This window comes from Ruegeria sp. CDSA079, from assembly GCF_059612245.1.
In genome coordinates, this window is record NZ_JBXWQF010000026.1 from 1 (window position 1) to 49344 (window position 49344).

Below are 49344 nucleotides of genomic sequence, written 5' to 3' on the forward strand. Positions count from 1 at the left end.
GGACTGGCGACGTGTGGCAACCCGCTACGATAGATGCCCGAAAGTCTTCCTGTCAGCCATCGCACTCGCCGCACTCGCCGCACTCGTCATCTATTGGCTATGAGTCCTGAGCCTAAGGATACCTTTTAACCGAAATCTTTGCTCGGTTGTTAACGTCTCTGTTGCAGAGAGACATGGCCGCGAAAAGCAATCCATTGGGTTAACAAAGTCCAGCGATTGACATGAAACGCTGAAGACACCAACGATATTCCACATTCAGTTTTTGTGATATCATTCGAAAGTCGGTGACGTTTCCCACTTGTGACAGTCATGTGTGATTGGTCGAAAATGAAGAGATTTTTTGCAGTTGTACTATGCATACTCGGGCTAATGACACCCCGTGCTTCGTACGCCTGTGTGGTTTGTACTGAACTGCCGGACGCATCCATTGCGGATCACATACTGTCCGCGGATGTCATCGTATTGGCTGGCCCGGCATCAGAGAACCCATTCAGATATAAGGCGAAAAAGATTCTCAAAGGGGGTAGCGAACGGCTCAATGCCGTACCTGAGATTCCTTTCTTGATTGATAGCGTTACGCGCAGGGCATTTCGATCGGATACAACGCGAGCCGTCCTGCTGACCTATGGACCGACCTACAAGGACAGCGCTGGGCGTGGGTTTTCAAGACGCTGGCGACGTATATTCATCATGAACCCGGAAAGACGCGAGTTTCTGGATAGGCTTCAAACCACCGGCCGACTGTGGGCCTATGGAGAAACGGACAGCCCCGAGCGGGTTTTGTTCTTTGCTGAGTATTTGTGGCACCCGGATCAATCACTGCATAACATGGCCCTGGTCGAAATCGGTCACGCGCCGTATGCACTTGTGCGTCCGATAGGTGGCAAATCTTCTACGAGCCAAATTTTGGATGAGCTGAATGACTTGAAGCGCTTCGCATACAGGTCGGCCGCAATTCGGTTGCTCGGGTTACAAACTGATCCACAAGCGCGCTCAATTGTGCGCTCTCGCTTCACTAATTCCTTGAAGTCAGGCGGTTTCAATAACTACGAGTGGGCAATTGCCGGCATAGAAGCAGATAAAGAAACTGCGATCAGCGCAATTGGTGTCGCACTTCAAGATCCGAAAATGACGTCAGAAGACAGGAAATCACTGATCCGGGCTATAACCGAGGCCGGTTCAACGCAGCCGACGTTAAGGCCAAAAGCTGTGCAAACATTGTCTGAGGCGCTTCAGAAAAACAGTGATTTAGCCATCCAAATCGCTGCTGGAACACGAGGTTGGGGCCAAACGGCTCTGCACCAACAGTTTGAGGCTTTGGCCGCTTTGGAAGAAACAGACCCTGCAACTCAGTTTATGATCAGCATCGTTTTGGGAACTGATTTACCGTCTGAGTAGAGTGGTTTTGGAATTTCCGGTAACTATTGAGAACTTTGATTGTCCAATCCTTCTGCTGGCCAAACCAAGCCCGCAACGAAATGCTTGTTTCCGGCTCTGAGGCTTCTCAGCAGCCTGCGATCTACATCTTGCAACCTTTGATGGTTGGCACTGAAAAAGAAAGGGCGAACAAATCAATTAACACGGGCAGGTCAGGTGTGATATAAACAAAATCGAATATAAAAGATCCGCTAAAGTCTCCGCGATTTCGCGATAAAATTTTGCATTTGAGGGGCACTATGAATCGAATTTCTGTCTGTATTCTATCGCTGCTACTGGCACCAACAAACGGTCTGGCCGACGCCGTTCCGAGCCAACAGGCAGCTGAAGGTTTGTTTTCCGATCAACCGTATTCCCCCTACGCGCAGCGCACCTTCCCGGAACGTCCACTTTGGGGCGACACACACTTGCACACCGGGCTGTCGCTAGACGCGGGTGCGTTTGGGAATACTTTGCTGCCGGATGAAGCGTGGCGCTTTGCAAAGGGTGAGCAGGTCATTTCGTCCACCGGTCAAGCCGTAAGGCTGGCCCGACCATTGGATTGGATGGTTCTTACCGATCATACTGACCTGATGGGGTTTGCCCCGGATCTACAGGCCGGCAAGCCCGGTGTTATTTCTGATCCCAAGGGTTTGGAATGGTACGAAGGATACAAAGCGGGCGGCGAGGAGGCGGGGAAAACCGCCTTTGATATCATCACCAACTTCTCGCAAATGACCCTGCCGGAAATTCTTCTTGAGTCTTACAGCCCTGGCGCCGACGCTTTTGCCTTCACTTGGGAGCACATCGTTCTGGCAGCCGAGAGGCACAATGATCCGGGTAACTTTACAGCGTTCATCGGGTTCGAGTGGACCTCGGTCCCCAAGGGTTTTAACCTGCACCGGAATGTCATGCTGCGTGACGGGCCGATCCGGGCCTTGCAGATGGTGCCTCCGGTCACCCAACCTCCCTACGGCAATACAGACCCAAAATCGCTTTATGCTTGGCTTGAAGAGTATCAGGAGAAAACAGGGGGACGCGCCGTTGCCTTTGCCCATAACGGCAACTTGTCGAATGGATGGATGTTCCCCACCGAAGACACGTATCACGGCGGCAAAGTTGACGAGGAATACGTGGCGGCCCGCGCGAAGTGGGAGCCCCACTATGAGGTCACACAGATCAAGGGCGACGGCGAAGCACACCCGTTCCTGAGTCCTGATGACGAATTTGCGGATTACGAAAACTGGGACGTCGGCAATCTTGATATCACCGAGTTGAAGACCGATGACATGCTGGCTGGCGAATACGCCCGCGAGGCGCTGAAACGCGGATTGATGCTGGAAGAAAAGTTCGGCGTGAACCCCTATAAGTTCGGTATGGGCGGCGCGACGGACAGCCATACGTCTTTGGCCACTGCCGAGGAAGACAACTTCTTTGGAAAGTCCGTTAGTGTCGAACCTTCGGCTTCACGGATCGAGCATCCTTTCATTGCAAATGAACTTGGCGAAATTCCTGGCGACCTCCTTGTCGCGTCTGGATACACGGCTGTCTGGGCTACCGAGAATACGCGCGCCGCGATCTTTGAAGCGTTTAAGCGCCGCGAAACTTATGCAACGACCGGACCAAGGATCGGTCTGCGGTTCTTTGGCGGGTGGGATTTCAATGACTCGGACATGGAAACCCGCTTCCTTGCCAATGTAGGCTATACCAAAGGTGTTCCAATGGGCTCGGACCTGCGCCCACGCGAGGGTGACGGTGCGCCCGGCTTCCTGATCGCAGCTTTGCGCGATCCGGTCGGTGCCAACCTGGATCGTGTGCAAGTGATCAAGGGGTGGCTCGATTCCGAAGGTGCCTTGCAGGAGAAAGTTTATGACGTCGCGTGGTCGGATAACCGTGAGGTTGATCAAAACGGCAAGGTCCCTGCGGTTGGAAACACCGTGGACATTGACACCGCTAGCTGGACCAACACAATTGGAACGGCCGAACTGATAACCGTGTGGTCAGATCCGGATTTCGATCCAAATTCGCGCGCGTTTTACTACGTCCGCGCCCTGGAAATCCCAACGCCGCGTTGGATCCTGTATGATAAGCTGAAATATGGCATCGACTTGCCCGAGGATGCGGTTCTTACACATCAGGAACGCGCGTATTCGTCACCGATTTGGTACGCACCAGCCGAGTGACCCGGGTTTTCACGAAGCTGCAGGCCGGGGTAGTGACCGCTACCTCGGCCGCTGTGCAATTTTTTTGCAACGCGCAACGCGTCCATTTTCTTGCCTAACCCAAACCGATAATGCCAGCATCTGTACGTAGAACCAGAGAACGTTTTACGCAGGAGACTTCATGCGAGTACTGAAAGAACCTCTGTTCCATTTCTTCTTGATTGGAGCGGCAATTTTTATTTGGTTTCATATTGTCGCGCCGGATGACGAGGTTGTCGAAAACCTCGAGACGATAGTAATCGACGAAGATGATGTCGCGCTGTTGGCTATTCAGTTCGAAGCACGGTGGAAACGCCCGCCAAACGATACCGAGCTAAAAGCTTTGATCGATGCGTCCATTCGTGAAGAGGTTTTGGTCAGAGAGGCGAGAAAACTTGGTCTTGATCGTGGGGATTCCTTGATCAGGACACGACTAAGCCAAAAGATGGATTTTCTGACTGAAGCGATTGCGTCATCAGTTGTTCCGGAAGACGAAGACTTGGAAGCCTTTCTCCAACAAAACCCTGAACGCTATGCAATATCCGAAAAGGTGGCGTTCACGCAGGTCTTTTTGGGTGAAGAGGCAAGCGAAGTCGAAATTGAGAAAGCTCTGACCGCGTTGCGCGAAGAGCAAGACCCCTTTGATGTGGCAGGCTCCACTCTGCTGCCCGCTTCGATGCCGTTGACCGCGACCAGAGTAATCGATTCGGTCTTTGGTGCTGGATTTTCCACGCGTTTCGCAGAGGTTGAAACAGGTCGGTGGGTCGGGCCGGTTCAGTCGGGTTACGGGGTCCATCTTGTTCGTGTGAACGCAGTTGAGCCAAGTCAAACGCCTCCTTTGGCAGATATTCACGATGCCGTACTGCGGGATTGGCGGCGCGTTATGAGCGAAGATCTGGCGCAGGCACAATATGAATCTCTTGCCGACAGCTATCAGATTATGGTGCCCGAACTTGCAGGCCCGGCCAAATGAGAGCGTTGATTTTCTTACTTTTTGCGCTGCTGTTCGCGTGGCCCGGAGGTAACGCCAATGCGCACGCGCTTGATCCGGGTTATCTGGAAATTCGCCAAATCGGGCCGGACACGTGGAGCGTTCATTGGCGAAAACCCGATGTAAATGGTCAACCGATGGCGATCGATGCGATATTGCCAGATGGCTGCACTCCAGCGCGCGGCCCTAATCCAGTTTCCGACAGCCGAGCATGGGTTTCATCCTGGGTCGTAGAGTGCCGCGCGGATATCGCGGGTCAACCCATTGAGATTGAGGGCTTGGAGACCCAAAAGAACGATGTATTGGTACGTTTGCACCCGCTAGAGGCTGATCCTACCACGCTTTTATTTACCCCAGACGCGACCGTTCAAAACATACCCTCCGAACAGACAACGTGGTCCGTTTTTATCGCCTATTTCCAGTTGGGGTTTGAGCACATACTGGAAGGCTGGGATCACCTTCTGTTTGTCTTCGCGCTGTTTATTCTGGTCCGTGATCCGTGGAGATTGGTGGGGGCTGTAACGGCCTTCACACTTGCGCATTCAATAACCTTGGCGCTGGCAACCTTTGGCGTTTTGAACGTTCCCGGCCCGCCGGTTGAGGCCGTCATTGCACTATCCATCGTTTTTCTGGCGATGGAGATTGTCAAAGGCGGAGAAGGCCGGTTCCGGCTTTCAAAGCAAAAACCCTGGATCGTTTGTTTCGGGTTTGGGCTTTTGCATGGTCTCGGTTTTGCCGGGGCTTTGGCCGAAATTGGATTACCTTCAGACGATATTCCTGCGGCCTTGCTTGCCTTCAACCTTGGCGTCGAAGCCGGTCAGTTGAGTTTTATCGCTGCGCTGGCGCTTCTCTTGGGGATCTGGCGAATGATTGCTCTTCCGACGGGTCGAGGGGCGACCGCGCTGACCGCTTATGGCATCGGTTCGGTGTCGATGTACTGGCTCATCGAGCGCATAAGCGGATTCTGACGTCAGCGCTCAGTGTCCGCAATTCACTCTGACGGTGTGGGCCAGATTGGTATGGTGTACGCGCGATCGGCTATCCGCATCTCTGCCCCTTCGAGCGTTTCGACACCAAAAACGTGGGTCCGCCGGGGCTTTGGGATTTCACGGACACGGACGAAAAACATAGCGCGATCAGAAGGTACCAATACCAGATCAACCCAATAGCCGCCCAATGCGGCGGCTCAAATCGTGTAAGGGTAGGTGGCCTCGGCGACGTTTTCCATGTTGCCGCCATCGCCGCCATCGTCACTTTTTGTCTATGAGCCCCAAGCCTGAAGGCGGTGATGGCGCGCGTGAGAAAACTTCCGCTTAACAGCAAATCCTGCCTTGCGATGAAGCTTACTCTGTTAAGGGTTGGTTTTTCTCAGGCCAGAATTCATCCACTACGATATACGCGGCAATCACGAAGAATGCGGCACCAGCGACCTGCAACACACGGGTGATACTTTTGACGTCGGCTTCATCCGAAAATGGTGAAATCGAACCGCCATATACGATCAGCATTGTCGTCAACGCCGAGCCTGCTGCGGCAGCGAGTGGGATTTGCGATTTCCCGAGCGTTCCGAGTGTGAAGCAGAAGAACAAACACAACAGAATGGGGGTTAAAATAACTGGCGCGACGACGTTTATTTCATAGCAAAGGATCGACACCGCCGCGCCCAGTAGGTTTGCCGTTAGCATGGCCTTGGCGACCGTTTTGCCCATGGACGGCATCGCAGCAAGTTGTTGGCTTAGAAGCGCGACGAAGAACAGAACCAACAGGGCTGACGCGCCTGAGATGAAAAACGCCATAGCAAACGGAACCGTGACGAGCGACATTCTGACGATCCGGCGATGGGGGTCGAATTCAGAAGACGCCTGGGCTTTCTTCTGAGCGGCAGTCTGAGGTTCGGCTGGTACCACCACAAACATCAGCGTCGATACGAACCCTGCAAATAGCAGGTTCAAAGGAATCCAGAACACAAGCACCAATGCCAAATCCTGCGACTGCAATACAAGGTTTGGAATCATCAACGCACCCATGAGGGCTATGACACCGGGTAAAACTCCTGCCCCTGAAACCGACCATGTGAATGACAGGATTATCCCTATGGCAACCAATATGAGGAACACCACGGGATATGGCGCAAAAACCGACGACAAAAAGAAGGAAACGAACATCAATCCGATCGAAAAGACGAACAGCTTGGCGAATGCTGCCAAGGGCAATGCAGCGGGTGCCTGAAGGAACAGGGCAGTGAATACTGCCCCAACCACGGCAAGCGGCCACCCTAATAACAGGCCCAGGGCAAAGACGCTGGTCACACCCAGCGCAAGTCGAATAACAGAGTTCCGGTCCTCAGTACGCATAAGACAAGATTGAAACCAGACGGATATAGGTCCGACCGACCATGTTCAGGAACGAGTTGTCGCTCAGATACATGATCACATCGGCCTGCCCGTTGAGTTGGAAGCGAAGATCATCTTCGGTGCTTCCCGCCTCGTACCCTGGCAGTACGATCCGCACGGGAAACCGTTCTGGTTCGCGCAGAAAGCCTTTGGTGCTTGGCGGGCTTGCCAACTGGCCCGGTTCATCCCCACCGCTTAGCGAGACGGCTGCGCTGAAGCTCTCGATCACGCCTGGAACAATCTTGCCCGGATGCATGTCCAGCACGACGTCAACTGGCGATCCTACCGAAGCCCGGCCGAGGTTGTTCTCGGTAAAGTACGCCTCAATCCAGACGTCCGTTGCATCCAAAAACGTCAATAGGTCTTGGCCAGACCGGGCATAGGTGCCGGGGGCGATCAACAGATTGGATATGACACCCGTCGCCGGAGCACGCAGTTCCGTCCATTCAATGTTCAGCTCTGCATCTGCCAAAGCGGCCAATGCGCGCTGGATTTTGGGGTTTTCGATACCGTCATCACCCAGCCTTTGCTTGGCTTTTTCCAAATCCGCCTTGGCATTCTCAAAATTCGCCTCCGACTCCGCCAGTTTTCCGCGTGCGTCATCGGCCTTTGAGACGGCAATCAACCCTTTCTTTTCAAGTGCAAACACACGTTCGGATTGAATGCGCATTGTGTCGAGATCACTTTGCGCCCTTGCCAGTTTGGCCTGCGCTGCACTCACCTCTGCCGAGGATGCGCCCACTTCCTGCGTGGCCGCCTCAAGATCGGCTTCCGCCTTGTCACGTTCAATCTCATAGGGCCTGGAATCAATTCGAACCAGTACATCACCTGCCGAGACGACCTGACCGTTTTCAACAAGGACTTCGGTCACTGTCCCTGTGACCTGGGGGACGATTTGGGTCGCGACGGCCTTCACTCTGGCGTTTCCAGTGAACGGTGTTTTCCGATCGGCAACTAGGTACCAGACAAGAAAGACCAGAATGATGGCCAGCGTTGTCCAAATTGTCTTTCTCATTTTGCCGCTCCTTCAGCGGCGTCTTCGGCATGGGGTGAGGCGTCGATCCAGACTTTGAACAGCTCATAGAAAACAGCGAACAGAACCGGCCCCATGAATATGCCGATCAGGCCATAGGCCATCATGCCCCCAAGAACACCGATGAGGATCACAAGCATAGGTGTCTCAAGACCTTTTGAGATGAACACCGGACGCAGGAAACTGTCCATTATGGTGACAGGAACGGCCAGTATGGTGAAGATCAAAGCCGTGCCGCCAGACATGGTACTCCATGCGTAGATGATCACCGGCAGAAGAACCAAACCGGGGCCAATCTGGATAATCGAAAGTATCAGGCAGATAAAAGCCAGCGTCGCGGCCGAGTTGATCCCGAACACCACTAACAATATCCAAACGACGACCGCTTGAATGGCCGCCACACCGATTACGCCTTTTGTCACGTTTCGGATCGTTGCGCCTGCAAGCGTAACGAACTCACCGCCACGTGGAGCAAAGATACGGTTGGCAAAACGTTGCAAACCTTGAACTAGATTTGGTCCGGGGCTGAACAGGGCACCCATGATCAACACGGACAAGGCAAGCCCCAAAAGCCCAATTCCGATTCCCAGAACCTTGCCGAAAAGGGACTTGGTAATCTCAAGGATCTGCGCTCCGTACTTGGCAAGTGCCCCATCCAGATTCCGTTCAAACATTCCCCAAACATCGGCAATTTTGTCGCCTACCAACGGTAACTCCTTGAGACCCTCGGGCGCCGGGGGGATTTTCAGCTCGCCCTTGTCAGCCTGTTCGGCAAACCCTGAACCAAGCTCTGCAGCGCCAGATACCGCCGTTGCCACCGGTCCTAGGGTCAGAACAAGACCCAGCAAAACCAGGATCGTCGCGGCAAGTTTTTTCCGCCCGCCCAGCTTGGACTGTAGCCAATCGAAAACCGGATAGAGAGCGACGCTGAGTATCGTGGCCCAGATGACCACGCTGGCAAGCGGAGCAATCATGACCAGCGCGCTGTATAGGAATAATCCGAGAAAGAGCAATCGTATTGCGAGGTCGACAATCTTGGCGTCCTGAGTCTTTTCCATTCCGTCCCTCCGCTAATTGTTTTTTTGAATATTACACTCAAAAAACATAATATGTATATTTTTTTAAAATTTGGAGACAGGTAGCAGCTTGAAGACTCTCATGAATTCGGGCTGCGGTTCAGACCGCTCAGACAAAGGCCGTCTGCGCACTAACCGTTTTCGGTTTTGTTCTATGGGGCCTATTTTTGCTTTTTGTCATCCTCCTGCGACAGGATTGTGTCCGCCACAGTAGTCGCCGCAGTCACGAAGACACCGAGGCCCACAATGATATACACCATCGTAAAGACCTTCCCTGCCGCAGTTTCAGGAGAAAAGTCGCCGAAGCCCACCGTCGAAATGGTCACGACAGAAAAGTAGATGGAATCGAGCCAGCTCCAGCCTTCGACATAGTGATAAAACACCGACGCCCATAAGATCATACCGGTTGTGAAGGCAAGAAGGCCCTTCACCCTGCCATCTTTTAAGGCAACGCCTATCCCTCGGGTTATTCTGGTTAGTGAATTCATAGAGCCATCTTAACAGTCAAATCATTTATGCATATCATTTTGTGAATTTAACTGAGAAAATCTTAGACAATCAACTGTTTGTCCCTAATCCGCGTGCGGGATTGAGGCCCAAGCGAATGTCTTGCTTTACCGCTTTGGGTTCTCTCCCAACTTTCCTTGTGCTACCGGCCGTTAAAGTTCGAATGATCCTTGAACGATGGTTCTGTTGGTCTGGATGCTGTGATTATGCTGTTTCAGCGGTATCCAAGCGCTTGCCCTGTGGGTCAAAGCGAAAGACCCGGTCCAGCGAAAACCCGAACCGGACAGTTCGACCCACATCAAGCTGATGCTGGCCAAACAGGCGCGCAGTGATCTGATGGTCCTGCATCCTTGCGATAATATTGGTATCGCCACCCAGATGCTCGATATGAGTGACGTCGGCAACGACAGGCCCGTCATCGGACAGAAATAAATCCTCGGGGCGGATTCCCGTCGTAACATCTGTGCTTTCGCCGATCAGACTGGCGGGGAAGAAATTCATCGATGGTGCGCCAAGGAAGCCTGCGACAAACTGATTGGCTGGATTGTTGTACAGCTCCATTGGGGTGCCGACCTGTTCAACGTGCCCGTCGCGCAGTACGACGATCTTGTCAGCTAACGTCATTGCTTCGGTTTGGTCATGAGTCACATAAATCATTGAAGCATCAAGCTGCTGATGCAAATTCGCGATTTCTAGCCGCGTGTTCATACGCAGAGCTGCGTCCAGATTGGACAGGGGTTCGTCGAACAGGAACAATTTGGGTTCACGAACAATCGCGCGACCGATGGCGACACGTTGGCGCTGACCGCCGGACAATTCCGAAGGGTAGCGGTCGATGTAAGGCTCCAGATTAAGCATCTTGCTGGCCTTGGCGACGCGCTCTTCGATGACCTGCTTGCTCTGACCTTCCTGTTTCAACGCCAGTGACATGTTCTTACGCACATTCAGGTGCGGATAAAGCGCGTAGCTCTGGAACACCATCGCGATGCCGCGTTTGGAAGGCGGGATGAGGTTCATCAGTTCGCCACCAATGCGCACTTCGCCCGATGACACATCTTCAAGCCCCGCGATCACGCGCAAAAGGGTCGACTTGCCACAACCCGAGGGGCCGACGAAGACGACAAATTCACCTTCGTCCACTTCGATATTGATATCATTCAGAACCTCGACGGGGCCGAAGGATTTGTTCACGTTCGTAAGCGTCAGGGCAGTCATGTGCGAGCCTCTTTCAGCGAAATGGGTTGACCGGTACGGATGCTTTCATCCGCAGCCAGGCAGATGGCCAGCGATTGCACGGCGTCGTTCATGTGGCGGGTCAGGTCAATATCCTCGGCGATGGCGCGCAGCATATAGGCTTGTTCGGCGTCGCAGAGTTCCTGATGGCCAGGCTCATCCGGCATCTCGATTATCTGGTCGCCCTCAGGGCGGTGGACCAGGAGACCGCCAACCTTGGTATGGCCGTCGATATCTGCGGATGCGCCCTTGTTGCCATCGGTGATTGAAACCGACCCGTTGGGGGACACGATGTCTTTCACGAAAAACGCGGTCTCAGACATCATCGGCCCCCAACCGGCCTCGTACCAGCCGACCGAGCCATCCTCAAAAACCACCTGAAACTGGCCGTAGTTATACATGTCTTCAGCGATCTCATCGCTCAGGCGCAGGCCCATGCCGTGCACGCGCACCGGATCCGAGTCGGTGATCTGGCACATCACATCGACGTAATGCACGCCGCAATCAACGATAGGAGAGGTGGTCTGCATCAGCACCTTATGCGTTTCCCACTCGGCCCCGCTGCTTTGCTGGTTCAGGTTCAGGCGGAACACATAAGGTCCGCCAAGGTCGCGGGCTTCCGAGATCAGGCGCATCCAAGAAGGGTGATGGCGCAGGATGTAGCCGATCACCAGCTTGCGATTGGTCCGGGCGGCTTTGTCGACAACACGTTTGGCATCGGCCACAGTGGTCGCCAGCGGTTTTTCAACGAACACATGCGCGCCTGCCTCCATCGCGGCGCAGGCATAATCGGCGTGGCTGTCGGAATAGGTGGCGACAATCACGAGATCCGGCCGTGTCGCGGCCAGAGCAGCCTGAAAATCCGAATAGGCGGGATAGGTTGACAGTTCGGGGTGATCCACACGGCCGGACCGGTTCACCAGTCCCACGATCTGTGCGTCTGGATGGTGGTGATGCGCCAGTGCGTGGCTCAGGCCCATATTGCCAAGGCCGGCAATCAGAACTCGGGTCATTTGACAGCTCCTGAAGTGATGCCGCGGATCAGTTGGCGCGAGAAGATGACGTAGAGCACCAGCACCGGCAAGATCGCCATGCTGAGCGCAGACAGAACCGCATTCCAGTCGGTCACGAATTGGCCAATGAAAACCTGGCTGCCCAGCGTCAGGGTTTTGGTTTCTTCCGCAGGTGCCAGGATCAACGGGAACCAGAGGTCGTTCCAGATGGGGATCATGTTGAACACGGCAACTGTTGCCATGGCTGGGCGGACAAGGGGCAGGACCAGACGGAAGAAGATTGTGTATTCCGACAACCCATCGATCCGACCCGCATCCTTCAGGTCGTCCGAGACCTGTCGCATGAACTCGGACAGGATAAAGACGGCCAGCGGCAGCCCCTGTGCTGTGTAGACAAAGATCAAGGCCCAAAGCGTGTTCACCAGACCCGTGGCCACCATCAAATCCAGTATGGCGACAGTGCCGATGCGGATCGGGATCATGATCCCAAGCGCCAGATAGAGGCCCATCAGCAGGTTGCCCTTGAACCGGTATTCGCTGAGCGCGAAGGCGGCCATCGCACCGAACAGCAGTATGAAAGTCAGTGACACCACAGTGACGATCAGCGAGTTCTGGAAATAAAGGAAGAAGTCCCCTTGTTTCATCACGGTCTGGTAGCCGATCAGCGAAAAGCTCTCGGCATCGGGCAGGGCGAGGGGCTCGCGAAAGATGGCGCGGCGGGTTTTGAAACTGTTGATGATGATGACGAAGACCGGGAACAGGGCGATCAACGTATAGAGGATCAGCGCCCCATGCATGGCCGCCGTGTTCAGCGGGTTTGAGCGTGCTTTGTTCATTGCAGTGCCCTCACAACTGATACCGGCGCATCCGGGTCTGGATGCCGAAGAGGTAGATGCAGACCCCCACGAGGATGATCGCGAACATGGCCCCTGCGATGGCGGATCCCATATGTGGATCACCCAGTTGTAGTTGGAAGCCAAAGAAGGTGCGGTACATGAACGTGCCAAGGATGTCGGTCGAGAAATCCGGCCCTGCCAGTGCCCCCTGAGACACGTAAATCAGGTCGAACGCATTGAAATTACCCACGAATGTCAGGATCGAGATGATGCCGATCGACGGCAGGATCAGCGGCAGTTTGATCTTCCAGAAGGCGGAAGCCCCGGTGATCCCGTCGATTTCTCCGGCCTCAAGGATTTCCTCGGGGATCGACAGCAGGGCGGCATAGATCAACATCATCGGGATGCCGACGAATTGCCAAACCGAAACAAGTGCCAGTGTAGTAAGCGCATATTCTTCTTTACCCAACCACGGCGCAAACAGTGATTTCAGACCAATGGCATCCAGCATCGAGGGTGCGATACCCCAGAGTGGGGACAAGATCAGTTTCCAGGCAAACCCGACGATCACAAAACTCAGGATTGTGGGTATGAAAATCGCCGACCGGTAAAGTGCTGCGAACCGCAAGCGGGGATGCGACAGGATCGCAGCCAGGGCGATGCCGATGGGGTTCTGTACCAGCATATGGATCAGGAAGAACCAGAAGTTGTTGCCCAAAGCGTTCCAGAACTGTTCGGACCAGATAGGGTCGAAAAACAGGGTGCGAAAATTTTCTAAACCCACATAGACGCGCGCCTGATCGACCTCGGTGAACAGTGCGAGGCGGAGCGTGTTGAACAAAGGGAAGATCATCACCGCCGTGTAGACCAGAACCGCAGGGGCAAGGAAAACGGCGATGTGCCAGCGTATGCGGCGGGTCTGCATGGGAATCTCCGGGGATAGGGTGCCGGACGCGACGCGGGCCGCGTCCGGTGTGAGTGCCTCAGGCTTTACTGATGAGGGGCATACCAGGTGGCCAGGCCGTCTTGCAGCTGCTGGCCCAGAGCCTCGGGCGTTTCAGTTCCCTTGATGGCAGCAACGGATGCTCCCCAAGTTTCGTTTTCTAAGTTTGGCGTGCCGCGCGATAGAATCTGATAAGTCGAGCGGATCGTGCTTTTACACTCATCCCGCCAACCGACGATTTCTTTGGCCAGTGGATCTTCCAACTCAACCGGGGTGTTGGACAAAGGGAAGAAGCCGGGAACGGCGTTCCCGAAGATGCTGGCGAATTCCGGGCTGGCAACCCAGGACAAGAAGGTCCGCGCGGCCTCTTGGTTTTCGCTGGCCGCGTTCAGGCCGATGCCAATATCGGTGTGGTCCGAGATATAGCAGGTGTCGCCTGCGTTTTGGACCGGAGGCTTGAAGGCGCCCATCTCAAAATCGGCCTGTGTATTGAAGCCAGCGATTTCCCAGCTGCCCGCCGGATAGACCGCCGCGCGACCAAGCGTGAACAGGTTCTGGCTGTCGGGATAAGTCTGCGCCTCATACCCGTCACCCAAATAACCTGCCCATTTGGACAGCGTTGCATAGGGTGCAACCCATTGAGGGTCGGTCAACTTCTGCTCGCCTTTGATCAAAGCCTGACGGCCTTCCTCACCTTTCCAATAGTTAGGACCGATATTGTTATAGCCCATCGTTGCGGCTTCCCACTGGTCGTTGGTGCCCATCGCCATAGGGATATATGTGCCGTCTTCCTTGATCTTGTCCAAAGCGGCAAAGAACTCGGCCTCGGTGGTCGGAACTTCGATGCCCAACTCGTTGAATGCGTCTTTGTTGTAGATGAAGCCATGGATCACAGACGCCATCGGCACACAGAAGCTGGCGGATGCGTCATCAGTCTGCCACGCGGATTTCGCAACATCCGAAAAATTGCCCATGGCCTCAAGGTCGGAAAGATCCGTAAGGTGCCCGCCTTCATAAAGCGCTAGCGAAGCGTCAAACGGGCGGCAGGTGATCAGGTCGCCTGCCGACCCGGCCTCAAGTTTCGAGTTTAGAACCGCGTTGTACTCAGCAGGGGCAGAGGGTGAGAAGACAACCTTGATTCCTGGGTTCGCTGCCTCGAACGCCGGGATGATCTTGTCCTGCCAAAGAGTCAGGTCGTCGTTGCGCCAGCTTTCGATTGTCAACGTGGCTTCTTGCGCATAGGCGCTTGTGACCAGCGCTGTGCTCATCAGAGCCAGGCTCAGAACTTTGCGTTTCATTGGTTTTCTCCCAGGTTGATAGTTTTGTTGTTTTGTTTCAGTAGCTTCATAGCAGGTCGTAGATGACCACAGGTTTCGTTGAGCAGCGTATGTGCGTCCGCTGCCGATTTGGCACCCGCAGCGACGAGCGTTGCGCATTTGAGATTGCCTTTCGCCGCCTGCAAAGCCGTTTCGGCAGACTCGGGTGTTACGCCGGCCAGTTGGCACACGATGCTGTTGGCTCGTGCGCGCAGTTTGTCGTTGTCGGCACGCAGATTGATCATCATGCCATCCTGAATGTGGCCAAGTTCCACGGCCATCAGAGTCGACAGCATATTGAGCGCAATTTTCTGGGCAGTGCCGGCCCCCATCCGGGTCGAGCCCGAAATCAGCTCAGGAGGGGTGGATAGCAACACGGCATGATCCGCTAACTGCAACAGGCGCGACCCGGCGTTATTCGCGATCCCGATAACGGGCGTTCCCCTGTCGCGGGCCAATTCTGCGGCTGCAATCGTATAGGGGGTCGTGCCGCTGGCTGAGACAGCGATCAGCGTATCATTGACCTGCATGTTTGCCAGTTCATGCGGCAGCCCATCACTCGCGTCCTCTACGTCGCCGGGCATTTCTGCCTTGGTTGGCAATCCGCCCGCCATATGAATACGGATTTGTTCGGAAGAGATTGAAAACGTACCGCCGAGCTCAAGCGCATCTGATGCTGCCATGAGTCCGGAAGATCCTGCCGCAAGATATCGAAGTTTGCCGCCCGCACGGATGGTGGCGGCCATGGCGGTTGCTCCGCTGCAAATCGGTCCAAGGGAGTCATGAGCGGCCTTTGCCGCCGACACTTGCGATTGCGCCAACAGATCGGCCACTTCCTTCAGTGGACGGGTATCAAGCCCGTTCGCGTCCTGATGCAGTTGTTCCGTCGCTGGCGTTTTCAAGTGATTCTCCCCCAAGGGTCTCGGATATCATACCTTTTGAATACCATTAGTCTACCATTTTATTACGGGCCGTATTTTGGGCGATTTAGGCGATAATGTCGGTGGTTTGGTCATATTTAGGACTTCTAATGGGTGAAAAGGTATTATAAAGGTATCTGCATGACTCAATCAACAAGTTCTCTGATTCTGGCTGCCGATGGGGGAGGAACGCGTTGCCGCCTTGCCGTTCGCTGTGGCGAGGGCGCGACGCACAAGATCGAGGTTGGCGCGACCAACGTGTCCACTGATTTTGAAGCCGCCTGTATCGAATTGCGGCACGGTCTGGAGGCTCTTTCAGTGCAGTCTGGTTATTCTCTTGCCGAGTTCGGGCAAGCGCCTTCGTATCTGGGGTTGGCCGGCATAACGGGTGACGCTATTGCAAAAAAACTTGCCGCAGCTTTGCCGTTTCGGAATGTGAAGATCGAAGATGACCGGCCTGCGTCCTTACGGGGGGCGTTGGGCGCCAAGGACGGGTTTGTTGCCCATTGTGGGACGGGTTCGTTTGTTGCGATGCAAAAGGGCGAATCGATGAGGTTTGTCGGTGGCTGGGGGTCGGTTCTGGGCGATCAGGCTTCGGCGCAATGGGTGGGTAAGCGCGCGCTGTCCAGAGCGTTGGAATATGTGGATGGGGTGACTGGCCCTTCGCAATTGGCGCGAAGTCTATTGTCCCGATATGGCGGAGCTGCCGGAGTTGTACGAGCAGCCTCTGAGATGACCCCGTCTGAGTTTGGGGCGCTTGCCCCTTTGGTAACTGAGCTCTCCGATCAGAACGATGAACTGGCGATTTCTATCCTGCAAGATGGTGCGGACTATCTTGTCGAGATGATGAAAAGAATGGGTTGGGGCGAGGGGACGCCGATTTGCTTGACCGGCGGCATTGGCCCTTGTTACGCGCCGTATCTGCCATTGGATATGCAGTCTGTTCTGAGCCAGCCTGCGGGCGATCCATTGTCCGGTGCACTCGCCTTGGCGCGTGCGTATCAGAAGGAAATTGAACATGAATGTAGTTGATTTCCTGCGGCCGGAAGGATGGTTGGGGCAAAGTTCAGGCCCGCGCTACGTGCAGCTTCGTCAACGTCTTGAGCAAGGGATTGAAGATGGCATCCTTCCGCCCAATAGTTCATTGCCACCCGAAAGAGAGATCGCCGAGTTAACAGACCTTTCGCGCGTGACTGTGCGTAAGGCGATACAGGAACTGGTGCGCAAGGGCGCAATCGAACAACGGCAGGGGTCCGGTTCCTTTGTTCGGGAGCCCGTGGCGAAAGTCGAACAGTCCTTGTCCCATTTGACATCGTTTACCGAAGACATGGAACGGCGCGGTCTCAAAACGACCTCAACGTGGCTGGAGCGTGGGATTTTTCTACCATCACCAGAGGAAATGATGGCTTTAGGATTATCGGCCAACGAACAGGTCGCACGAATCCACCGCCTGCGCGAGGCGGGAGGGCGACCGATGGCGTTGGAAAGGGCAGCTCTTCCGCTTGATATTCTGCCGAACCCCACCGAAGTGACGGGGTCACTTTATTCGGTTCTTGAACGGACGGGCTTCCGACCGGTGCGTGCGATCCAGAAAATCTCGGCCATCAACCTTGAAGCACCCGAGGCAGAGCTTCTCGATGTTGCGGAGGGCACAGCCGGGCTTCGCATTCAACGTACGTCTTATCTGGAAAGCGGGCGGGTCGCTGAATTGACCCGGTCAATCTATCGCGGCGATGCCTACGACTTTGTGGCTGAGCTGCGCCTGTCAAACTGAAAGCCTGGGAACATGTCTGACAAAACCACTCAAATGCGGCGGGAAATCAACGAGATACCCGACGCCGTCGACCGCCTGCTAACCGCGGGCGCAGATTTGATTACGCAAACCGCCGACGAAATCCGGGCCCGTGATCCGCGGTTCCTGATCTCGGTGGCGCGGGGGTCTTCGGATCACGCCTGCAGCTACTTGAAGTACGCGTCTGAGTTGCTGCTTGGTTTGCCGATGGCATCGGTTGGGCCATCGGTCAAATCTATCTACGGTGTCGACATGCGCTGCGACGACGCAATCTGCATCTCGGTCTCGCAATCCGGTCAAAGCCCGGACATCGTAAAACTAACGCAGTCGATTACGTCCGGAGGCGCTTATTCAGTTGCGATTACGAACAACACGGCCTCAGACCTGGCTGAGGCCGCAACGGCGACGCTGCCAATTCATGCGGGTCCTGAACTGAGCGTGGCCGCGACCAAGACATTCGTGACCTCTTTGGTTACGGGGCTATGGCTGATCGCGCAGGTGAAACGGGACGATCATTTGTTGCGCGCAATCCATGGTCTGCCGGACAGCCTGTCAGCAGCCATTGCCTGCGACTGGAGCGCCGTGGCGGATGCGGTTGATGGTCGCTCGCTGTTTACTTTGGGGCGGGGCATGACTTTGGCAATCTCGAATGAAGCTTCTTTGAAATTCAAGGAGACCTGCCAGATTCACGCGGAAAGCTATTCGTCGGCTGAGGTTCTGCACGGTCCTGTTTCCATTGTTGATCAGGGTTTTCCAGTACTTGCATTGGCATCCGGGGACGCTGCCGAAGCCAATCTGGCCGAGGTCGCAGACGAGCTTGCCTCGAAAGGGGCCGATGTATTTGCCACAACCAGCCGCGTGAAACACGCAACGGTGCTGCCGCATGTCCGGACGTCGCATTGGATGACGGATCCCATACCAACAATCGCGTCGTTTTATGGAATGGTAGAGAAAGTTGCCACGCAACGCGGGGTTGACCCCGACACACCGCGTCATCTGAAGAAAGTGACGGAAACGGTATGACCGAGGCTTCGATCACCTTTGCAGGCGGCCCGATCTTTGATGGCACTGAATTGCGCGACGGATACGCCGCGCACTTCAGAAACGGGGTGATGGACACGTTGGTGCCCGAAGATCAGTTGACGGGTGAGGACCTGATCGAAGATTTGTCGGGAAACATTCTCAGCCCCGGCTATGTCGATTTGCAGGTCAACGGCGGTGGTGGTGTGATGTTCAACGACGATCCATCCGTTGAAACCCTGACAAGGATCGCCGACGCCCATCGCGGGCTGGGTGCAACTCGCATCCTGCCGACCCTGATCACGGATACAGCCGAGAAAACCCGAGCCGCAATCGACGCGGCGGTAGAGGCCGTTCGGTCCGGAGTTTCCGGGATCGCAGGTCTGCACCTGGAAGGCCCGCATTTGTCTGAACGGCGCAAAGGGGCGCATGATGCGGTTCTGATCCGCCCGATGCAGCCATCTGATCTGGACGCAATAACCAACGCGGCGAAAGATCTGCCCGCTTTGATGGTCACACTTGCGCCGGAAAGCACGACTGTGGAACAGGTCGAAGCGTTGAGCCGTGCCGGAGTGATCGTGTCATTGGGGCATACCGACGCGACCTTCGAGACTTGCATGGCTTACGCAAATGCTGGTGCAAGCTGTGTTACGCATCTATTCAATGCGATGAGCCAACTTGGCAGCCGCGAACCTGGGCTGGTCGGCGCGGCGTTTTCCTGCGGATCGATGTCGGCGGGTTTAATCGCGGACGGCATTCACGTTCATCCCGAGACAATACGGATCGCCTGGTCAGCCAAGCGCGGGCCAGGGCAGATTTTTCTTGTCAGCGACGCGATGGCGGTTGCCGGCACTTCGTTGACAGAGTTTCGATTGGAAGGCCGTCCGATCCATCGGGAGAACGGCAGGTTAACCCTGGAAGACGGCACTCTGGCTGGGGCCGATTTGTCCTTAACCAAGGCAGTGCAGCTTCTGTCGCAACAAGTGGGTATCCCTTTGCAACAGGCTCTCGCGTCGGCAACCAGCGTCCCGCATCGGATGATTTCCGGGGCAGGTGAGGTGCCGAGGCCGACGCTTTCGCAGATGATAATGATTGCGCCAGATTTTTCTGAGGTCAGACCGGTGCGACCGTGATTATAAGGCGCGGTTGAAAACAAGGCTGAATTTGAGAGCGTGGCGTTTCATGCGCCTCGATTACAAGCGTTTCGACGTCCTGGCTGGATTGCGGGGTGACGCGAATTCCTTGGCAAATGTTACTCAAGCTGGCCTTCAGCCCGACCGATGACGTGTTCATGATCGGGCTGGGAAAGTTGGGTCAGAGGCACTCGGCCAGAGACTTCGCAAGATTGCGAATGAGATTCGGATAGAGGTCCGCGCCGGGTTCCAGATCGGACCCAAGAGGGTCAATTACACCGGTCTTTGACTCCACGCCCCCCATGACGCTCTCGACGATGCCGGGATTGAACTGGGGCTCTGTCAGAACGCAATCGATGCCTTCGTCGCGGATACGTGCTTGGATCTCGGCAATGCGCGCGGGGCTGGGGTCGGATGCATCGGCGATCGAAATTGCGCCTGAGGCGGGGAAATCGAAGGCATCCTCAAAGTATTGGTAGGCGTCGTGGAACACTATGAAGTTGCCGCCGCGCACAGGGTCCAGCGTTTCGGCGACTTCCGCAGACAGTGCGGCCATTTCCTCGCGCGCCGCTGCGGCATTGGCAAAATAGGCACCTGCGTTGTCAGGGTCAGCCGAGGACAGCTGCGCCGCGATCACATTCAGCCAGATTTCGGCATTTTCCGGTGACAGCCAGGCATGTGGGTCATGGTCGCCATGGGCGTGCTCATCGTGGTCATTTTCGTCGTGATCATCATGCCCATCATGGTCCGCGTGATCTTCGTGATCATGCTCGTCATGCTGATCGTGATCGGCGTGTTCCTCGTGATCGTGATCGTCCTCTTTGGCGTGATCGTCGCCGTGGTCGTGATCCTTGTCTTCTTCGTCCCCATGATCATGTGCCTCGAAAACTGCGTTTTCACGGAATTCAAGAAGCACAGTGTCATCAGCTTCCAGCAGGGGTATGACGGCTGCACCTTCGGCTAAAGTTTCGATTGCATTCTCCATCCACGGTGTCAGGCCCTTTCCCATCCAGAACACCAGATCGGCGTTCTGCAACGCTGCGGCCTCGGAAGGGCGCAGGTTGTATTCATGCGGCGACGCACCCGGAGCAATGATCAGGTCCGGGGTTCCGACACCGTCCATGACGCGTGTGACCAACGAATGGACCGGTCCAATGTCAGTCGCGACATTCGGAGCGTCCGCAAGGGCCGTTCCGCCCATCAATGCAGCCGTGATCGACAATGGAAGAAGCTTTCTGGACATCAGACCCTCTGTGTGATTTTATAACGTTGCGAGTGGCAATACATGATATGAAATAACATGACAAGTGATGCACACCCCGCGTCGGTGGAAGACACCGCTCCGGTAGGGTTTCAGGAACATGACCATCAGACCTGCGTCGAGACGGCGCTGACCTCTGTCGAAGCCCAGTGCAGCGCGGAAGGGCTGCGCCTGACGCCAGTGCGGCGCAAGGTTCTTGAGATGTTGCTGCAGGAACACCGGGCGCTTGGCGCTTACGCAATTCTGGATCAGTTGCGCGCCGAAGGATTTGGTTCACAGCCGCCCGTTGCCTATCGCGCGTTGGAATTTCTGGTGCAGAACGGGTTTGTTCACAAGATCGAGCGGTTGAACGCGTTTGTTGCCTGCTCGCACCCGGGCCAGTCGCATTCTCCGGCCTTCATGATCTGTAGAAAATGCGATGCCGTGGCCGAGGCGCAATCCTCTCCGGCCAAAGGTGCTCTGGGCGCTGCCGCGCGCGCGGCAGGTTTCGAGATCGAACGAACAGTTGTAGAGGCCGAGGGTCTCTGCCCCGACTGCACCGAAAAGGCATAAAGATGACCTTGATTACTGTTGAGAACCTTAGCGTGCGCTATGGCGCGCATACCGTGCTGAGCCGTGTGGACATGGCCGTCGAACCGGGTGAGATTGTCACCATCGTTGGTCCCAACGGATCGGGCAAGACAAGCCTGCTGCGCGCCATCATAGGTGCGACCCGGCCGTCTGCGGGGCAGGTGTCCCTGAAGCCAGGTCTGAAAATCGGATATGTGCCGCAGAAACTGCATGTCGACCCGACGCTGCCCATTTCCGTCGAACGGTTCATGCGCCTGACCGACCGCGTGTCGCGCAAGCAATGTGTTGCGGCGCTGGAAACTGCGGGCGTGCCGGATCTGTTGTACCGCCAGATGTCGCAGTTGTCCGGTGGACAATTCCAAAGGGTGCTGCTGGCGCGGGCGTTGATCAACCGGCCTGACATTCTATTGCTGGACGAGGCGACCCAGGGGCTTGATCAACGCGGGTCAGCCAGCTTCTATCAGCAGATTGAGGCGGTGCGCCGTGAAACCGGATGCGCCATTCTGATGATCAGCCACGAATTGCACGTGGTCATGAGCGCTTCGGACAGGGTGATATGCCTCAATGGCCATGTCTGTTGCGAGGGCTCTCCTGCGGTTGTGGCCTCGGCACCGGAATACCGGGCGTTGTTCGGAACAGGCACGGGCGGCGCGCTGGCGCTGTACCGGCACGAACATGACCACAATCACGATCATGATCACTCCTCCAAGGAAGCGGCTGAATAATGCTTGATGACTTTATGACTCGTGCGACGCTCGCCGGTGTCGGCGTGGCTTTTGCAGCCGCCCCCCTTGGGTGTTTCGTCGTGTGGCGGCGTATGGCGTATTTTGGGGATGCGACCGCACATGCCGCGATCCTGGGTGTGGCACTGTCGCTGACCTTTCAGATGTCGATATTCACCGGCGCGCTGGCCGTGGCGCTGATCATGGCGTTGACCGTGACACTGTTGGCCGGTCGCGGCTATGCGATGGATACGCTGTTGGGCGTTCTGGCGCATTCTGCCTTGGCGTTTGGATTGGTCGCTGTTTCGTTCCTGTCCGGTGTGCGCATTGATCTGATGGCCTATCTGTTCGGGGATATTTTGGCGGTCTCACGCTCGGATCTGCTCGTGATCTGGGGCGGTGCCGCGCTGGTCGTTGCGCTGATCACGTGGCGTTGGTCACAGCTGTTGACGGCCACTCTGAACGAGGAACTGGCTTATGCCAGCGGTTTTGATCCCAAGCGAGAGCAATTGATCCTGACTTTATCCTTGGCTGTTACCGTGGCGGTAGCGATCAAGGTTGTAGGCGTGTTGCTGATCGCGGCGATGCTGATCATTCCGGCTGCCGCAGCGCGCAATCTGGCGCGCTCGCCGGAATCGATGGCCTTAATTGCCGCTGGGATCGGGGCGTTCTCCGCCGTTGCGGGATTAAGGGCGGCTTACGTTTTCGATACCCCTGCAGGGCCTTCGATTGTCTGCGTGGCCGCCGTTCTTTTCGCCTGTTTTAGCATCCTCGGTTTGAAATCACGGGGCAGGACGTAAGGCAGCGTTGAGCCTAAGTGTTTGTGATCATGTCATTGTGCTGACCGTGCAGAGTGGGCTGTATCCAGATTCGGATCGCATCCGATTGGACTGTGCTCAATGGGGCCAAAGCACTGGATAGAGCGAGGCAAGTAGCAGCGCGGCCATTGTCCAGTTGAACGCAACCAACCGGCGCGGGTTTGTCAGCACGCGCGCCATCTGCTGTCCAAGGACAGTCCAGGTGCTGACCGAAGGCAGATTGACCGCTCCAAAGACAAGCGCCACCAGCAAGATCGCGTGCAACGTCTGGTTAGGGGCATAGGCGGTCGTTGCGGTCAGGGCCATGGCCCAGGCCTTGGGGTTCACCCATTGAAAGGCCGCCGCTTGCAGGAATGTCATGGGGATGCCTGACGCCTCGGATCTTTTGGCAGGTGCGGCATGGGCGATCTTCCACGCCAGATACAGCAGATATGCCACCGATACGATTTTCAGCGCGGTATAGCTGACCGGGTATCGGTCAAAAACCTGCACCAACCCTGCGCCGACCAGCAGCACCATGATCGTGAAACCCAAACCAATGCCCAGCATATGCGGGATCGAGCGCCGAAAACCGAAATTTGCACCTGATGCCATCAGCATCAGGTTGTTGGGCCCTGGTGTGATCGAGGTCACGAAGGCAAAGACGATCAGGGCCATCAGGATATCATAGGTCATGGCGCGCAGTATTGACCGTGACCATGAAAATGAAATTGCTTATTTGTGCGTGTTTCCGGTAAATTCACAACTTATGACGAAAGATGATCAGATAAACCGCCAGATATTGCGAGAATTAACACGCGACGGGCGCATCAGTAACCTGGAATTGGCCGAACGGATCGGTCTGTCGCCCTCGGCCTGCTTGCGCCGCGTGCAAGAGCTGGAAAAGGCAGGGGTGATTACCGGCTATCGCGCCGTTTTGGATCCAGCCGCTATGGGCGTGGGTTTTGTTGCCTATATCGGTGTTGGCCTGGGTGAACACACTAAGGCCGCGCAAGAGGGGTTTGAACGGGCCCTGCAACAAGCCCCCGAAGTGGTCGAGTGCCACAATATCACCGGTACAATCGAATACCTGCTTCGGGTCGAATGTGCGAACCTGCCGTCCTACAAAACATTCCATACCGAGGTGCTGGGAACGCTGCCACATGTCACGTCAATCACCTCCTACGTTGTTATGGGATCGCCCAAGGACTTGAGGGCGTAGCGGCCGAAATTGTGAAGTTTCACTCTCTTGCAGGGAAAAAATTCAGAGCCTAGTGTCATGGTAATGACGTTGCCAGGGGATACGCCCAGCCATAATGGCACGCAAACAGGGAGATACCGATGAAACTTGTTCGAACAGTGGCGACCGCAGTAGCCATGTCGCTTGTTGCCGGAGCTGCTTTGACTGCCCCGCTGAAACTGCAACCCGCCAGTCCACAACCCAGCCCAAAGGCAGGGTTGAATGTGAAGTATTATGGTACAGGCAACCAACACAAAAAGATCCGAGATCTGAGCGAGGCAAAAAGTCTGCTGTCTCAAGCGAAGCCCGGAAAGCCGTTGCGGGGGTTGGATTACAGGGACACCAGCAAGGGCGAAGACGTCATGACGTTCGACCAGGCTTACAATGTTGCTGCCGAGGTGACGGGGTATATGAAGTTCGACTCGGCGGGGGTTTACGAGTTGGAAACGTGGTCGAATGACGGGATCGAGGCTTGGGTAGGTGGCCAACAGATTGGCCGCGTAACAAGCATTCAAGGCTGTGAAGCCAATCAACGCACCGAAGTAGAAGTGCCCAAAGCGGGCTGGTATCCATTGAAGATCGTCTATTTCCAAAAACTGGGAACTTCATGCCTGATGATGAAGTCAGGAAAGAAGGGTGAACGTGTCACATGGACGCCCAACGAGGTCTTTGGTCGTTGAATTGACTACATGAGGGCGCTCGATTGAGCGCCCTTTTTTGTGACCTAGCTGCCCGACGCAATCAGTTCGGCCTGCGCCACAATAACTTCGGCTTGCTTGATTGAGGCAATATCGACCAAACGCCCTTTATAGACGGTCGCGCCTTCACCATTTGCCTTGGCCTGTTCCATTGCCGCTAGAATTTCGCGGGCCTCGGAAACGGCTTCGTCCGACGGGGTGAATACCTGATTGGCCAGCGCGATCTGCTTGGGATGGATCGCCCATTTGCCGACCATGCCCAAAGTTGCAGACCGTTTGGCCTGAGCGATATAGCCTTCGTCGTCGCTGAAATCGCCGAAAGGTCCATCCACCGGCAACACACCATGCGTGCGGCACGCCGCCACAATGGCCGCCTGCGCCCAGTGCCATGGATCAGACCAGTGTTTCTCGCCCTCGCGCAGCATGTAATAGTTTTCCTGCGTGCCGCCGATGCCCGTGGTCTGCATTCCCATCGAGGCAGCAAAATCTGCGGCCCCAAGGCTCATGGCCTGCAAACGGGGTGAGGAGGCTGCGATCTCTTCCACATGCGCGATACCGGCAGCGGATTCGATAATGACTTCGAAGCTGATCGGTTTGGTCCGGCCCTTGGCGCGTTCAATGGCGGTGACCAGAGCGTCCACCGCATAGACATCCGCCGCGCAACCGACTTTGGGAATCATGATCTGATCCAGACGGTCGCCTGCCTGTTCCATCACGTCGACAACATCGCGGTACCAGTATGGGGTATCCAGCCCGTTGATCCGGACGGACATGTATTTGTTGCCCCAGTCCACGGTGTTCAGTGCCTCGATGACATTGGCGCGTGCTACGTCCTTGTCCGAGGGTGCGACCGAGTCTTCAAGATCAAGGTTGATGACATCCGCAGCCGAGGCGGCCATTTTGGGGAACAGCTTGGTGTTCGACCCCGGGCCAAAAAGCTGACAACGATTGGGGCGTGCTGGTGCAGCGGGTTGGATGCGGAAGCTCATCTGGACCTCGTATGGGTAATGAAATTGCGATTTTCCTGCTCAATGGGGTATTAAATTGCGCATCGCAGCGCAAGGGCGATTGTGCATCTGCGGCAATGCGGCTGCAGAATGGAACTTTAGGTTAACTGGGAAGGGGTGATTAAAGTTTAATCACTTTGAAAATTTCGAATAAAATTGCGCCATAGCGTAAGTACGCGCAAAAACGTCGCGCGTTAATCGTGTTGGGCGGATCAAAACGCGAAACGTTCGTTTTGCTGCTTCTCTAGCTTAGGCCGGAATCAAAGGAGTGACCGCAATGATCGAGACACCGTACCTGCTGTTTCTGGGCGATGCGCCCGACCAATTGGCGGCCAAAGTGGCTGTGGGCATCAAGGATTGGCGCCCGGAAAACGCCGTGGGCCAATACCGGATGGATGGCTGCAAGGCCGATCTGGGTCTGAAAGACATGACCCTGACCGAGGCGAAAGAGGCCGGCGCCAAAACGCTCGTGATCGGTGTGGCCAACCGTGGTGGTGTGATCAGCCAGGAATGGAAAAAGGTTCTGGTCATGGCGCTGGAGGAAGGGTTTGACCTGGCTTCGGGCCTGCACAACTTGCTGCGCGATGAGCCCGATCTGGTAGCCGTGGCCGAAGCAACCGGTCAAAAGCTGCACGACGTACGCGTGCCCGAAGTGGATTACCCGATTGCCAACGGCATAAAGCGTAAGGGCAAGCGTTGTTTGGCTGTGGGTACCGATTGTTCGGTCGGCAAGATGTACACGGCCATGGCGATGGATGCCGAAATGCGCAAGCGTGGTATGAAATCGACCTTCCGGGCGACCGGTCAAACGGGTATCCTGATCACTGGCGATGGTGTGCCGCTTGACGCGGTCATTGCCGACTTCATGGCCGGTTCGATCGAATGGCTGACACCCGACAATGATGACGACCACTGGGACCTGATCGAAGGGCAGGGTTCACTGTTCCACGTGTCTTATTCCGGCGTGACTATGGCACTGATCCACGGCGGCCAGCCGGACGCCCTGATCCTGAGCCACGAACCGACTCGCGAACACATGCGTGGTTTGCCGACCTATCAGCAGCCATCTTTGGAAACACTTCACGACACCGCGCTTGCGCTTGCCAAGGTAGCGAACCCGGATTGTCAGGTTGTTGGCGTTTCGGTCAACACGCAGCATATGTCCGAAGAAGACGCGATCGCCTACTTGGCCAAGATCGAAGCCGACATGGGCCTGCCTGCGACCGACCCGTTCCGCTTTGGATCCGGCAAGCTGGTGGACGCGCTGGCCGCGATGTGATCTGAGACACGTGCCGGTGGCGGGCTCATCCGCCTCCGGCGGGCGTATTTGGGAAAAGATGAAGGGGCGGGTGCGTGCAGATAGAGGTCTCTCGCGATGTGTTTCGGCTGGCGCAGGTGTTCACCATCTCGCGCGGGTCGCGGACTGAAGCAAAGGTGCTGACGGTACGGGTGTCGGACGGAACCCATCAGGGCTGGGGCGAATGCGTTCCCTATGCGCGCTATGACGAAACGCTCGAGTCGGTTGAGGCCGAGATTGCGGGTTTGCCTGCAGAGTTCACTCGACAGTCGTTGATGAATCTATTGCCAGCGGGCGCGGCCCGAAACGCAGTGGATTGTGCCCTGTGGGATCTGGAGAGCAAGCGCGCTGGCAAACGTGCCTGGGATTTGGCCGGTCTGCCGGTGCCGGGCCCTGAGATCACCGCGTACACCCTGTCGCTGGATACGCCAGAGGCGATGCAAGCCCAGGCGGCTGAGAACGCGCATCGTCCGCTGTTGAAGATCAAACTGGGTACGCCTGACGATATGCCACGGCTTGAGGCCGTACGCGCGGGCGCTCCGAACTCCAAGATCATTGTGGACGCGAACGAAGGGTGGACGGCCGAAGTTTATGCCGATCTTGCGCCGCATCTGGTGCGCCTGGGCGTGGCCCTGGTCGAGCAGCCCCTACCGGCCGGAGGTGACGATGCGCTGATCGGAATGGACCGCCCGGTGCCGGTCTGCGCGGACGAGTCCTGCCATGACCGCAACAGCCTGCCCAAGCTGAAGGGCAAATATGATGTCATCAACATCAAGCTTGACAAGACCGGGGGCCTGACCGAGGCGCTGGAACTGCGCACGGCCGCGATTGCCGAAGGCTATGACATCATGGTGGGTTGCATGGTCGGCAGTTCGCTTGCCATGGCCCCTGCGACATTGCTGGCGCAAGGTGCGATGGTAACGGACCTTGACGGCCCGCTTTTGTTGGCCGAAGACCGTGATACCCCGCTGATTTTTGACGATGCCGGAGTGCACCCGCCGGTGTTCGCGCTCTGGGGCTGAGGAGACAAACATGACCCGAACCGTTTACGTAAATGGCGAATACCTGCCCGAGGCAGAGGCCAAGGTGTCGATCTTTGATCGAGGTTTTCTGTTCGCAGACGCCGTTTATGAAGTGACCAGTGTACTGGACGGCAAGCTGATTGATTTCGAAGGCCATGCAGTACGTCTCAAGCGATCGCTGGACGAGTTGGAGATGGCCGAGCCCTGCACCAAGGATGAGTTGCTGGAAATCCATCGTAGGCTGGTTGAGCTGAACGGCATCGAAGAGGGTCTCGTTTACCTGCAGGTCTCGCGCGGCAGCGATGGCGACCGGGATTTCGTATTCCCCTCGGCAGATACCGAACCGAGCCTTGTTCTGTTTACGCAGAACAAACCTGGTCTGGCTGATAGTCCGGCTGCCCAGAAAGGTGCCAAGATCATCTCGATCGAAGATATCCGCTGGGGCCGCCGCGATATCAAAACCGTGCAGCTGCTCTACCCATCAATGGGCAAGATGATGGCCAAGAAAGCAGGTTGCGATGACGCTTGGCTGGTCGAAGACGGTTATGTGACCGAGGGCACCAGCAACAACGCCTATTTCGTCAAGAACGGCAAGATCATCACCCGACCGCTGTCGAACGACATCCTGCATGGGATCACGCGTAAGGCTGTTCTGCGCATGGCAGCGGAAGCGCAGATGGAAATCGAAGAGCGTCTGTTCACCATCGACGAAGCCAAAGAGGCGGATGAGGCATTCACAACCTCGGCCAGTGCTTTTGTGATGCCGGTGGTCGAGATTGACGGGGTCGCGTTGGGTGATGGTACGCCAGGGCCAATCGCCAAACGCCTTCGCGAAATTTATCTGGACGAAAGCCGCAAAGCTGCAGTCTAAAGAATAGGCCCGCCGATTTGGCGGGCCTTCTTCGTTTCGAACTTAACCCTTTTTCGTTACATTCTCTTCGAACGCAACCTTGAAGGCTGCCTGTTTTTCGGGGCTGGCGTCGGTCTGATAATTGGCTTTCCATTCATCCATGGTCATGCCGTAAAAAACCTCGCGGGCTTCGTCCTTGCCCATCTCGATGTCTTTGTCATTGGCGGCTTCCTGATACCAGCGCGAAAGGCAGTTTCGGCAGAACCCGGTCAGATTCATCATATCGATGTTCTGGACGTCTGTGCGGTCTTCCATCAGGTGCTTTTGCAACCGACGAAACGCGGCGGCCTGAAGTTCGATTTCGGTTTGCTTGTCCATGATGCGGCTCCGGGTGGCTTTGTGTGCAGTGTCTGACCTAACAATCCCGCTGTCCTGTTACAACAATCAGACTTGCGATCCGAACTTGCTCACATCAGTTTCAAGGCCAACCAAGGTACGACACAAAAGATCAGTGTCAGAATCTTGTAGTTGGCAAGATATCTGAAATAGGCACGTTTCACATCGGGACGCTCCATCTGAAACATCCTGCCGTGAATGCCCGCGATCCAATCCTGCAACAGCAGGACCATCACGGTGGTGAACAGAAGAACCGCGATATTGAGCGCAGCCATCCAGCCAAAAAACGTCGTCAGAAATTCATGTGTCACGATGATCCCCTTTCTTGCAGAATATGGGGATCAGGGGAGGTGCTCACAATGGCGTGAGCTGTGGAAAGCCACTGTCGAACTTGCGGTTAAAGGTCGCTGTTCTCCAATGCATCCCGCAGGACAAGGGCCAGGCGTTCGGCCCATTCTTTTTGCCCCACATGGTTGGCAATTAGATCATTGCGCAGTTCGATCAGGGCGTTGGGACGCCCGAACGCCGTACAGTGCTTGTCAATCGCATCGCCCGGCAGAACGCCGGTGTAGGGTTCGTTGACGCCTACGCACATATCGTCCTCGGCCTGAAGCCGGTCGATCAGGGGGCGCGCGAACCTCTCGTCTGGGGTGTGCAAGACACCTATGTGCCAGGGGCGCGGGTTACGTCCGCGCAGCTGGCGGGTGAAGGAATGCATGGAAACAATCACAGCGTGCGGCAATGCGGCCATCTGAGCCAGCGCCTCGTGATAAGGGCGATAGCACATGTTCAGGCGACGCTCGCGTTCAGCTGCGTCCGCATGGCGGTTGCCGAGGATGATCGAGCCGTCATAGAGCTTCATCAACAATGTCGGGTCGTCTTCACCGCGGTTGGGATCGATCACGAGGCGCGAGAAATTTGCGGCAATTACTGGCGCGTTCAGGATCTCGCCCAAATGCTTTGACACCTCATAGGCACCGACATCATAGGCGATGTGGCGCTCCATGTCTTCGCGTGACAGGCCAAGGTCGCCTCCGTTCACCTCAGGGGGTACAGTATTGGTTGCGTGGTCGCATGTGATCAGCCAACGGGACGGGCGATCCGCGCCGTGAACGAAAAACGGGGTGTATGTCATGAGCCTGTCATCTAGTTTGTCGCAGGTGTAGGGCAGTTGCTTTGAAAAGGGAATTGGGCAATAAGCACTCAGCTAATGTTTGCGGTAACATTTTACTGCACCCTAACTGCAACTAAGACGACGTGAGGAGAGCAGGACTGATGCGACGCCTGAGAAATGTAAAAATCGTGGCGACGCTGGGACCGGCGTCCAGTGATTATGAAACCATTCGTGCCCTGCACGAGGCTGGTGCGGATGTGTTCCGTTTGAACATGAGCCACGGCAGCCATGATGAGATTCGCGAACGGCACAAGATCATTCGGCAGGTTGAAAAAGACCTGGACAGCCCGATTGCCATTCTGGCTGACCTTCAGGGGCCCAAGCTGCGCGTTGGCGTCTTTGCCAATGAGGCGGAAGAGTTGGAAGAGGGCGCGGCATTCCGCCTCGACCTTGACCCTGCTGCTGGCGACATCAATCGGGTCTGCCTTCCGCACCCCGAGATTTTTGCAGCACTTGAGCAAGGCGCACGCCTTCTGGTGAATGACGGAAAGATACGTCTGACGGTACAGGATTGCGGACAGGATTTCGCCAATTGCAAGGTTGATGTGGGAGGTACGATCTCTAACCGCAAGGGCGTGAATGTGCCGGATGTGGTGCTGCCGCTGGCGGCGCTTTCGGCGAAGGATCGCGATGATCTTGAGTTTGTCTGCCAGTTGGGCGTCGACTGGTTGGCGCTGAGCTTTGTGCAGCGCGCAAAGGATGTGTTTGAAGCGCGGGCTTTGGCTGATGGCCGTGCTGCGATCCTGTCGAAGATCGAAAAGCCCGCCGCGGTTGAGGCATTTGAGGATATTCTCGACGCGTCAGATGGGATCATGGTAGCGCGGGGCGATCTGGGTGTGGAACTGCCCGTATCCGCCGTACCGCCAATCCAGAAACGGCTGGTCCGCAGGTGCCGTGGTGCCGCCAAACCGGTTATCGTCGCGACCCAGATGTTGGAAAGCATGATCGAAAGCCCGATGCCCACCCGCGCCGAAGTGTCGGATGTGGCCACTGCGATCTATGAAGGCACGGACGCCATCATGCTCAGCGCGGAATCGGCGGCAGGTGCCTATCCAATCGAAGCTGTGCAAACCATGAACAAGGTCGCCATCGAGGTCGAGGCCGATCCGACCTACACCCAGATCATCGCCGCCTCGCGTACTGCCAAGGGCAGCACCGTGGCCGATGGCATCGTCGCAGCGGCCCGTGAAATAGCGGAAAAGACCGACATCAAGGCCATCTGCTGTTTTACCCAGAGCGGCACAACTGCCTCGCTGACTGCGCGTGAACGTCCTGGTGTGCCGATCATTGCCATGACCTCGCAACGTGGCACGGCGCGTCGGTTGTGTCTGAGTTGGGGGTGCAACTGTGTGATGACGCCCGAACTGCAACGGTTCAAAGGCGCGGTGGTGAACGCAGCGCGTGCCGCGCGGGCGGGCGGTTTTGCGTCTGAATCGGATCAGATTGTGGTCACTGCCGGTGTTCCGTTCAATGTCCCCGGCACCACCAACATTCTGCGGGTTGCCCCCTGTGACGAACGCCTGATTTATAGCACCGATCCTGAATAATTTGGGCTCAAGGCGACATCGGAACGTAGAAAACGGCTGCTTCAGAAGCAGCCGTTTTCTTTTTCGCACCGGGTGAAAAACTTGATTAATAAGCGAAATTTGACCGGTGCTGGTGAATTTGCCACAATAGTCTTCATTCATGAGTAGAATTTTCTAATAAATGACCTAAGGGCAGTCTCAGCCAAAGTTCCAAGTTCCGGCTGTCCTGCCGGGGGCACGGGCCCCGGACTTAACAACAATAATGGAGGAACAAGATGACAACAAAGATTGTCATAGGACTCGACGGGACAGAGACCGGTGAACGCGCGATTGCTTTTGCCAAAGATCTGGCAAAGCTAATCGGATCCTGCGAATTGCTGGTCGCTTATGTGATTGAATGGTCCCCTTACACATTTCAGACACCGGAGGAAAACGCCTTGCGTCACAAACGGCGCGAGGAAGAGGTCGATCTGGCAACGTCACGCGTCGTGACGCCCGCCGTCGATGCCCTCAAGGCGGCTGGTTTCGAGGCGCGAGGCGTCGTGCGACATGGCGATGTGGCAGAAACCCTGAACACCATCACGGTCGAAAACGGCGGTTCTCAGATCGTTGTGGGCCGGGCTTCGGCAGACGGGATCAAGAAACGAATCTTCGGCAGCTCAACGCAAAATCTTGTGATGCACGCTGAAGTTCCGGTCACAGTTGTAAATTGAGGTGGGCAGAAGAATGAAAACGCTACAACACCTGTATCTTGCGGCGCTTGCCGCCATAATGGCCACCGCCGCTTCGGCGCAAGAGGCTCCGGGCCTGGATGACAAGATCAATCAGGCTTTCGCTGATGCAACCGGACCCTTCGTCAGCTTTATATTTGCCCCTTTCCCGGGGACTGGCTTTCCGTGGATTGTGGGGTGGCTGGTGGTCGCGGCCACAGTTTTCACGCTGTATTTTGCGTTTGTTCAGTTCCGCTTCTTTGGACACTCGATCAGCCTTGTCAAAGGCGACTATTCTGATCCAAACGATGCCGGTGAGGTCAGCCACTTTCAGGCTCTGGCCACAGCGCTGTCCGGCACGGTTGGTCTGGGGAATATCGCCGGTGTGGCAGTTGCAGTCGGCATCGGTGGTCCGGGCGCGACCTTCTGGATGATCGTCGCGGGCCTGCTGGGCATGGCGTCGAAATTCACGGAATGTACGCTGGGCGTGAAATACCGAAATGAATACGATGACGGCACCGTATCCGGTGGCCCGATGTATTACATGTCCAAAGGGTTCGACGAGTTGGGCCTGCCGGGTGGCAAGATCCTCGCGGTTCTGTTCTCGATCTTCTGTATCCTTGGCGCGCTGGGCGGGGGCAACATGTTCCAGGCCAATCAGGCGCATCAGCAGATCGCGGGCATTGTGGGTGACTATCCGGGCTGGATCACGGGGCTGGTCTTTGCGGCGATTGTGTTTGCGGTGATCGTCGGCGGTCTGAAATCCATCGCACGGGTGACTGAGAAGGTCGTGCCGTTCATGGGGGTGATGTATGTACTGGCGGCGCTGGTTATCATCATCATGCATGCAGATCAGATCGGTTGGGCCTTTGGTCAGATCTTCGCGGGCGCTTTCACTGGCCTTGGTGTTGCGGGCGGCATGGTCGGCGCGCTGATCCAGGGCTTCCGCCGTGCGGCGTTCTCGAACGAAGCGGGTGTGGGCTCGGCTGCGATTGCGCACTCGGCCGTGCGGACCAAAGAGCCGATCACGGAAGGGTTCGTTTCGCTGCTGGAGCCGTTCATCGACACCGTCGTGATCTGCACCATGACGGCGCTGGTGATCATCATCACCCAGCAACTGATCGTGGACCCGGAAACCGGCAACTACATGCTGAACGAGGCGGGTAACGCCATTGCCACCGTTGACGGCAACTCCGGTGTCAGCCTGACCTCTGCCGCTTTCGGCAGCGCGTTCAGCTGGTTCCCCTTCATCCTTGCGATTGCCGTGGTTCTGTTTGCCTTCTCAACCATGATCAGCTGGTCTTACTATGGCCTAAAAGCCTGGACCTATCTGTTCGGCGAAGGCCACACCAAAGAGCTGGTTTTCAAGATCATCTTCTGCGTCTTCGTGGTTATCGGTGCGGCAGCCAACCTTGGTCCGGTTATCGACTTCTCGGATGCGGCGATCTTTGCGATGGCTGTGGTGAACGTCTTTGCGCTCTACTTCCTGATGAAAGTCGTGCGTCAGGAACTGGCGTCTTATGCCGAGCGGTTGAAAAGTGGAGAAATCCGCAAGTTCGAGCATTAAACCAATCCACCGGGGCGGCGAGTGTCGCCCCGGTGCCAGACCAGCCGCGCACAAAGCGCAAATTCTGGTCGAATCCCCCTTGCCAGTATGACGGAACTTGCGTAAATGGCGCTTCTGATCGCGTGACCGGCCGAGATGGCATGCCGAGTCGCGTTTGAAACCGAACCCGGAAAAGGAGACGGAAATGCCTAAGATGAAGACAAAGTCGAGCGCCAAGAAGCGCTTTAAGGTGACTGCGACCGGTAAGGTCATGGCAGGCCAGGCTGGTAAACGGCACGGCATGATCAAGCGGACCAAGAAATTCATCCGCGACGCCCGTGGCACCACCACCCTGTCCGCCCCCGACGCCAAGATCGTCAAGGGCTACATGCCCTACGACCGCTAAGAGGAGATTTAGAGATGTCCCGCGTTAAAGGTGGAACCGTAACTCACGCCCGTCACAAGAAGGTCATCAAGGCCGCCAAAGGTTACTATGGCCGCCGCAAGAGTACCTTCAAGGTTGCCCGTCAGGCCGTCGACAAGGCCAACCAGTATGCAACCCGCGACCGTAAGAACCGCAAGCGCAATTTCCGCGCGCTGTGGATCCAGCGTATCAACGCTGCCGTCCGTTCGCATGACGAGGCACTGACCTATTCCCGCTTCATCAACGGCCTGAACCTGGCCGGTATTGAAGTGGACCGCAAAGTTCTGGCCGACCTGGCCGTGCACGAACCGGAAGCGTTCGGCGCGATCGTCGCCAAAGCTCAGGCCGCTCTGGCTGCCTGATCCTCTGAAAAGAGACAGTGAAAGAAGGGCCGTCCTTAATAGGGCGGCCTTTTTCTTTTCTAATCGGAGGAATGTCGGCTTTGAGCCCAAAGCGGTATATCTTAGTTACTGCGGATACCTATGGCAGCGGGTGCCGCAACACTTTGATGACATCATCGCCTTTTCGGACAAAACGCACTTCCCGGCGTGTCATAACCTGACCGTCAAATGGTGAAATAATCTCTTGATGCGCCGCACCGGGTTTTGACACGACGACTGCCAAACGTTGACCTGACTTCACCCAATCACAAATTTCAACATCATAAAGAACAGCACCGGATGACGGCGTTGCAAGAAGTTCGGCTGCGTCAACGTCGCCTATGATTGGGTCTACCGCAGAATTTTTAGGGAGCGTATCGTCGACGGTCCCGATGCTTACCAGATAATGATAAAGGCCGTTGGCATCATGTTCGGCAAATTCTGGAGTTACATCGATCATGCCGCGCAATTCGACGGTCGCAGCAAATCGCTCACTTCTGTTGTCTGCGGCCCAACGCTCTCCTACTGCCAAGTCGAATGAAATCGGATCGTCGCTGGCGTCGGTTAGAATTACCTGGGCCCCAATCGACCGGGCAAGACGGCGTCCTTCCTCCAACTGCCGCTCGGAAACGTACAAGTAGACCGGGCCGTCATCGTCGCAATGTAGGTCAAGCACGACTTCCGCTTGTTCAGCCAACGCGAGCAGCGTTGCCTTCAACCGCTCAGATGCGGGCTTGATCTCCAAATCGCTCGCGGATTTGGTCGGGAACGACCTGTTAAAGTTGACGCGGGTATTCGCATCAAATCGGCCCAGCTGTTGCCCGAACACCACTTGGGTTAATCCGACCGGATTTGCGTGCGGGACCAATGTAATGTCGCCAACCACGCGCCCATCGACTTCAGCCGCTTCTAAACGTGGGATAAGACTGTCTATTGCAACGGTGCCTGGCATTTCGAGCGAATGCAGACCACCTTGAATATAGACTGCAGGGCCACTTCCGGAGCCATGAAAGCGAAAAACGTCCAAGCCAAATTTCTGGCCAGGCGTATCCGCATCGAGTGTCAGGTTCTCAATCTCCATTGATTGGGACATTAAACACACCAGTGTGAAACCTATAGAGGTTTCTCGAAGCCGCGACACGGGCTAACCCAAATGGCCGGTTTGTCCGGATACTGTTGAAAAAGTCGACGGGTAGATTTCTGACGTGATTTAATGAGAAGACGTTCTGTTTTCTACTGAAAAACCTACAAAATCGGGAGTGGAAACCCAGTTTCAGGAACAACGTTCTAGGCTTTCCATGCCATCCGGCAGTGGCTCGACTGTTTTCAACAGTATCTCCGCAAAGCGGCCATCTATGTGCAAAAAAACCGGCGCGAAGAGCGCCGGTTTTCGTGATCTTGAGGCAGGGTGTTACCCAAACACACGCCCCAACGCGCCATCGACCGCGTCGGTAATCTGGTCGATGTCATCTGACGTTGCGATCAGCGCGGGAGAGAAGCACAGGGTGTTGTTACGGCTGGGGATCGACCGGTTGGTGGCGCCGATGATCACGCCCTGCGCCATACAATCGGCCACAACGGCCTGAACCCGCTTTTCGTCCACCGGATCTTTGGTCTCTCGGTCGGTGACAAGTTCAGCGCCCAGGAACAGACCCTTGCCGCGCACATCGCCAATGACTTTGTGCTTTTCCATCAACGCCTGCAGGTTGCCCATCATGCGGTCGCCCATGTCGGTACAGTTGCCCAGCAGGTTCTCATCTTCGATGATGCGCATGTTCTCGATGGCCGCGGCCGGACCGGCGGTGCAGCCGCCAAAGGTCGAGATGTCGCGGAAATAGTTCAACGGATCCGACGCATCGTCCTTGAACATGTCAAAGACTTCCTCGGTCGTTACCATCACCGCAATTGCGGCATAACCCGAGGCGACGCCCTTGGCCATTGTCACGAAGTCGGGCTTGATGCCGTACTGCTGATATCCGAACCACGTGCCGGTCCGACCAACACCGCAGACAACCTCGTCGATATGCAGCAGGACGTCGTATTTCTTGCAGATCTCCTGCACGCGCTGCCAGTACCCTTCGGGCGCTTCGATGACGCCGCCGCCGGCGGTCACGGGCTCAAGGCACAGCGCACCAACGGTTTCGGGACCTTCCCGCAGGATGACCTCTTCGATCTGATCAGCGGCCCATTCACCGAAGTTTTCGACCGGTGCACCGTCCAGCTCATGCTTGCGGTATTCCATGCAGTGCGGCACGCGGATGAAATCGGGCGCGAAGGGGCCGTATTGCGCGGTACGCTCGTCCTGACCACCCGCCGACATGGTCGCCAGAGTCGAGCCGTGGTAGTCGCGGTCGCGGTACAGGATTTTGGTTTTCTTGCCGCCATAGCGCTTGTGCGCGATCTGACGAACCATCTTGAACACCTTCTCGTTCGCTTCGCTCCCCGAGTTGGTGTAGTAGACGCGGCTCATGCCGGGCATCTTGTCGATCAGCTTTTCTGCGAAGATGGAACCGGGGATCGAACCTGCGGTATTGGCGAAATAGCACAGTTTCATCAACTGGTCATAGACAGCCTTGCAGATCGATTCGCGGCCATAACCAACGTTCACGGTCCAGACTCCGCCGGAAACAGCGTCCAGGTGCTCTTTGCCCTTCTGGTCCCAGACACGCATGCCTTTGCCTTCGACGATGATGCGCGGATCATTGGTTTCAAAGGGTTTATGCTGCAGCAGGTGGTGCCAGATATGGGCGCGGTCGGCCTCGACCACGCGGGAAAGATCGTTTTCGTTGAACGTGCCGTCCATGACAAGTCCTTTCACTAAGATGCGCTTTTTGGGGATATGGTTAGGCCATCCCCAGCCATTGTTTAAGATGCTTCAGATCACCGCGAAAGGCCCTCTGTAAGTAGGGCCAGATCACATCATCCCGTATTGCCAGAAGCAATCGTATTACTACGGATTTGTCAGGGCACCAAGTTTATGCTCAAGTCGCGCGGACTGTGATTTGGGAGGATCAGCGGATGACAGCCACAAACATCTACGAGCGTCATTTGGATAAAAGCCGGGCCAACTACACGCCTTTGTCGCCGCTGACCTTCCTTGAACGAACGGCTCAGGTCTATCCGGATTACCCTTCGGTGGTGTACGGGGACCGCCGGTATACCTGGGCTGAAACCTATGCCCGGTGCCGACGTTTGGCAGGCGCGTTGAGCGCGCGAGGTATCGGGAAAGGCGATACCGTTTCAATTATCGCAGCAAACATTCCCGAGATGTATGAGGCACATTTTGGCGTACCAATGTCTGGCGCTGTTCTGAACGCCATCAACACACGTCTGGATGCACCGATTGTTGCCTTCATCCTGAAGCACGCCGAGTCCAAGGCGCTGCTGGTTGATCCGGAATTCTCTGGCGTAGTGAAAGACGCGTTGGAGCAGGTCGACCATGATATCCTGATCATAGACATTGAAGACCCCGGCTTTGAGGGCGGTGAAAAGCTGGGCAGCCTGACGTACGACGCGCTGCTGAACGAGGGCGCCCCGGAATTCAAATGGTCTCTGCCAGAGGATGAGTGGGACGCAATTACGCTGAATTATACTTCGGGCACCACAGGCAACCCGAAAGGGGTTGTGTATCATCACCGTGGCGCCACCCTGAACGCGCAGTCGGATTTGCTGGATTGGGACATGCCCAAACACTCGGTTTATCTGTGGACTCTGCCGATGTTCCATTGCAATGGCTGGTGCTTCCCTTGGGCCATGGCAGCCAATGCAGGCGTGTCCGTGTGTTTGCGCGCCGTACGGGCCGAGCCGATCTATGCGGCATTCCGCGATGAGAAAGTCACCCATTTCTGCGGTGCGCCCATCGTTTTGAACATGCTGGCCCATGCGCCGGATGAACTGAAAGACTTCGATCACCAGATCAAGGTGATGACGGCAGGTGCCCCGCCGCCTGCCGCTGTGATCGAAGCGATGGAGGCGATGGGCGTCGAGGTCACCCACGTCTATGGCCTGACCGAGACCTATGGGCCTTCAGTTGTTTGCGCCTGGAAAGACGAATGGAATGAGAAAGGGCCGGAAGACCGCGCTGCTCTGAAGGTGCGTCAGGGCGTTCGGTATACGGCACTGTCTGGCCTGATGGTGGCCGATCCCGAAACCATGGAACCCGTGCCGTCGGATGGCGAGACCATGGGTGAGATCTTTATGCAAGGTAACGTGGTGATGAAAGGGTATCTCAAGAACCCCGATGCCACAGATGATGCCTTTAAAGGAGGCTGGTTTGCATCCGGTGATCTGGGTGTCATGCACCCTGACGGCTATATCGCGCTGAAGGACCGCTCAAAGGACATCATCATCTCAGGCGGCGAGAATATTTCGTCTGTCGAGGTGGAGGGTATCCTTTACAAACACCCGGCGGTGATGGAGGCAGCTGTGGTTGCACGCCCTGATGAGAAGTGGGGCGAAACCCCATGTGCCTTTGTTGAGCTAAAGCCCGATGCCACTGTGACCGAAGCAGAGCTGATTGCCTTCTGTCGGGATAACATGGCCCATTTTAAAGCGCCCAAGAGCGTGGTGTTCGGCACTTTGCCGAAAACATCGACTGGCAAGGTGCAGAAATTTGTTCTGCGGGATCAGGCGCGGGCGCTGGGTTAAAGCTTGTCGAAGATCGAGAGGTCCAGATCCAGCATCTCACCCATCCAGATTGCCCGATCACGGTGATCTTCCAGATGCTCACCGGTTTCAGGGTGGGTGAAAACAGTCAGGCCTTGCCGGTTCAGCATCAGCCATGGCATGACCTGATCAAACGCACCAGCGGCAAAGCCAAGCTGGCAGCTCCAGCGCGGGTGAGGGCCGACGTTGCGGGTATGCATACGCCCCATCTGAACCGGAAACAGCCGTGCGGCCTCGTCACAGACCTGTTGCGCCGTATCCTGTGTATCGGCATCGAAATAAACATGGGCGTGGTAGCCAGTGATCTCGGGCATGGAAACCTCTTTGCATTGATGGAACAAAGCTATGACCGATCAGGCTGGACGCCTAGTCGCACAGGCACACAGAGACTGTGCGACGTTATTAGGGCGCGTGCGCGTCAGGATGCGCCGCGACAAAGGCCGGATGATCGGCGCAGGCCGCCTCGACCCCAAGAAGGCGGGGCATGTCCGACAGATCAACCTGCCAGCGTCGCGCGTTGTAGACTTGCGGGATCAGGCAGATGTCCGCAAGACCAGGTCGCTTTCCAACACAGTAGGGCGCTTGTTCGAACTCGCCCAACATGGTCTCGAAGGCCTGCAAGCCAGGCCGGATGAAGTGCCGCATCCACCCGCCGGGCATATCGGTTGCATCTTTGCCTAGGGACGTCGCGTGACGAGCAACAGACAGGTTGCAGACCGGGTGAATGTCCACCGCAATCGCATATGCCAGCGCCTGCGCGCGCGCGCGCTCTGCCGCGTCTTCGGGCAATAGGTTTAGCTGGCGCGTGCGGTCCAGATAGTCGAGGATTGCCAAGGACTGCGTCAGTCGTAGCCCATCGATATCCAGAACTGGCACAAAGCCTTGTGGATTTCGCGCGATATGTTCATCACCTCTGTGTTCGCCGCCCACCAGATCGACAACAACTGCGTCATAGTCGATTCCGGCCAGATTCAGGGCGATCCGCACCCGATAGCTGGCCGAGGACCGCCAATAGTCAAAAAGAACGGTTTTGCTCACACTGAGTCCCGTCAATTTTTGGTCAAAGCGGCTGCGCGAATGGCGTCTGATAACACCGTGCCGTCGCCGATGTGATTGGCCAGAACCAACACCAGTCTGGCGTTCAGCGCGTCGCTGTCGGGTTTTTCGAGCCCTTCATGAGCGGCCAGAAGGTTGGCGTAAAAATCATCGGCATTGTCGAGATTGGGGGTTAGGATCAGGTCTGACATTGCGCTTACTCCTTACCACAGGCTCTGCGGATTGCATGACGGAAACTGTTTTCTTGATAGCTGTCCCGTCGTGCTGCCACGTGTTGATCCGGGCGGATCAGATACACTGCGCTGGTTGCATCACCCAGGTAACGGCGTTTGAGAGCCAGCGTCAGGTCGTCTTTGACTGACAGTGCCAGCCGCGTGACCTCAACCCCATCCTCTTCGAGCGTGTCAGGGGCATCGGCATCGATGGTCAGCAAGGTGAACTTGCCTGCCAGCTTGGGCAGCAGGAATTCATCGCCCAGCGGTGCGTCCGGGCAGGCCGATCCCGGGCGTGTGCAGGCCGGGCCGTCCAGCGCATCGGCCGAGTTCAGCGAGGACCCGTCATAAGTGCAGGGTTGGCTCAACCGGCCCGAGTTTACCAGCGGGCGGGCGAACTCGTACTGTTCGCTCAAGTCCAGAACCGCATCCCGCATGACCCGCGATATCTCGGATTTTGGAGTGATGAAATCGGTGGATCGGCTGGATTTTTGAATATTCTCGTCGGCCCCGTGCACACGTTCCGCGTTGTAACTGTCCAGCAGGCTTTCGGGGGCTTTGCCATCCAGCACCAGCTTCAGCTTCCAGCACAGGTTGTCAGTGTCTTGCAGGCCGGAATTCGCCCCGCGCGCGCCAAAGGGGCTGACCTGATGTGCGCTGTCACCAGCAAACAGAACACGGCCTTTGCGGAAGCTTTCCATGCGTCGACACTGGAAGGTATAAATCGAAACCCATTCCAGCTGAAACTCAACGTCGTCGCCCAGCATCGCCTTGAGGCGGGGGATCACATTCTCGGGGCGCTTTTCGCGTTCCTTGTCGATGTCCCAACCCAGTTGCAGGTCGATGCGCCAGACATTGTCGGGCTGTTTGTGCAACAACGCGGATTGCCCGCGATTGAATGGCGGATCGAACCAGAACCAGCGTTCCGAGGGGAAATCCGCATCCATGATAACATCCGCGATCAGGAAGTTGTCTTCGAATACACGCCCTTCGAAATCGATGCCCAGCATCCGCCGGGTGGGTGAGGTGGCTCCGTCGCAGGCGATCAACCACTCGGCTTCAACCGTATAGGGGCCTTCGGGGGATTCGACCTCCAGCCGAACGTGATCCTCGTGAGTTCCGATTGCATCAACCTTGTTACGCCCGCGGATCTCGATCGGGGCACCTTCTGCCTGCAACTCGCGAACCCGTTGAACGAAGTAATCTTCAAAGTGGTATTGCTGCAGGTTGATGAAGGCCGGGTTGGCATAGCCCTCATCCGGTTGCAGGTTGAAGTCATAGACTTGACGATCATCGAAAAAGACCTTGCCACGGTCCCACAATACGCCTTTGTCGACCAATCGGCGCCCACATCCCAGGCGGTCAGCAATTTCCAAAGTGCGTTGAGAAAAACAGATGGCGCGGCTGCCGAAGCTGACCTTGTCGTTCTCGTCCAGAACCACAACTTCGATCCCTTGTTGGGCCAGATCAATGGCTGCGGCCAAACCAACCGGACCGGCACCAATCACGATGACCTTGCGCCTGACGGGCGTTGGGTTGTCCTGATCCGGGCTGCGTTCATAGCCGTAAAGCGGCGTTTCAAAGATCTTGTTCATGGGCTCCCCCCAAACAAATGCACCAATGTGCTGCATATCCTGTCCCCCGGCGACAGGCGCCGGAGGCCTTGGCTTATGGTTTCATCGAATCCCGCCGCAAAAAACGATCTGGATCAAACTCAGCCGTTTTTTGTCAGCCTTGCAGGGCTTCCCACATTTCAAGGTCGCGCTGGGCGGTCCAGATGCGGGGCGTGTCGATGCCGCGCGCCTCGTCATAGGCGCGGGCCACGTTGAACGGCAGGCAGTGTTCGTAGATCGCGTAGTCAGCAAATTTGGGGTCGCATTCGGCGCGCACGGCGTCCCAGGCTTCTTTCAGGCTGCCACCGCGTGCCGCAACTTTGGCCGCCGGGCGATAGGTGCTTTCGACGAAATCGCGAGTATTCTCGATGGCGGCATTCACCATGTCTTTGCCGACCAGCGCATCCCCACGACCCGGTGCGATGGCGTCGACATCAAACCACTTGATTTCGTCCAGCGTGTCGCCCCAGTCGCTGAAATGCCCGTCGCCGCAATAGCAGGCCGAGTGGTATTCGACGATGTCACCCGTGAACATCACGTTCTGATCCGGCACATGAATTACGATATCACCGGCGGTGTGCGCGCGGCCCAGATGCATCAGGTCGATCCGGCGGTTGCCCAGATAAACGGTCATCGTATCGCTGAACGTGGTGGTGGGCCAGGTCAGGCCGGGGATGCTCTCGTGCCCTTCGAACAGGCGCGGAAAGCGTTGGAATTCGCTGTCCCAGTCTTCTTGCCCGCGTTCCACAACCATGGCGCGCGCCATGTCCGACATCAGGATCTGTTGTGCACCAAACGCGCTTGCGCCCAGAACGCGAACGGCGTGGTAATGGGTCAGGGCTACATGGGTGATCGGTTTGTCCGTGACCGACCGGACGCATTCGATCACCTTGTTCGCCAGACGCGGGGTCGCCTGAGCTTCCACGATCATCACGCTGTCATCCCCGATGATGACGCCCGAGTTCGGGTCGCCCTCGGCGGTAAAGGCATAGAGACCTTCGCCCACTTCGGTGAATGAGATTTTCTTTTCCGACATGTCCCCCTGGGACGCGAATGCTTTGGCCATGGTGGTTTCCTTATCGTGAATAGGGGTTTTCAAGAGCGGGCAAAACTGTGCCACCGCAGTCGCCGAAGCCGATTGTGTAGCCGTCACCTTTAGCGTTGCCGGTCAGAGTCAGGGTATCACCGTCTTCGATGAAACTGCGGGTTTCGCCAGTGCCGAGCGTCAGCGGTTCCTTTCCGCCCCAGCTCAGTTCCAGCAGCGACCCGCGTTCTGGCTTGGTCGGGCCCGAGATGGTGCCGGACCCCAACAGATCGCCGGTGTTCATCGGACAACCCGATGTCGAATGATGCGCCAGCTGCTGTGCTGCCGAGTAATACATCTGGTTGTAATTGGTGTTGGCGATGGTGGTCGACGACTGACCTTCGGGGGCCATGGTGATGGCGAGATCGATGTCATAAAGCATCGGGCCGCAGTCTTTCAGGTGATCCAGCAGCTCAAACTCTCGGGCGGGCGTGTCACAGCGGAAAGGTTCGAGTGCGGCTTTGGTCACGATCCAGGGGCTGATCGAGGTTGCTGTGGCCTTGGCCTGGAAGGGACCTAGCGGCTGGTATTCCCAGGCTTGAATGTCACGTGCGGACCAGTCGTTCAGCAGGACGTAGCCGAAAATGTTGTCGTCGGCTTCCTGCACCGTGATCGGGCCATCCGAAGGGGTGCCAACGATTGCTCCCATTTCAAGCTCGATGTCAAAACGGCGGCTGGGCAGGAAGGCGGGCAGGTCTTGGTCAGGCGACTTCAGCTGACCCCAAGGGCGGCGAATATCTGTGCCCGACACAACAACCGACGACGCGCGGCCGTTGTAACCGATTGGAATATGCAGCCAGTTCGGTGGTAATGCGTTTTCCGGTCCGCGGAACATGGTGCCCACGTTGAAAGCATGGTTTCGACCGGCATAGAAATCGGTGTATTCGCTGACCGCGAACGGCAGGTGCATCTCGGCGTCGTCTTGTTTGACAAGCAGCGGTTCAACCTTGCTCTGCTCTTCCGAGTCTTCAGCCAGCAGGCTGATCAACCGCTGGCGCAGGGCGGTCCAGACGGCTGGGCCTTCCTCCATGAGGGGGTTCCAGAAGGGCATGTCGAACAGTGGCTCATCGCTTAGGGTGATCAACCCTTCGGCTTCGGCGGTGGTGACGTCGAGGATCATGTCGCCAATGGCCACGCCACACCGGGGATCATCGCCCTCGGTCGAGAATACGCCATAAGGCAGATTGTTCAGTGGGAACGGATGTGTCGCGCCATTGGCCGACGTCACCCAGGATGTCATTAGAGGCATACGATGTCCCTGTTTTATTGGTTAAGTTGAGGAGCGAAGGGATTTCAGACCCAACAAGATAGCAGCCAGGATCATGAAGCTGCCGCCAATTCGATCTAGCCACAGCTTTGCCGGGCCTTGCAAGTGGCGGGCCAGCCAACTTGCGCTGCCGCCATTTGCAGTCAGCAACATCCCGTCCATGACCAGATAGGTCGCCGATAGAATGGCAAATTGAGGCCAGAAAGGCAGCGTTCCATCGAGGAACAGCGGAAACAGCGCTGCAAAAAAGACCACGGCCTTGGGATTAGCGGCAGAAGTTAAGAAACCTTGCAACCAAAGCGCCTTGCGGCTGGATTTTGGCGCGGTCTGCGTGGCAGACACGCGCGCCTTCAGGATTTGTTTGACCCCAAGGTAAACCAGATAGGTGACACCAAGCCATTTGATGACAGTCAACGCATTTGCGGATGTAGCGATCAGAGCGGCCAGGCCAAGCCCCGCCGCCAGCATCTGCAGAAAGTTCGCCGTCAGATCTCCGGCAGCTGTGAACAGCCCGCGCCGAAGCCCGTTGGTCGCCGAGTTTGACAACATCAGCAATTGGCTGGGTCCCGGTGTGCTCATCAGAAACAGGACAGTTGCCACATAGGTGAACCAGAGGTCCAAGTTCATTTCTTACCCGGCGTTCCGTCGAACTTCTTTTCAAGCGAGGTCCAGCAGTCGATATAGTCGTCCTGAAGCGGTGCTTCATTGGCGGCAAACGGGGTCAGGTGCTGGGGGAAGCGGGTTTCGAACATGAACGACATTGTCTTGTCCAGCTTGTCCGGCCCCAGGTTGGAGTATGACGCCTTGTCGAAGGCCTCCCTGTCGGGTCCATGCGGGATCATCATGTTGTGCAGACTTGTGCCGCCGGGCACGAAGCCCTGCGGTTTCGCGTCGTACTGGCCGTAGATGTTACCCATCAGCTCGGACATGATGTTCTTGTGATACCACGGCGGGCGGAACGTGTCTTCCATAACCATCCAGCGTTCGCGGAACAGAACAAAGTCGATATTGGCCGTGCCGGGCTGCCCAGACGGAGCTGTCAGAACCGTGAAAATCGACGGGTCGGGATGGTCGAACAGAATCGCGCCAACCGGGCAGTAATTGCGCAGGTCATATTTGTAGGGCGCATAGTTGCCGTGCCACGCGACCACATCCAGAGGACTGTGACCGATCTTGGTGGTGTGGAACTGACCGCACCATTTGATTGTCACGGTCGAGGGTGCCTCGCGGTCCTCGAACGCCGCCACCGGTGCCTTGAAATCGCGCGGGTTGGCCATGCAGTTTGCACCAATCGGCCCACGGCCCGGCAGTTCGAACTTTTGCCCGTAGTTTTCGCAGACAAAACCCCGTGCAGGGCCTTCCAGAACCTCAACCCGGTACAGCAGGCCGCGAGGAATGATCGCGATTTCCTTGGGTTCCAGATCGATGATGCCCAGCTCGGTCGCGAAGCGCAACCGGCCTTCCTGTGGAACAACCAGAAGCTCGGAATCGGCCGAGAAGAAATAGTCATCGACCATGGATTCCGTGGCCAGATAGATATGGCAGGCCATGCCCACCTGCGTGTTTACATCCCCCGCAGTCGTCATGGTCCGCATCCCGGTCATCCAGTTCAGACCTTCATCGGAATGCGGGACGGGATCCCAGCGATACTGGCCCAGGCTGATCACATCAGGGTCGATGCACGGGGCGGACTTCCAATACGGGATATCGATTTTTTCGTAGCGATGTGAGTGCTTTACGGATGGGCGAATGCGATAGCACCAGGTGCGCTCGGGCGGGTTCGCGGTAAAGGCGGTACCGCTCAGCTGCTCTCCGTAAAGACCGTAGTTGCACCGCTGTGGGCTGTTCATCCCCTGCGGAAGGGCGTCGGGCAGGGCTTCGGTTTCAAAGTCGTTTCCAAAGCCGGGCATATAACCGGCATGTGTGCCGACCGGCGTTGCAGCCTGTGTCAGCATGTGCGGATTACTCGGACGATTCATGGTGTTTTCCTCCGTTTGCTGCTTGTCGAGTAATAGTTGATTTTGTAACTAACAAGCATGTCACACGAACAATCCGAAAAAAATGATGACTTTGATCTGCAAAATTTTCTGCCCTTCCTCTTGAACCAGGCGTCAGAACGGGCATCGTTGGAGTTTCAGAGCGTCTATAAAGGCCGTTACGGGATGCTCAGAACCGAATGGCGGGTGCTGTTCCATCTCGGGCTTTTTGGCGAGATGACCGCCAAGGATATCGGTGAACGCGCCAAAATGCACAAAACCAAAATCAGCCGGGCGGTCGCCAAGTTGGAGCAACGCAGGTACCTGAAACGTACCCGGGATGAGGCCGATCGGCGGGCGGAATGGCTGGCGCTGACACCGGCGGGACAAACAGTGTATCGTGACTTACGCAGTGTGGCCGCAAATTACGACGCCAGACTATCAAGCTTGTTTAATGAGGAAGAGGCTGCGCTGCTGCGACACATGCTGCAGCGGTTGGCCGGACTGGATTGACGACTGGTAAATGGGCCATGCCGCCCCCAGATGTATCCCATGCTTGATACGGATTTTAGAATGATGTCATTTGAACCTGCTTCATCCTCGACCAATGACCTGATCAACTGGCTGGTCGATAAGGGGCTTGAGGGTGCTGGGCAGGAAGAATTGCTCGAAGGTTTTTGTACCAGCCTCGTGGATATGGGCATTCCTTTGATGAGATTTCACGCGGCGCAATCGGCCCTGCATCCTGTCTACGGTGGAACCGGCTATAGCTGGTATAACGGTTCGGGTGGAGAATCCGAGAGATTCGAAAACACGGATACGCCCAGCGAAGTCTGGCAACAAAGCCCGCTTTATGCCCTGCTGCATGAGGATCTGGACGAGATTCGGGTCAAATTGGTAGAGCAGAACGAACCAAGTCGTTTTCCATTGCTGAATGACCTACGTGAAATCGGAGCAACCGACTATTATGCGACCGGGCTTTCCTACGAAGGAGCAGGCTCGGTTTCCCCAAAGGGGTCTAAAAAGATTGGCGATGGCGTCTTGATGTCCTGGACCAGCGATGCCCCCACTGGTTTCGAAGATAATGACCTGAGCCGGATCAACAGCGTGCTGCCGCATCTGGGACTGGCGCTCAAATCCGCCAAGAACCAGAACCTGACAAAGGATTTGATGCGGGTTTACCTCGGCCGCGATGCCGGCCGCCGGGTTCTTTCGGGTGAGATCCGGCGCGGGTCCTTGCAGCAAATCGATGCAGTGATCTGGAATTTTGACCTCGAAGGCTTCACCACCTTGTCCGAGGACCTGCCGGGGAACGAGATCATCGACATGCTGAATGATTATCTGGCCGTGGCCGTCGGTGTGGTGCATGACAGGGGCGGTAACATCCTGAAATTCATGGGCGACGGGCTGATGGCGATGTTCGATGTCGGTGAGATAGACGAGGACGCCCGCGCCGCGCTCGGCGCCGTACCCCTTCTCCAAGCCCGCATGGATGACTTGAACACCAAACGTCAGGCCGAAGGCTTGCCGGTTGCGAACTTCACATTGGCGCTTCACTCGGGCGAGATTCTCTATGGCAATATCGGGTCCAAGACGCGGCTGGACTTCACGGTGATCGGTCCGGCCGTCAACCAGGCCGCCCGCATTGCCGGAATGCACCGGTCGCTGGGTCAGAGAATCCTGATCTCGGACGATGTCGCCCGCGCCGCGTCGCCCTGCGCGCAAGAGCTCGTCTCGGTCGGTCGCTACATGCTGCGCGGTGTGCACGAACCGAAAGAGTTATTCACGGTGTACAGCCCGGGCGGGCCATCAGTAACTGATTGAAACTGAAGCTATTCCGTTCACCGGTTTCGAAGCTGAAAGACCAGATGGAAGGTCTTGCTTCCGCTGAACATGAGCGGTGGGTTTGCCCGGATGTTTGGGTATGGTGTGGATTTAAGTCAATAGCTGGTTTGAGCCTATTTTGTTGAAAAACTCGGGCTTGATCGGTTGGTAAGTTGCTGATTCAATTCTTCCTAAAGGGAGGGA

General features: G+C 56.3%; 51 protein-coding genes and 1 pseudogene. 25 read left to right on the forward strand and 27 right to left on the reverse strand.

The window, feature by feature from the left end:
• The 5 genes and pseudogenes from AC2FJZ_RS19680 to AC2FJZ_RS19700 all read left to right on the forward strand — a co-directional run.
• Positions 1-103, forward strand: a pseudogene (locus tag AC2FJZ_RS19680) (IS5/IS1182 family transposase); the annotation flags it as partial.
• Between the two features lie 359 nt (positions 104-462).
• Positions 463-1398 (forward strand): hypothetical protein, encoded by a 936-nt coding sequence (locus tag AC2FJZ_RS19685; RefSeq protein ID WP_496670770.1) that lies wholly within the window; start codon positions 463-465, stop codon positions 1396-1398.
• Positions 1399-1676: 278 nt separating this feature from the next.
• A complete protein-coding gene (locus AC2FJZ_RS19690) occupies positions 1677-3599 on the forward strand; it encodes a DUF3604 domain-containing protein (protein WP_496779763.1) in 1923 nt (640 codons plus the stop codon).
• 160 nt (positions 3600-3759) lie between these two features.
• Positions 3760-4590 carry a peptidylprolyl isomerase gene (locus tag AC2FJZ_RS19695; RefSeq protein ID WP_496779765.1) on the forward strand — a complete coding sequence of 277 codons (831 nt, stop codon included), beginning with the start codon at positions 3760-3762 and terminating at the stop codon, positions 4588-4590.
• Positions 4587-5576, forward strand: a complete 990-nt coding sequence (locus tag AC2FJZ_RS19700; protein ID WP_496779767.1) for a HupE/UreJ family protein — start codon at positions 4587-4589, stop codon at positions 5574-5576. Before AC2FJZ_RS19695 ends, AC2FJZ_RS19700 begins: the two co-directional genes overlap by 4 nt.
• A 23-nt stretch (positions 5577-5599) precedes the next feature.
• Here the strand turns inward: AC2FJZ_RS19700 and AC2FJZ_RS19705 are convergent, their stop codons facing one another.
• The 11 genes from AC2FJZ_RS19705 to AC2FJZ_RS19755 all read right to left on the reverse strand — a co-directional run bounded on the left by AC2FJZ_RS19705 (position 5600) and on the right by AC2FJZ_RS19755 (position 15860).
• On the reverse strand, positions 5600-5785 hold the full coding sequence (locus AC2FJZ_RS19705; protein WP_496779769.1) for a DUF3604 domain-containing protein: 186 nt from the start codon (positions 5783-5785) through the stop codon (positions 5600-5602).
• Between the two features lie 166 nt (positions 5786-5951).
• Positions 5952-6962, reverse strand: a complete 1011-nt coding sequence (locus AC2FJZ_RS19710) for a DUF2955 domain-containing protein (protein ID WP_496779770.1) — start codon at positions 6960-6962, stop codon at positions 5952-5954.
• Entirely contained in the window at positions 6952-8016 is a 1065-nt protein-coding gene (locus AC2FJZ_RS19715; protein WP_050605322.1) for an HlyD family secretion protein, read from the reverse strand. The genes AC2FJZ_RS19710 and AC2FJZ_RS19715 overlap by 11 nt, the downstream gene beginning before the upstream one ends.
• On the reverse strand, positions 8013-9092 hold the full coding sequence (locus tag AC2FJZ_RS19720; protein WP_496779772.1) for an AI-2E family transporter: 1080 nt from the start codon (positions 9090-9092) through the stop codon (positions 8013-8015). Before AC2FJZ_RS19720 ends, AC2FJZ_RS19715 begins: the two co-directional genes overlap by 4 nt.
• Positions 9093-9271: 179 nt before the next feature.
• Positions 9272-9598, reverse strand: coding sequence for a potassium channel family protein (locus AC2FJZ_RS19725; protein WP_496670799.1), 327 nt, complete (start codon positions 9596-9598; stop codon positions 9272-9274).
• A 223-nt stretch (positions 9599-9821) separates the two neighbouring features.
• Positions 9822-10832 carry an ABC transporter ATP-binding protein gene (locus AC2FJZ_RS19730; protein ID WP_496779774.1) on the reverse strand — a complete coding sequence of 337 codons (1011 nt, stop codon included), beginning with the start codon at positions 10830-10832 and terminating at the stop codon, positions 9822-9824.
• A complete protein-coding gene (locus tag AC2FJZ_RS19735) occupies positions 10829-11863 on the reverse strand; it encodes a Gfo/Idh/MocA family protein (protein WP_496779776.1) in 1035 nt (344 codons plus the stop codon). Before AC2FJZ_RS19735 ends, AC2FJZ_RS19730 begins: the two co-directional genes overlap by 4 nt.
• Positions 11860-12699, reverse strand: a complete 840-nt coding sequence (locus tag AC2FJZ_RS19740; protein ID WP_050605318.1) for a carbohydrate ABC transporter permease — start codon at positions 12697-12699, stop codon at positions 11860-11862. Before AC2FJZ_RS19740 ends, AC2FJZ_RS19735 begins: the two co-directional genes overlap by 4 nt.
• A 10-nt stretch (positions 12700-12709) precedes the next feature.
• Positions 12710-13624 carry a carbohydrate ABC transporter permease gene (locus tag AC2FJZ_RS19745; protein WP_050605317.1) on the reverse strand — a complete coding sequence of 305 codons (915 nt, stop codon included), beginning with the start codon at positions 13622-13624 and terminating at the stop codon, positions 12710-12712.
• 65 nt (positions 13625-13689) lie between these two features.
• Positions 13690-14940: an ABC transporter substrate-binding protein gene (locus AC2FJZ_RS19750; RefSeq protein ID WP_496779778.1), complete on the reverse strand. Its 1251-nt coding sequence runs from the start codon at positions 14938-14940 to the stop codon at positions 13690-13692.
• Complete coding sequence (locus AC2FJZ_RS19755; RefSeq protein WP_496779780.1) at positions 14937-15860, reverse strand: N-acetylmuramic acid 6-phosphate etherase; 924 nt, start codon at positions 15858-15860, stop codon at positions 14937-14939. Before AC2FJZ_RS19755 ends, AC2FJZ_RS19750 begins: the two co-directional genes overlap by 4 nt.
• A 159-nt stretch (positions 15861-16019) precedes the next feature.
• On the opposite strand from AC2FJZ_RS19755, the gene AC2FJZ_RS19760 reads away from it, so the two are divergent.
• From AC2FJZ_RS19760 to nagA, 4 genes are read left to right on the forward strand one after another with little or no spacing between them, the layout of a single operon-like run.
• Positions 16020-16910 (forward strand): glucosamine kinase nucleotide-binding domain-containing protein, encoded by an 891-nt coding sequence (locus tag AC2FJZ_RS19760; protein WP_496779782.1) that lies wholly within the window; start codon positions 16020-16022, stop codon positions 16908-16910.
• Positions 16897-17652 carry a GntR family transcriptional regulator gene (locus AC2FJZ_RS19765; RefSeq protein WP_496670825.1) on the forward strand — a complete coding sequence of 252 codons (756 nt, stop codon included), beginning with the start codon at positions 16897-16899 and terminating at the stop codon, positions 17650-17652. Before AC2FJZ_RS19760 ends, AC2FJZ_RS19765 begins: the two co-directional genes overlap by 14 nt.
• 12 nt (positions 17653-17664) lie before the next feature.
• The gene (locus AC2FJZ_RS19770) at positions 17665-18693 is read left to right on the forward strand and encodes an SIS domain-containing protein (protein WP_496779784.1); all 1029 of its coding nucleotides are present in this window, start codon (positions 17665-17667) and stop codon (positions 18691-18693) included.
• Positions 18690-19823, forward strand: coding sequence for an N-acetylglucosamine-6-phosphate deacetylase (nagA, locus tag AC2FJZ_RS19775; RefSeq protein ID WP_496779786.1), 1134 nt, complete (start codon positions 18690-18692; stop codon positions 19821-19823). Before AC2FJZ_RS19770 ends, nagA begins: the two co-directional genes overlap by 4 nt.
• Positions 19824-20004: 181 nt before the next feature.
• Here the strand turns inward: nagA and AC2FJZ_RS19780 are convergent, their stop codons facing one another.
• Positions 20005-21066, reverse strand: a complete 1062-nt coding sequence (locus tag AC2FJZ_RS19780) for a zinc ABC transporter substrate-binding protein (RefSeq protein WP_496779788.1) — start codon at positions 21064-21066, stop codon at positions 20005-20007.
• Between the two features lie 57 nt (positions 21067-21123).
• Here AC2FJZ_RS19780 and AC2FJZ_RS19785 point away from each other — a divergent pair, with 57 nt between their 5' ends.
• From AC2FJZ_RS19785 to AC2FJZ_RS19795, 3 genes are read left to right on the forward strand one after another with little or no spacing between them, the layout of a single operon-like run.
• Positions 21124-21636, forward strand: a complete 513-nt coding sequence (locus tag AC2FJZ_RS19785) for a Fur family transcriptional regulator (protein WP_496670849.1) — start codon at positions 21124-21126, stop codon at positions 21634-21636.
• Between the two features lie 2 nt (positions 21637-21638).
• The gene (locus AC2FJZ_RS19790) at positions 21639-22379 is read left to right on the forward strand and encodes a metal ABC transporter ATP-binding protein (RefSeq protein ID WP_496670852.1); all 741 of its coding nucleotides are present in this window, start codon (positions 21639-21641) and stop codon (positions 22377-22379) included.
• Positions 22379-23176, forward strand: coding sequence for an iron chelate uptake ABC transporter family permease subunit (locus AC2FJZ_RS19795; RefSeq protein ID WP_050605307.1), 798 nt, complete (start codon positions 22379-22381; stop codon positions 23174-23176). Before AC2FJZ_RS19790 ends, AC2FJZ_RS19795 begins: the two co-directional genes overlap by 1 nt.
• A gap of 96 nt (positions 23177-23272) precedes the next feature.
• Here AC2FJZ_RS19795 and AC2FJZ_RS19800 read toward each other — a convergent pair whose 3' ends face one another.
• Entirely contained in the window at positions 23273-23869 is a 597-nt protein-coding gene (locus AC2FJZ_RS19800) for a LysE family translocator (protein ID WP_050605306.1), read from the reverse strand.
• 73 nt (positions 23870-23942) lie between these two features.
• Between AC2FJZ_RS19800 and AC2FJZ_RS19805 the strand changes: the two genes are divergently transcribed.
• Positions 23943-24395: an Lrp/AsnC family transcriptional regulator gene (locus AC2FJZ_RS19805; RefSeq protein WP_496670855.1), complete on the forward strand. Its 453-nt coding sequence runs from the start codon at positions 23943-23945 to the stop codon at positions 24393-24395.
• A gap of 119 nt (positions 24396-24514) precedes the next feature.
• Complete coding sequence (locus AC2FJZ_RS19810) at positions 24515-25093, forward strand: PA14 domain-containing protein (RefSeq protein ID WP_496670858.1); 579 nt, start codon at positions 24515-24517, stop codon at positions 25091-25093.
• Positions 25094-25137: 44 nt separating this feature from the next.
• Here AC2FJZ_RS19810 and AC2FJZ_RS19815 read toward each other — a convergent pair whose 3' ends face one another.
• Positions 25138-26100 carry an L-malyl-CoA/beta-methylmalyl-CoA lyase gene (locus tag AC2FJZ_RS19815; protein WP_496779790.1) on the reverse strand — a complete coding sequence of 321 codons (963 nt, stop codon included), beginning with the start codon at positions 26098-26100 and terminating at the stop codon, positions 25138-25140.
• Positions 26101-26395: 295 nt separating this feature from the next.
• On the opposite strand from AC2FJZ_RS19815, the gene dgcN reads away from it, so the two are divergent.
• The 3 genes from dgcN (at position 26396) to AC2FJZ_RS19830 (ending at position 29308) form a co-directional block, all read left to right on the forward strand.
• The gene (gene dgcN, locus AC2FJZ_RS19820) at positions 26396-27397 is read left to right on the forward strand and encodes an N-acetyltransferase DgcN (protein ID WP_496779792.1); all 1002 of its coding nucleotides are present in this window, start codon (positions 26396-26398) and stop codon (positions 27395-27397) included.
• Positions 27398-27471: 74 nt separating this feature from the next.
• Positions 27472-28437: an N-acetyl-D-Glu racemase DgcA gene (dgcA, locus tag AC2FJZ_RS19825; protein ID WP_496779794.1), complete on the forward strand. Its 966-nt coding sequence runs from the start codon at positions 27472-27474 to the stop codon at positions 28435-28437.
• Positions 28438-28447: 10 nt separating this feature from the next.
• Positions 28448-29308, forward strand: a complete 861-nt coding sequence (locus AC2FJZ_RS19830; protein ID WP_496670870.1) for a D-amino-acid transaminase — start codon at positions 28448-28450, stop codon at positions 29306-29308.
• Positions 29309-29350: 42 nt separating this feature from the next.
• Here AC2FJZ_RS19830 and AC2FJZ_RS19835 read toward each other — a convergent pair whose 3' ends face one another.
• The 3 genes from AC2FJZ_RS19835 to AC2FJZ_RS19845 form a co-directional block, all read right to left on the reverse strand.
• A complete protein-coding gene (locus AC2FJZ_RS19835) occupies positions 29351-29665 on the reverse strand; it encodes a DUF1244 domain-containing protein (protein WP_496779795.1) in 315 nt (104 codons plus the stop codon).
• Positions 29666-29754: 89 nt separating this feature from the next.
• Positions 29755-29994, reverse strand: coding sequence for a DUF6868 family protein (locus AC2FJZ_RS19840; protein ID WP_496670875.1), 240 nt, complete (start codon positions 29992-29994; stop codon positions 29755-29757).
• A gap of 86 nt (positions 29995-30080) precedes the next feature.
• Positions 30081-30818, reverse strand: coding sequence for an N-formylglutamate amidohydrolase (locus tag AC2FJZ_RS19845; protein WP_496779797.1), 738 nt, complete (start codon positions 30816-30818; stop codon positions 30081-30083).
• 140 nt (positions 30819-30958) lie between these two features.
• Between AC2FJZ_RS19845 and pyk the strand changes: the two genes are divergently transcribed.
• The 5 genes from pyk to rplT all read left to right on the forward strand — a co-directional run bounded on the left by pyk (position 30959) and on the right by rplT (position 35425).
• Positions 30959-32404, forward strand: coding sequence for a pyruvate kinase (pyk, locus tag AC2FJZ_RS19850; RefSeq protein WP_050605298.1), 1446 nt, complete (start codon positions 30959-30961; stop codon positions 32402-32404).
• A gap of 254 nt (positions 32405-32658) precedes the next feature.
• Entirely contained in the window at positions 32659-33096 is a 438-nt protein-coding gene (locus AC2FJZ_RS19855; protein WP_050605297.1) for a universal stress protein, read from the forward strand.
• 13 nt (positions 33097-33109) lie between these two features.
• Positions 33110-34660, forward strand: coding sequence for an alanine/glycine:cation symporter family protein (locus AC2FJZ_RS19860; protein WP_496779799.1), 1551 nt, complete (start codon positions 33110-33112; stop codon positions 34658-34660).
• 184 nt (positions 34661-34844) lie between these two features.
• Positions 34845-35045, forward strand: a complete 201-nt coding sequence (gene rpmI, locus AC2FJZ_RS19865; RefSeq protein WP_005981143.1) for a 50S ribosomal protein L35 — start codon at positions 34845-34847, stop codon at positions 35043-35045.
• 14 nt (positions 35046-35059) lie between these two features.
• A complete protein-coding gene (rplT, locus tag AC2FJZ_RS19870) occupies positions 35060-35425 on the forward strand; it encodes a 50S ribosomal protein L20 (protein ID WP_008756009.1) in 366 nt (121 codons plus the stop codon).
• A gap of 118 nt (positions 35426-35543) precedes the next feature.
• Here rplT and AC2FJZ_RS19875 read toward each other — a convergent pair whose 3' ends face one another.
• Together AC2FJZ_RS19875 and AC2FJZ_RS19880 are read right to left on the reverse strand one after the other, a co-directional pair.
• A complete protein-coding gene (locus tag AC2FJZ_RS19875) occupies positions 35544-36524 on the reverse strand; it encodes a M14 family metallopeptidase (protein WP_496779801.1) in 981 nt (326 codons plus the stop codon).
• Positions 36525-36854: 330 nt separating this feature from the next.
• Positions 36855-38246, reverse strand: a complete 1392-nt coding sequence (locus AC2FJZ_RS19880; RefSeq protein WP_050605292.1) for an aminotransferase family protein — start codon at positions 38244-38246, stop codon at positions 36855-36857.
• A 215-nt stretch (positions 38247-38461) separates the two neighbouring features.
• Between AC2FJZ_RS19880 and AC2FJZ_RS19885 the strand changes: the two genes are divergently transcribed.
• Complete coding sequence (locus tag AC2FJZ_RS19885; RefSeq protein WP_496779802.1) at positions 38462-40090, forward strand: acyl-CoA synthetase; 1629 nt, start codon at positions 38462-38464, stop codon at positions 40088-40090.
• Here the strand turns inward: AC2FJZ_RS19885 and AC2FJZ_RS19890 are convergent.
• From AC2FJZ_RS19890 to hmgA, 8 genes are all read right to left on the reverse strand, one after another.
• Positions 40087-40422: a DOPA 4,5-dioxygenase family protein gene (locus AC2FJZ_RS19890; RefSeq protein ID WP_496670897.1), complete on the reverse strand. Its 336-nt coding sequence runs from the start codon at positions 40420-40422 to the stop codon at positions 40087-40089. The genes AC2FJZ_RS19885 and AC2FJZ_RS19890 overlap by 4 nt on opposite strands.
• 88 nt (positions 40423-40510) lie before the next feature.
• Positions 40511-41146, reverse strand: a complete 636-nt coding sequence (gene maiA, locus AC2FJZ_RS19895) for a maleylacetoacetate isomerase (protein ID WP_496779804.1) — start codon at positions 41144-41146, stop codon at positions 40511-40513.
• Between the two features lie 11 nt (positions 41147-41157).
• Positions 41158-41355, reverse strand: a complete 198-nt coding sequence (locus tag AC2FJZ_RS19900; protein ID WP_496779806.1) for a DUF2783 domain-containing protein — start codon at positions 41353-41355, stop codon at positions 41158-41160.
• A gap of 5 nt (positions 41356-41360) precedes the next feature.
• On the reverse strand, positions 41361-42971 hold the full coding sequence (locus AC2FJZ_RS19905) for an FAD-dependent oxidoreductase (RefSeq protein WP_496779807.1): 1611 nt from the start codon (positions 42969-42971) through the stop codon (positions 41361-41363).
• Positions 42972-43104: 133 nt separating this feature from the next.
• Positions 43105-44055 carry an MBL fold metallo-hydrolase gene (locus AC2FJZ_RS19910; protein ID WP_039541551.1) on the reverse strand — a complete coding sequence of 317 codons (951 nt, stop codon included), beginning with the start codon at positions 44053-44055 and terminating at the stop codon, positions 43105-43107.
• 10 nt (positions 44056-44065) lie between these two features.
• Positions 44066-45322 (reverse strand): fumarylacetoacetase, encoded by a 1257-nt coding sequence (fahA, locus tag AC2FJZ_RS19915; RefSeq protein ID WP_496779809.1) that lies wholly within the window; start codon positions 45320-45322, stop codon positions 44066-44068.
• Positions 45323-45343: 21 nt separating this feature from the next.
• Entirely contained in the window at positions 45344-45967 is a 624-nt protein-coding gene (locus AC2FJZ_RS19920) for a LysE family translocator (protein WP_496779811.1), read from the reverse strand.
• Complete coding sequence (gene hmgA, locus AC2FJZ_RS19925) at positions 45964-47319, reverse strand: homogentisate 1,2-dioxygenase (RefSeq protein WP_496779812.1); 1356 nt, start codon at positions 47317-47319, stop codon at positions 45964-45966. Before hmgA ends, AC2FJZ_RS19920 begins: the two co-directional genes overlap by 4 nt.
• 183 nt (positions 47320-47502) lie before the next feature.
• Between hmgA and AC2FJZ_RS19930 the strand changes: the two genes are divergently transcribed.
• Together AC2FJZ_RS19930 and AC2FJZ_RS19935 are read left to right on the forward strand one after the other, a co-directional pair.
• Positions 47503-47829 carry a MarR family winged helix-turn-helix transcriptional regulator gene (locus tag AC2FJZ_RS19930; RefSeq protein ID WP_496670917.1) on the forward strand — a complete coding sequence of 109 codons (327 nt, stop codon included), beginning with the start codon at positions 47503-47505 and terminating at the stop codon, positions 47827-47829.
• Between the two features lie 60 nt (positions 47830-47889).
• Entirely contained in the window at positions 47890-49140 is a 1251-nt protein-coding gene (locus AC2FJZ_RS19935; protein WP_496779814.1) for an adenylate/guanylate cyclase domain-containing protein, read from the forward strand.
• Positions 49141-49344: the final 204 nt, after the last annotated feature.

Excerpts from the sequence above, each read along its gene's own strand:
- AC2FJZ_RS19690 (WP_496779763.1), top strand. The coding sequence starts at position 1,677 with ATGAATCGAATTTCTGTCTGTATTCTATCGCTGCTACTGGCACCAACA.
- AC2FJZ_RS19695 (WP_496779765.1), top strand. The coding sequence starts at position 3,760 with ATGCGAGTACTGAAAGAACCTCTGTTCCATTTCTTCTTGATTGGAGCG.
- AC2FJZ_RS19700 (WP_496779767.1), top strand. The coding sequence starts at position 4,587 with ATGAGAGCGTTGATTTTCTTACTTTTTGCGCTGCTGTTCGCGTGGCCC.
- AC2FJZ_RS19710 (WP_496779770.1), bottom strand. The coding sequence starts at position 6,962 with ATGCGTACTGAGGACCGGAACTCTGTTATTCGACTTGCGCTGGGTGTG.
- AC2FJZ_RS19715 (WP_050605322.1), bottom strand. The coding sequence starts at position 8,016 with ATGAGAAAGACAATTTGGACAACGCTGGCCATCATTCTGGTCTTTCTT.
- AC2FJZ_RS19720 (WP_496779772.1), bottom strand. The coding sequence starts at position 9,092 with ATGGAAAAGACTCAGGACGCCAAGATTGTCGACCTCGCAATACGATTG.
- AC2FJZ_RS19725 (WP_496670799.1), bottom strand. The coding sequence starts at position 9,598 with ATGAATTCACTAACCAGAATAACCCGAGGGATAGGCGTTGCCTTAAAA.
- AC2FJZ_RS19730 (WP_496779774.1), bottom strand. The coding sequence starts at position 10,832 with ATGACTGCCCTGACGCTTACGAACGTGAACAAATCCTTCGGCCCCGTC.
- AC2FJZ_RS19735 (WP_496779776.1), bottom strand. The coding sequence starts at position 11,863 with ATGACCCGAGTTCTGATTGCCGGCCTTGGCAATATGGGCCTGAGCCAC.
- AC2FJZ_RS19740 (WP_050605318.1), bottom strand. The coding sequence starts at position 12,699 with ATGAACAAAGCACGCTCAAACCCGCTGAACACGGCGGCCATGCATGGG.
- AC2FJZ_RS19745 (WP_050605317.1), bottom strand. The coding sequence starts at position 13,624 with ATGCAGACCCGCCGCATACGCTGGCACATCGCCGTTTTCCTTGCCCCT.
- AC2FJZ_RS19750 (WP_496779778.1), bottom strand. The coding sequence starts at position 14,940 with ATGAAACGCAAAGTTCTGAGCCTGGCTCTGATGAGCACAGCGCTGGTC.
- AC2FJZ_RS19760 (WP_496779782.1), top strand. The coding sequence starts at position 16,020 with ATGACTCAATCAACAAGTTCTCTGATTCTGGCTGCCGATGGGGGAGGA.
- AC2FJZ_RS19765 (WP_496670825.1), top strand. The coding sequence starts at position 16,897 with ATGAATGTAGTTGATTTCCTGCGGCCGGAAGGATGGTTGGGGCAAAGT.
- AC2FJZ_RS19770 (WP_496779784.1), top strand. The coding sequence starts at position 17,665 with ATGTCTGACAAAACCACTCAAATGCGGCGGGAAATCAACGAGATACCC.
- nagA (WP_496779786.1), top strand. The coding sequence starts at position 18,690 with ATGACCGAGGCTTCGATCACCTTTGCAGGCGGCCCGATCTTTGATGGC.
- AC2FJZ_RS19780 (WP_496779788.1), bottom strand. The coding sequence starts at position 21,066 with ATGTCCAGAAAGCTTCTTCCATTGTCGATCACGGCTGCATTGATGGGC.
- AC2FJZ_RS19785 (WP_496670849.1), top strand. The coding sequence starts at position 21,124 with ATGACAAGTGATGCACACCCCGCGTCGGTGGAAGACACCGCTCCGGTA.
- AC2FJZ_RS19790 (WP_496670852.1), top strand. The coding sequence starts at position 21,639 with ATGACCTTGATTACTGTTGAGAACCTTAGCGTGCGCTATGGCGCGCAT.
- AC2FJZ_RS19795 (WP_050605307.1), top strand. The coding sequence starts at position 22,379 with ATGCTTGATGACTTTATGACTCGTGCGACGCTCGCCGGTGTCGGCGTG.
- AC2FJZ_RS19800 (WP_050605306.1), bottom strand. The coding sequence starts at position 23,869 with ATGACCTATGATATCCTGATGGCCCTGATCGTCTTTGCCTTCGTGACC.
- AC2FJZ_RS19805 (WP_496670855.1), top strand. The coding sequence starts at position 23,943 with ATGACGAAAGATGATCAGATAAACCGCCAGATATTGCGAGAATTAACA.
- AC2FJZ_RS19810 (WP_496670858.1), top strand. The coding sequence starts at position 24,515 with ATGAAACTTGTTCGAACAGTGGCGACCGCAGTAGCCATGTCGCTTGTT.
- AC2FJZ_RS19815 (WP_496779790.1), bottom strand. The coding sequence starts at position 26,100 with ATGAGCTTCCGCATCCAACCCGCTGCACCAGCACGCCCCAATCGTTGT.
- dgcN (WP_496779792.1), top strand. The coding sequence starts at position 26,396 with ATGATCGAGACACCGTACCTGCTGTTTCTGGGCGATGCGCCCGACCAA.
- AC2FJZ_RS19830 (WP_496670870.1), top strand. The coding sequence starts at position 28,448 with ATGACCCGAACCGTTTACGTAAATGGCGAATACCTGCCCGAGGCAGAG.
- AC2FJZ_RS19835 (WP_496779795.1), bottom strand. The coding sequence starts at position 29,665 with ATGGACAAGCAAACCGAAATCGAACTTCAGGCCGCCGCGTTTCGTCGG.
- AC2FJZ_RS19845 (WP_496779797.1), bottom strand. The coding sequence starts at position 30,818 with ATGACATACACCCCGTTTTTCGTTCACGGCGCGGATCGCCCGTCCCGT.
- pyk (WP_050605298.1), top strand. The coding sequence starts at position 30,959 with ATGCGACGCCTGAGAAATGTAAAAATCGTGGCGACGCTGGGACCGGCG.
- AC2FJZ_RS19855 (WP_050605297.1), top strand. The coding sequence starts at position 32,659 with ATGACAACAAAGATTGTCATAGGACTCGACGGGACAGAGACCGGTGAA.
- AC2FJZ_RS19860 (WP_496779799.1), top strand. The coding sequence starts at position 33,110 with ATGAAAACGCTACAACACCTGTATCTTGCGGCGCTTGCCGCCATAATG.
- rpmI (WP_005981143.1), top strand. The coding sequence starts at position 34,845 with ATGCCTAAGATGAAGACAAAGTCGAGCGCCAAGAAGCGCTTTAAGGTG.
- rplT (WP_008756009.1), top strand. The coding sequence starts at position 35,060 with ATGTCCCGCGTTAAAGGTGGAACCGTAACTCACGCCCGTCACAAGAAG.
- AC2FJZ_RS19875 (WP_496779801.1), bottom strand. The coding sequence starts at position 36,524 with ATGGAGATTGAGAACCTGACACTCGATGCGGATACGCCTGGCCAGAAA.
- AC2FJZ_RS19880 (WP_050605292.1), bottom strand. The coding sequence starts at position 38,246 with ATGGACGGCACGTTCAACGAAAACGATCTTTCCCGCGTGGTCGAGGCC.
- AC2FJZ_RS19885 (WP_496779802.1), top strand. The coding sequence starts at position 38,462 with ATGACAGCCACAAACATCTACGAGCGTCATTTGGATAAAAGCCGGGCC.
- AC2FJZ_RS19890 (WP_496670897.1), bottom strand. The coding sequence starts at position 40,422 with ATGCCCGAGATCACTGGCTACCACGCCCATGTTTATTTCGATGCCGAT.
- AC2FJZ_RS19900 (WP_496779806.1), bottom strand. The coding sequence starts at position 41,355 with ATGTCAGACCTGATCCTAACCCCCAATCTCGACAATGCCGATGATTTT.
- AC2FJZ_RS19905 (WP_496779807.1), bottom strand. The coding sequence starts at position 42,971 with ATGAACAAGATCTTTGAAACGCCGCTTTACGGCTATGAACGCAGCCCG.
- AC2FJZ_RS19910 (WP_039541551.1), bottom strand. The coding sequence starts at position 44,055 with ATGGCCAAAGCATTCGCGTCCCAGGGGGACATGTCGGAAAAGAAAATC.
- fahA (WP_496779809.1), bottom strand. The coding sequence starts at position 45,322 with ATGCCTCTAATGACATCCTGGGTGACGTCGGCCAATGGCGCGACACAT.
- AC2FJZ_RS19920 (WP_496779811.1), bottom strand. The coding sequence starts at position 45,967 with ATGAACTTGGACCTCTGGTTCACCTATGTGGCAACTGTCCTGTTTCTG.
- hmgA (WP_496779812.1), bottom strand. The coding sequence starts at position 47,319 with ATGAATCGTCCGAGTAATCCGCACATGCTGACACAGGCTGCAACGCCG.
- AC2FJZ_RS19930 (WP_496670917.1), top strand. The coding sequence starts at position 47,503 with ATGCTCAGAACCGAATGGCGGGTGCTGTTCCATCTCGGGCTTTTTGGC.
- AC2FJZ_RS19935 (WP_496779814.1), top strand. The coding sequence starts at position 47,890 with ATGATGTCATTTGAACCTGCTTCATCCTCGACCAATGACCTGATCAAC.